Here is a 57,671-nt window from a genome sequence, read left to right as displayed (position 1 = left end):
CCGGTGTAAGTCTAAAATCTCATTGAGCAAACCACGTAGAGGGCGATTATTTAGCAAACTCGCTGGTGGGTGATTAATATGCTCTGACTGAAAGCTAGTTAAAATATTACGCGCAATATGACCAAATACGCTTAAGAAGTCACTTTTATAAACCATCGAGGTCGAAAAGTTTTTCCAAACTGATTCAAGTTTTCGTACAGCTAAATGTGCACAAGAGGCGTAACATGCTAAAGCCGCAGAGTTAATAGCCCCAGCAGAGGTGCCATTTATTACTCTAAACGGTAATGGAGCTGTACGCGGCATGCTATGAGCGAGCGCTTTAAGTACACCCACTTGATAAGCAGCTCGTGCGCCACCGCCCGTTAATAATAGGGCAATTTTTGGTTTTTCTGGATCGACTTGCTTGATTTTCATATTGGTGTTTAAACTGTTCAACGTCTTTACTTTATTTATTAACTGTAAGTCTTTAAGCTAGAAGAATCAAAGGATAACTGAGTAATAGTAAGTACAGTAAGCTTATGTTTATATTTGTAAGCTAAAATAGTTATGTATTTATAGTTACTACTCATAATGAATTTTTTCCATTCAGAGTACTCTGAGTGATAACGCACTTTTAATTTTTATGGAGTTTGTATGTCAGATAAACCAGAAGCGTCAGATGTTCAAAAACGTCCGCCTAATAACAATTTTCTTTTCGCCGTTATTATTTTAATAATAGTTGTGTGCGCAGCCGCGTTTGTACTATTAAAGCCAAGTGATGAGCCACAAACACGCACAGAGGTAGAGCAAGCGCCAAAAGAGCAACCAATGATGGAGCTTAAACCTGAAAACGATCCCGTAGTTGACGCACCATCAGTTATGCCAGAAAAACCAGCAGAGCTTGAAGTGCCAGCACAAAGCCCAAGTGAGCCGGTGCCTGAAGTAAAACCATTACCAACGCTTAACGAAAGTGATGCGGTTGTTGTTGCTAAAATGGACGAGTACCTAAGCGACTCAGTAATGAGCTTAATGGTAACCGACGATGTAATTCGCCGTGGTGTTGTATTTGTAGATAACCTAGCTAAAGGCAAAGTAGCTAAAAAGCACACGCCTGTTGTTCAACCTGAAGAGGCGTTTAGCGTAAATGAAGGGGATATTCTAACGATTAACCCTAATAGTTATGAGCGTTACACACCGTACGTAAAAATATTTACTAGCATGAGTGCAGCGCAAGCCGTTCGCATGTACGAAGAGTACAAGCCACTTATTAATAATGCATACAGTGAAATTGGCTACGGCGATGATGAGTTTAATCAAACGCTAACCGATGCAATCGATTTATTACTTGATACGCCAGAGCCAGAAGGTGATTTGCCGTTACTTCGCGATTCAGTAACGTACCAGTATGCGTTTTCGGAGTGGGAGCAATTACCTGCGGCACAAAAACAGCTTTTACGTATGGGTCCAGAAAACATGAAAAAAGTAAAAGCAGCACTTCGTAATATAAAAGCGCAGTTAGAGAACAATTAATACGCACTAAAACAGCTAAATGCACCGCGATTGTATATGAAGTATGCAATCGCACTTTCTTTTTAGATTATCCCTTGAATAACAGAGCAAAAGTAGAGATAATCCTTCCCGCGCCAACCAAGGCCCTCAATGGTAGTCTTATTGGTCCTCTCGCAACACTAGCAGGCGAACCTGGTCAGGCCCGGAAGGGAGCAGCCACAGTTTGTGACGTGTGTGCCGAGATGTGGCTGGTAAGACTGCCACCCAAATTCCTCATTTGGGTGTTTAAATTAATAAGCTTAATTCTTCAAAAACATTTCATCTCATAAAATAATGCAATTAATTTATAGATTACAGTACAAGTTATTGTTTTATTTTTGTTGAAAGTATTAATAATAACCACGTATTAATGTTAACAAGTCGTAAGGTTGTTTCTCTTTTTAGCATATTGCTTATCCCCACTTCGTAAATGCGACTTAAGTCTAGATTGTTTAGTACGAAGTTAGGATTAGAATAATGTGAAATTTAGAAAGGGGCTCAAAATGAACTTGGAACGTATTCGCAATAGTAATCTACACAATAAAGTTATGTCTGCTGAGCAGGCTAGTCTGTTTATTAAAGATGGAATGACTGTAGGGATGAGTGGCTTCACTCGTGCCGGAGAAGCTAAAGCAGTACCCAGAGCGTTAATTGAGCAAGTCAAAAAAAATCCAATAAAAATAAATTTAATGACTGGCGCATCTTTAGGTAATGATTTAGATAAACTACTTACCGAAGCGGGCATTTTAGCACGTCGTATGCCTTTTCAAGTAGATAGCACTTTACGTAAAGCGATTAATAACGGCGAAGTAATGTTTATTGATCAACATTTATCTGAAACAGTTGAGCATTTACGTAATCATCAATTAACCATGCCTGATGTAGCTGTTATTGAAGCGGTTGCCATTACCGAAGAAGGGCATATTGTGCCTACTACATCGGTTGGTAACTCAGCAAGCTTTGCTATTTTTGCTAAAGAAGTTATCGTTGAAATTAATATGCTGCATAACCCTAATCTTGAAGGTTTGCACGATATATACATTCCCTCGTATCGTCCTACTCGCCAACCAATGCCGTTAGTTAAAGTAGATGACCGTATTGGTAGCACTGCTATTCCTATCGATCCTGCAAAAATTGTTGGTATTGTTTTTACTAACCAAAGCGACTCGTTTTCTACCGTAACCGACCCTGATGAAGATACCGCATCAATTGCGCGCCATTTGGTTAACTTTTTTAAAGACGAAGTGGCTAAAAATAAATTGCCAGCTAATTTAGGTCCGCTGCAAGCAGGCATTGGTAATATTGCTAATGCAGTGATGATGGGGCTACTCGACTCTGACTTTAAAGACTTAACAATGTATTCAGAGGTACTACAAGATTCAACGTTTGACCTAATTGACGCAGGTAAGATGAGCTTTGCATCGGGCAGCTCAATTGTTTTATCGGAGCGCTGTAACGCACAAGTATTTAATAATTTAGAAAAATACAAAGATAAACTAGTGTTACGCCCTCAAGAAATTTCTAACCACCCTGAAATAGTGCGCCGTTTAGGTATTATTGCCATTAATACTGCACTTGAGTTTGATATGTATGGCAACGTAAATTCAACACATGTGTGTGGCACGCGAATGATGAATGGTATTGGCGGCTCGGGTGATTTTGCTCGTAATGCTCATTTAGCAATATTTGTGACTAAGTCAATTGCTAAAAATGGCGCGATTTCAAGCGTTGTACCTATGGCGAGCCATGTTGATCATAACGAGCACGATGTTGATATTTTAGTAACCGAGCAAGGTTTAGCTGATTTACGTGGCTTAGCACCGCGTGAGCGTGCTGTACAAGTTATTAAGCATTGTGTGCACCCAGATTATCGCGAAGCGATGTTAGACTATTACGAGCGCGCTTGTGAGCGTGGCGGGCATACGCCTCATTTACTTGAAGAAGCGTTTAGCTGGCATATTCGCTTAGAGCAAGAAGGCAGCATGAAAAAAGTATCCGCAACAGATATTCCAATGCCGCTATCTGCTTAAGGTCTATTTTAGTTAATAGATAGATGCTTTGATTAACGCTCCTTTATGGAGCGTTTTTTGTATTAGCCTTGAGTGTTAAAAAGGGTGCTGGCCAATTATTGAAAAGAGATGCCATTACATCAGGTATATTATTAATTTAAACGCATTAAATAAAATCCAGCGTGAGTAATAAGCGTTGCTCATTTGCAGCCACAGGTGGCGAGCGATGGACTAAACCTGCACCCTCGTTGTCATCCCAGTATTCTCCTTTAAGCAGTGCCACATCACCTTGTTGTAGTTGATTAATATTGCTTAAGTTTTCAAATAAACCAGACTCTTCATCTGGTTTACCTAAATTACCCGTACCTAGCTTTGAGCGGTTTACATCGCTGTGATTTAACCACTGCGTAGCAACGCCTTGGTAGGTAGTAACTAACCGGCACGGAATTTTGTCTACATGAAAACGCGGACACATGGGACGCTCCAATACGGTAAGCCTTAACCCAGCGCGCTTTAAATCAAACAGGCAGCAAAACATTTCAACAAGTAAGACAATGTCTTCACAAAGTGTATTAACTTCATCACGATTATTATCTTCTGCCTTAAGCGCAGTTATTAACTGATCAAAAGCGTCATTGGGCGATACAGCAAGTTCTATTGGCTTTAACGCGCTGGTGGCAATGAGTGCATTAACTGCTTTTGTTAATGTTTGCTCAAGGTCTCTTTTCCAAATAACAATGTTAGTGTCTTGGTTATAAATTTGTGGCAATACATTGGCATCACATTCTTTAGCTGCTCTTCGGTGAAGAGGTTCCGCCGGTTTTATTTGCGCAGTTATTGGGGCTAGTGCGTTCATTATTCTTCCTCCCAAATAGGAAACGGGTCGTTATAGGTTCTCCAAAAGTCCTTACCCTTGAGTACGGCATCTTCTGATAATAAGCAGTTATTAAGCGCGTTCATCATGGCTTGTTGATCTAACGATTGACCAATAAACACAAGCTCTTGACGCATATCACCAAAAGGCTCTACCCATTTATTATTAATATCAGCAAGCAGTTCGGGCTCGGTAGGCCACTCTTGTTGGGGGATGGCCTTAAAAAACATGCCTGCAAATCCATAGTGAGCAATACCGCCTGCTTGGCTCCATTGCCCGCAAAATAACGGACGTGTTGCTAGCCAAAAATAACCTTTTGAGCGGATAAGCTTGCCAAATTGCTCTGTACTGTGAAGAAAGTTATAAAACTTTTCAGGATCAAAGGGGCGCCGAGCTGTGTAATTAAAGCTGCTAATTCCGTATTCTTCGGTTTCGGGGATATGTTCACCGCGCATTTCTTTAAGCCAACCAGGAGCTTGTTGAGCTCGCTCAAAGTTAAATAGGCCGGTGTTGAGTACTTCATTTATATTAATATTGCCGTTTGATATAGGAATAATTTTGGCTTGAGTATTAAGTGTATTTAAAATGGCAGTAAGTTTATTTAATTGAACAGATGTTATTAAATCAGTTTTACTTATTAAAATTACGTCGGCAAATTCAACTTGATCAACAAGTAGGTCGGCTACACTGCGATCATCGTCTTCACCAAGTGATTCACCCGTTTGTTGTAGATCGTTTGCTTGCTCGTAATCGTTTAAGAAGTTGACTGCATCAACCACCGTTACCATTGTATCAAGAGTGGCAACATCACCCAGCGAATTACCGTTTTCATCGGCAAAGGTAAATGTTTCGGCCACTGGGAGGGGCTCAGATATACCCGTTGATTCAATAACGAGATAATCAAAACGACCTTCTTTGGCAAGTTTGCCCACTTCAACCAGTAAATCTTCACGTAGGGTGCAGCAAATACAACCGTTGCTCATTTCGACTAGTTTTTCATTACTGTGATTGAGCGATACACCACTTTTAATTGTTGCAGCGTCTATATTTATATCGCTCATATCGTTAACTATAACGGCAACTTTTTTACCTTGTCTATTATTAAGGATATGACTAAGTACGGTTGTTTTACCGGCTCCTAAAAAGCCTGATAACACTGTGACGGGCAGTTTATTTATCATTTAGAGAACTTACTAATTTACAGTTTTCGGTATGTTATATTATATCAATTTAATATTCTAGTTATGCTGTTTATTTTATTAATCACCGCTTGATTAATTCGTAAGTAAACCCCTGTTTTAGGTGCTTTTAATTCTAATATTAAGGAGTGTTAAACTTTTATTTCCGTTGATTATAGTAATGATAAGAGTTATCATTTAGCTTGTTAACTACCTACACTTCTCTCAGGAACTATCATGTTTAACCCTAATTACTTGGCATTAAGTATTGCCGTGTCTTTATCTGCTTTTTCTCAAATGACATTTGCCAAGCAAAGCGACAAAATTGAAACAATTGAAGTAACAGGCCGTGCTCAGCAATTTTACCTAGAAACTGAGAGTAAAATTGGTACTAAAACTAATTTAGATCTTATTAAACTTCCGCAATCGGCTCAGGTTTTAACAGAGCAACTTATAATTGACCAAGCGGCTCGTGACATTACCGACTTATACCGCTCAATTGCTGGCGTAAGTGAATATAGCTACTCAGGCGTAACTTTTCGTGGTTTTAGAGATGATGCCAATGTATTTTACGATGGTGTGCGCGGCGACCCGTACTCAGGCTTTGGTGTACCGCAGTTATTTAATGTTGAACGTGTTGAAGTATTAAAAGGCCCAGCCTCAGCTTTATATGGCGGTGGCGAACCTGGTGGGATGATTAATTACGTAACCAAAAAACCAAGCTACCTAGAAAAGCGCGAATTAAAGCTCACCTTAGGTAACTACAACACGCGTGGCGCATCACTAGATATGACCGGTGGTTTAAGCGATACGATGGCTTATAGATTGGGTGGTTTTTATGAGGAGCAAGACAGCTTTCGTAACAACGCCGATTCAGCTAATACGGAGCTAACAGGCGGATTGTTATTTGATTTGAGTGATTCAACAACGCTTACAACAAGTATTGATTACATAAAACAAGACTTAGGTGGCAATCGCTTACGTGGAGTACCGGTAGATGATAACGGCAACTTTCTGGTAGACCCTTCGTATAACGCGAACGAATCATTTGACTATCAAGATATGGAAGCTTTGGTGCTTCAAGCTGAGTTAAATCATAGTTTTTCTGATGACTTCTCTGTTAGCTCTACTGTGCGATACCTTGATAATGAGCGCGACCAAGCGTATCACGAGTCGCAAAATTGGGTTGACGTAAATGGTGATGGCGTTGCTAATATAGATGATGAAACTATAAGACGAGAATACCGCAAACAGTTTCGAGCAAACGAAGAAATAAGCTTAACAACTGATTTTGTATATAACGTTGAGCAAGGTAATTTAGAGCATCAATTTTTATTTGGTGGCGATTACCATGTGGTAGAAACGCAGTACGATTACTTGCGTGCCCGATATGAGGCTGATGGTGTAGCAAACTTAAATATTTATACACTTAATTACGGTGAAACAGACCCTAGCACCTATAACTTAACCGATTTAGATCGTGATGGTGTAGATACCGATCGCTTTGGTGTATACGCTCAAGATGTTATAAGTATTGGCGAACAATGGACCGTAATTGCAGGCTTACGCTACGATTACTTTAAAGAATTAAATAAGGAAACAGGCTTTAGCTATTCCGATAACGGTGTAACTCCTCGCGTTGCAGTAACGTACCAGCCAATAGAAAACACCTCTGTTTACATAAACTACTCTGAAAGCTTTAATCCTACATCGTCGGGCGATCAGGAAGATGTGGTAGGCGAGGGCAACTTAGACCCAGAAACAGGTAAGCAAACCGAGCTGGGTATGAAAAACCGATGGTTTGACGGCAAAATAATGAGTACATTTGCTGTTTATCAAATTAATAAAGAAAACGTGGTAATGAGCAACCCTGACGATACGGGCGCGGGTGATGGTATTGCCGCACTTTTAAATATAGGTGAAGTAGAAAGCCGTGGATTTGAAACAACTTTAGTAGGTGATTTATCCGAGCATTGGACAATAACGGCTAACTACGCATACAACGATACGCAAGTAGTAGACGGTGTAACGGGTGATACGCTTTCAGATACATTTGGTGATGGCTCGCGCTTTGCTAATGCACCACGTCACCAGGCGGGTTTATGGTCACGCTTTGGGCTCGATGCAATTAATTCCTCTATTGCGTTTGGCGCTAATTATGTGAGTGAGCAAGTAAGCTCCGATGGTCAAAAAGTAAAACCGTTTACCGTATTTGATATGAGCTGGACGAGTCGCTTTGATGACGTATTACTAAGCGTAAATATTAACAACCTGTTTGATAAGGAATATGCTGTAAGCGGATTTAGCCAGCGTAACGGTCACTTTCCGGGGAGCCCGCGTGAAATTGTTGGGCAAATAACCTACAAGTTTTAATACTTATTAGCGCGAGAGTCTCTCGCGCTTTGTTTTAAGTATCGCCTTGCACCTTTTTATCACTATTAAATTTAGCGGATTCTTGTGTAGTGTTAATAGCCGTAATAGGAAAGGGGATTACAATGCCTTCTTTTTTATAGCGTTTATGCAGGGCTTTTATAAAAGCAGATTTAACCCAAAAGCGATTAAAGTATTCTTTTGCGCGCAGCATAACCGTAAAGTTAATACTTGATCTGTCAAAGGTATGAAAAACCACAAAGGTATTGTAATCATCAACGCCCCATTCGTGTGAAATAAGTATTTCACGAGCCACTTCAAGTGTTACTTGCTCAACAAGTTCTAAATCCGAATCGTAATGCACGCTTATATCTACAGGGACGCTTAGCTCTCTTTCAGGATAAAAGTAATTAATAATACGCGATTTAGATAATTGGCTATTAGGTATAATAATCATATTATTAGGTAGCATTTTCACCCATGTAGAGCGCCAGCCTATGTGATCTACAAAGCCTTGTTCTTTTGATTCCAGCTCAATAAAATCGCCCACTCTTATGGGTTTATCTATCACTAGCTGCACGCCAGAAAAAAAGTTTTCGAGGGTAGGTTGTAAAGCAAGGGCAACAGCCAGTGATGTAATACCCAACGAGGCAATAATGGGAGTAATAGAAATACCTAACGTGCCCATTAATACTAGTATTCCGACGGATGATAATGTAACGCGTATCACGCCTTTAATTATGCTTTTTGAATTAAAAACAACGGCAGATTGTTTACCATAGTAATTAATAGTGCCAATAATAAAGCGGTCTAAAAACATAATAAGTGCCAGTAGAGCTAGTACAATATTAATGCTATTAAAAGGAATTTGTTGAGAAATAGAAGTACTAATAATGAAGGTGTCGTGCTCTAAAATGGTGAGTAGCACAATAATTGTGCACAGTGTTAGCGGTTTAGATATTGACTCTATTAGTAAAGTATCGAATATAAACTTGGTTTTTGAAGTCCATTTTTTTAGCCAGTACATTACAAAAAAGCGAATTAAAAACAGTAGTATAGCTATAAGTAAGAGAGATGAAATCGCGCTTAACCAGGGGGTGCTGTTGGAAAATTCCAGCGCTTTATTTAGCATAACTTAAACCTGTTCAATATAGTTTTATATATATTGCAGCAAGTTATGTACCTTTGTTTGGAAAAGTAGCTGCCGAGTTTTAGTCGGCAGCAAATATTATACTTTTTTGGCTAACCACATACCGCCTAAGACGGCTGCAAAAAATAACAAAAATTCCATTTTAAGAGATACCAATTGAACCAAGCCAGGGCCTGGGCAAATACCACTTAAACCCCAGCCTAAACCAAAAAATACTGAGCCGATAATTAAGCGCGCATCAATATTTTTTAAATTACTTAAATTAAATGTTCCTGAAATAAGTGGTTTCTCTTTTTTTGCAACCCATAACCATGTAAGCATCATTATTAGCATGGCAACAGCCATCACTATAATTAAGCTTCCATCCCATTGGTTTCCATAGGTAAGAAAGTTAATCACTTTAGCAGGGTTTGTCATCCCGCTAATAATAAGCCCTAAGCCAAATATAAAGCCTATAACAACCATCATAATTGCTTTCATTATTTATCCTACAAGGTTTGCTGTAATGAAGGCAACAAGCATAAATGTACATGTTGCAACCCAAGAGCGAGCAGAAAAACGCGACATGCCGCACACGCCATGGCCACTTGTACACCCGTTAGCTAAAGTTGTACCCGCGCCAACTAAAAGCCCTGCAACAACAATAAGCCAAGATGGTAACTGTAATTCGCCTTCTAATAAAGAAGGGGCAAATACTCTTACCGCTACACCTGCCAACAATAACCCTAAAATAAAGTATAATTGCCAACGAGAGTCTGAATTTGCTTTAGCAAATACAGACTTAACAATGCCTGATATGCCCGCAATTTTTCCGTACAAAACCAGTAATAACGTACACGCTATACCTATTAATGCACCGCCTATTGCAGCCGATACTGGGGTGAATTCTGTTATCATTTTTAAATTTCCCAAACAATAGAAACGCCTAAACCGGTTTGTTTCATTTCGATTGATAATTGTTGATTAGGCGCTAAATAGTTAGCACCCGTTACTTTTTTTGCTGGCGATTAATAGCACCGCTTTTAAAAATTACATAGATTCAAGCGTTTTACCGCGGGTTTCTTTAATGTATTTAACAACAAAGAATATGCTTATAAGTGCCGATAACGCATAAAAGCCATAAGCACCGGCAAGGCCAATGTTAGCTAGCATAATAGGGAAGGTCATAGTAATTGCAAAGTTAGCAATCCATTGTGCGCTTGCTGCAACAGCAAGGGCTGCACCACGAATGCGGTTATTAAACATTTCGCCTAATAATACCCATACAATTGGGCCCCAACTTAAGCCAAAAAATACCACAAATAAGTTAGCCATAATAAGTGCAAAAGTACCCATGTTATCGCTAAGGGCAAGTTTGCCTGCTTCATCAAGGCCTGCGCTACCAAATATATAAGTAAGCGCGCTTAAGCTAATAAACATACCAATACTGCCTACAAGCAACAGTGGTTTACGGCCAACTTTATCAACTAGGGCAATGGCAATAAAGGTCGATACAATATTAGTGGTGCCCGCTAATACATTTATAAATAACGATTGCGACTCATCAAACCCAGCGGCTTGCCAAAGCTCAGAGCCGTAATAAAACACCACGTTAATACCCACAAACTGCTGAAATACACTCAGCGCCACACCCACCCAAACAATTGGGTGTACTTTTTTACTGCCATCAATAAATAAATCACGAATACTTGGCTTTTTATCGCTATGCAAAGAGCTTTTAACATCGCTTATTTGCGCATCAACATTGTCGTTCGATATTTTACTAAATACCGTTTTGGCATCGGCTACTTTACCTTGTGCCACTAAATAACGAGGCGACTCAGGAATAAACAATACACCCACTAAAAACAATACTGCAGGCACAAGCTCAGCCCAAAACATCCAGCGCCAAGCGGCTGTATCAAGCATTAAAATATTTTGCGCGCTACCTGCTGCATCAGCAATTAAATAGTTACTTAAAAACGCCGCAAACAAACCCAGTACAATAGCGAGTTGTTGCAATGTAGCTAAACGACCACGTAGTGCTGGTGGCGCAACCTCTGCAATATAAGCCGGCGCTAATACCGATGCAGCACCAATACCTAAACCACCAAATAAGCGGTAAAAAATAAACTCCGCAGAGCTTTCGCTAATGCCCGACCCAAAGGCACTAATGGCAAAAATAATCGCGGTGATGATCATAATTGCACGGCGACCAAACTTATCAGCCAGCGGCCCCGCAGCAAGTGCACCTAAGGCACAGCCAAGTAACACAGACGCTACATTAAAGCCCGTAGCCACACTGCTTGAATTAAATGCATTACCAAGTGCCGACACCGTGCCGTTAATCACGCCCGAGTCAAAACCAAATAAAAAGCCACCAATAGCAGCCACGGCCGATATAAAAATCACGTAAACAAGAGAGGTATTTTCAGCTGTGTTGGCTGAATGGGAAGGCGGTGTGTGCGTTGTCATTATATGCCCTGAAAGTTAATTTAAATATAAAAGAGCATAATATCGTAAAGCGCTATGGCTGAATACATTTGTGCGGGTATAACGATTTAGCGGGTATATATTGAGCTGTTTTTAAAGGCTTTAAAATTAAGTCACCGCCTTTTAAATAACACAGGCTGAATTCAATAAGCAATGTGCGTTGTATGGGAAGTATCTGTTGTAGCAATATTACTGATCTCACCCATTTGGGTGTGTTTCTGCAATTACATAATCTGTTCGAAATTAAGTAATTGTTTACAGTTGGCTATTTGGTGGATAAGGTAAATACGTTAAAAAATAGGGTCGTTTGTCGGTTTATAAAGCGTCAAATGTCGTAGATTAAATTGTCATATTTATAGAGATACCATGTCTGTAATTCGTAGCTCAGTTTTTCAAATCATTTTTAAATCAATTTTTTTACTATCATTTAACTGTATCGGATTCTTTGCAATATATGCTGGCGCTCTTTTATTCCTTAGCGAGAGCAATACTTCGTTATCGCCAAATGAACAACTTTTGGCGTTAATTCTCGCTTTGGTTACAACATCTATTTTTGCTTGGTGGATGGTACTCAGCTTTCGGCAATACGAAATCAAAATAGACAGTGAAGTAATCCTACTTAAAGGATTATCTGGCTGGAAAAAAATTGACAAAACTTTTCCACTCTCCGATCTTGATGGTGCAGAATTAGGAACGGATTTAGCTCTATTTAAGGGAGAAAAATTGGTGGCGAAACTTTCAATGGTTTCTATAGCATTTGACAATCATTCGCTAAATAAAAGTATTACAAAAACTTTACCCGCTCCTGAGTTGGTTAAATAAATATAACAAGCCAATCCAGCAGCGGCTGATTGAGGCATTATACAACCGAGTGTTATGTACTTATGAAATTTTCATTAGTTGACGGATTTAAGCAAGCTCCTCTGCCTAAGATGAAAGGAGTTTGTATATATTGTGGTAGCCCAACCGTAGCAAAGTGTGGTTCAAAAATTAGATGGCATTGGGCGCACAAGGTAAAATGTAGTTGTGATCCTTGGTGGGATAATGAATCCCAATGGCATCGAGATTGGAAAAATCATTGGGAAGATCATAATCAAGAAATAGTATACTTTGATAAAAGTGGTGAAAAGCATATTGCAGATGTTGTTAATGAGCAGAATATTGTAATTGAATTTCAAAACTCCCCAATGTCTGAAGCTGAGTTGAAATCAAGAGAGGATTTCTACGGGGATATGATTTGGGTAATAAATGGTCGTAATCTAGCGAAAAACATAAAATTACGTGCGATGCTTCCTGATCCTCTGCATGAATCAATGGAAGATATGTCTATTCATTCAAGTAATCATAAAACTCATTTCGTTTATTCTTTTATTTCTGAGTATCGAGGTCCGAATGAGTTAGTAGAAATACATAGCTCAGATAAAATAGATGGAATAATTAAATCCACGCATGTAGGACACTTCCTCTTTGAGTGGAAAAGGCCTAGATATGTTTGGTTTAAAGCAAAAAAACCAGTTTATTTGGACTTTGGACAAGGTGTCATCTGGCAATTAATGCGTTTTAACAATTATAGTAGTTTCTGTATTAAGGCATGTATTAAAAATGATTTCTTGGCAAAGTTTAAATGAGTTGTATAACAAGTGATCAATCTTATCAGTGCTAATTCATTACAGGCTATAAATAGAATTATTAGCACTATTTATAGTGCTAAATCCTCCCCAACCTCTGTCTCACACCTCAAAGTTCTCAAAGTACTCTTTTTGTAGCTCTATAGTCAGTGCTTTTGGGCGAATGCCTTGTACTAGGCCGTATACTTCTTCTTTTGTGTAACCTACCGAATTTAAAATAAGTGCAGCGACCAACCCTGTGCGGCCAGTGCCGCCTTTGCAATGTATGGCAATGGTTTGCTTTTGTAATATGGCTTGTAATATATCGGTTTTGTGGGTGTTCCAGCGTGATGTAAAAGGCTGTTGTGGTGCTTCGTCGTCATTTATAGGTAAATGAAACCAGGTTATATCGTGTTTTTTGCACTCACTATTAATTGTTTGTACGTTGTTTTTTTCAAGTTCTTTTTGCGGTATAAGCGAAAGCAGCATGTTAGCGCCAGCAGCTTTTAATGTAGCGATTGAATCCGCTAGGTTTTGTGTTTTTGTACTAGGGCCTGCTTATCTTTCGAGGTTAACTTTGCAGCAGCATGTTTGGTTTTTAGGCAAGGCAGAGCTTATGTAGTGTGGTGGTTTCCCATAAATAGGCGATAACGCAGTATAAATGCCAAACATGCGCTGCCCGAAGGGTTCTGCCTAGGGGGGATTGACTCTTTGTTGCTCTGCTTTTACTTAGCCCACTAGGTTACAAGCCTCGCGCCGCGATTAAATCCCCCCTAGATTGAACAAATTTAATCCTGAAAGGTCAGCAGGCCCTGAGCAAGGCGTAAAAATAATATTTGCGCCGTTATTGAGTGATAAAACATCGTATGGGTGCGCGCTCATGGTAAGTCCTTTATTTTTAATGAATTTGTTTTAATAAGCTCACTATAGCGTGTTTTAGTTACAAGTTTAAGATTGAATAATAAGCATAAATACTAGATACTGTTTTTATATACAGCTGTGGCGATATTATGAAAAAAGAATTACCAGCAAAATACTATTTAGCGCATTTTAGAGAGCTTATTGAGTTTGTAACAAGTAAATGTATGCATTTACTTGAGCCTAAACATAGTGAATTTATTAGTAAAATTAACCAGCTTGATGAGCAAAGCCTGTGCATGTTGGCGCGTGTGTACTCGCGAAAGCCTTATTTGGTTCAGGCGCAATCGCTCAATTATGAAGAAATAACATCGCCACATCAGGCTATTTATACGCTTAAAAAAGCCGATATTTTATTTGAGCCAAACGAGCAGCATTATTCGCAGCTTTTAGCGCACTTAACCAAACCTTCTTTGGTTGAGTTGCTAAGTAATCACGGCGAGCAAATAAGTTTTAAAAAGAGCGCCGCTAAAGGCGCACTGGTGGATATTGCGCGGGAGTTTTTTAAAGACTGCCCACAAGAGCTTGCGCCACTTTATAGCCAGTATGTAATTAATAATCGCAATGACTACTACGAATATTTTGAGTTTTTATTTGCAGGCAAACTAAGCGGTGGTGATGTGAATCATCAAAATCGTTTTGTAATGCGAGACTTAGGCTTAACCGCTACGCGCGAAGGGCACAGCGAGAGCTTGTCGCGCTTTGAAACACTTGACGAAGCGCAATCAAACTATTTATTAAACCGTTACCGGTTAGCATTTAAAAATATAACAGATGAGAGCGATTACGTTGCTTTAGCGTCGCAGGTTTTAGTGCAAGCTGCACATGGTGCAATAGCCGTTGTATTAAAAAATAAATTATTAGTTAGGCTTTATAGGCAGCTAAAAGCAGTTGATAGCGAACTTGCTTTTAGTTTACTTGAAGGGTGCGTGGATGATAGCGAAGCACAAGAAATTCAAATAAGAGAGCAATACAGATTTGGCAATAAAGAGTGGGTAAAAGCTCGATTAGAAGCCATTATCGAAAACCCACTTACTGATGATTTACTTTATTTTGCTGACGATTTTTTAATGCGTAAGTTTAATAAAAAAACACGTTCGCGTTTAAGTGCCATGCTTGCCGACACCCAATGCGTGCTAGAAATAGATGAACTGTACCGAGGAGAAGTAGAGCAGGGCGTAAACGATTATTATACTCGCCAAGGTATGGCTGTATTTAATACCGAAAACACGCTTTGGCAAAGTTTGTTTGGTTTAGTATTTTGGCATGAGTTATTTGTGGAGTCGCCTTATCCTCCATGCAATGAGTTTGATATTTATCCACAAGTATTAAGGCTTGGTAATTTTTATGAAGCGCAGCAAACACAAATAAATGAGCGCTTAGCACAATGCCAGACGTCGCAAGCATTACTTAATTTGGTATGCAAAAATGCAGCGCAATACTTTGAGCAACCTAACGGCTTGTTTAGATGGCGTAGCAATTTATTAGAGCCACTAGAAGCGCTTATTTTAAACAGCCCTATTAAGGCGCTAATTGCGCACTTAACAGCCATGAGCAAACATTATTTACAGCTAAAAGACGGCTACCCCGACTTAATGGTAATTAATAATGGCCAAGTACATTTTGAAGAGGTAAAAGCCCCAGGCGATAAGCTTAGGCGCAACCAACTTACCACTATTGATAATTTAAAAAATGTGGGCTTTACAGTACACATTGCTGCGGTTAAATGGTTTGTAGATCCTAACCGTGTTTACAGCATCGTTGATATAGAAACCACCGGCGGCTTAAAAGGCGGTAACCGTATTACCGAAATAGGCCTTGTAAAAGTGCAATACGGTAAAGTAATTGATACTTGGACAAGCTTAGTTAACCCCGAGCGCCATATACCTGGCTTTATTACGTCATTAACCGGTATTAGCGACAGTATGGTTTACAACGCGCCTGTATTTGTCGATATAGTTAAGCCGCTATTAGATAAACTCGCAGGCAGTATTTTTGTAGCCCATAACGTTAACTTTGACTACGGCTTTATTAAAAAAGAATGCGAGATGGCAGGGCACTTTTTTAAAATGCCAAAAATGTGCACCGTGGTTGAGTCGCGCAAAGCGTTTAAAGGCTTAAAGTCGTATTCGCTGGGCAATCTCTCATCGCACTTTAATTTAAATTTGACCAGCCATCACCGGGCACTTGCCGATGCAACCGCGACTGCAGAGTTGTTGTTACTTATTCAGCAATCCCAAAGTAGTGAATAAGCAGTAAATCTTAACGCAAGAAGTAGTATACACTTTTAATCACTTAGCTTGTTTTAGCTAAGTGCTTCTTTCGTGGTAAAAAACCAGTAACCAGCATAGTGCCTACAATTACAAATAGTGCGCCTAATAATGTATTTGGCCCTATTTGCTCATTTAAAAATAAATGCCCCCAAAATATGCCAAATAATGGAATTAAAAATGTAACCGTGAGTGCTGAGGTTGGGCCTATATCTTCGATTAATTTAAAAAATAATATATACGCAAGCGCGGTACATACTACGCCCAGTACTAATACACCTAGCATAATGTTGGTGGTTGGAACTTCACGTATTGGCATAAATAAGATAAGCGGTAATACCATAAAGCTTGAAGCCCACATTGAGCCATGAGCGTTATCGAATGGAGCAAGCTTTGGCGCATTTTTAGTGTAATGCGATGCAATGGCATAGCAAAGTGAAGCGCTTAATGCTGCTACTATAGCTATGATTGATTGGCTATTTAATACAAAGTGATTTTGGCCAACGAGTATTGCAACACCTATCAAGCCGAGTAATAAACCAAGCACCATACTTCTGGTGGGCTTTGTTTTTGTCCATAAAATACCAACTACTGCGCCCCAATACGGGTTGTTGAATTTAAAATTGATAAAGTAGAAGCGCTTATAGTTTGAGCTGCGTAAGCAAAAAATAAAAATGGCAGAGCAGAATTAAACGCGCCTATAATAAAAAAGTGTTTTTTGTGTTCAGTAAAGGCTAAGCGTCGTTTTAAATACAAAGTAACAATAAATAAAGTAACTGCGGCAAAGCCAACTCTAAACTCAATTAATACTGCAGGCCCTAAACTGTTAGCTGCCATTCGCATAAATAAAAATGATGCGCCCCAAATAGCGGCCAGAAAAAATAATCGCAGTAAGCTTGCTAAGGTCATGATAGTATTTTAATTATGCTGATTGGCTTTTAGAATAGCAGGGTTTATAAACACTGTAAGCCATATTCGGAACCGGCATATAAAAATAATAAATTAAGGATAAGAATGAAAAAATTCTCAGTAGCTGCAGCTTCTATGGTATTTATCACTTTGTTGGGTGGATGTAATTCAAGCCCAATCAACCTTTATAGTGATACCACCATGAAAAAGAATGAATATAATGGCATTAAAGCGTATCGGAAAGGGGAGTTTGAGGCCGCTTTCAATTATTTAAAAGAGCCTGCTGGACTAGGCTATAAAAGTGCACAATACACGTTGGCGTTTATGTTTTTGAAAGGCCAATACTTGGAGCAATCTACTAAACTAGGAATGGGCTGGCTAGGTGTTGCAAAGGAAGCGGGGGTTGAAAATTGGTCTGCGCAATACGATGCATTTTACAGTGCAGCGACTACGCAGCAAAAACAACTAATAGATGAAACAGTTGCGTTGTACATAACACAATTTGGCGTTAAGGCACAAAATATGACCTGTCGTCGTTCAACTTCGCCTAGGCGTACATTTGGTGAAGTTAAAATTGATTGCACTAAGCACGAAGGTATCGTTACCGAGCACGACATACAAATAATAGAATAGAGTTATAGCTTTTCTAGCTTCTTTTCAAAGTCGCTTTTAACTATTTCAAGTGCTTTGAGTACTTCTTCTGGAGCAACATCGTGTTGCTCTAATATCATAATTAAATCTACTGCGAGTTTAATATGTGTAGGGGCTTGATCAAGTGGGCTTGTCATTTAACTCTTTCTTTTTTGATATTTGACTAATGGCGACATTTATTGCTGTTTTCACACGTTGTTCCATATGTATGCGTTCTGATTGCGGTAAATAAAACGCCATATCTACATCGTAGCGAATATATCGTGGTGGGAGCTGATTTAGTACCGTACAACAAAAGTCAGCCATTACATCTTCACCATATTTTTCATCAAGTTTAAGTTTGATGATTTCTTCAACTACAATCTTTTCGTAATAGTTGTGTATATCTTCGTGTAATCGCATATTCCCACCGCTTTAAAATAATCCGTTTAACTGAGTCTATACTAAGGCTTACTATAAATCGATAGCGGCTTTAAATAGTTGTTTATGAACATTAATTAGTGAACTCAAATTACGCTGATAACCGCCACCTAAAGCGCACATTAGTGGGATTTGATGTTGCTTACAGAAGTTAAGTACAAAAAAATCGCGCTTATATACGCCATCCAGTGACACATCAAATAAGCCTAACTCGTCTTTAGTATAAATATCAGCGCCTGCATTATACAAAATAATATCAGGGTAATGAATGCGCACGCAAAAATCGAGTGCTTGCCTTACTGTAGCAAGGTATTCAGTGTCGGTTGTTTTAGCAGGTAATGCAAAATCGTAAGTAGACTGTTGTTTATTACGCGGGAAATTTTGCTCACAATGAATTGAGCAGGTAATAATTTGATTATAGTTTTGAGTGATTTGCGCTGTGCCATCGCCTTGGTGTATGTCGCAATCAAAAATTAAAACAGTGTCGGCTTGCTCTGTATTTATTAAATGTGCTGCTGCAATAGCTAAATCATTAAAAATGCAAAAACCACTGCCAAAATCGCTATAGGCATGATGATAACCACCGCTTAAATTGAAGGTTAGATCGTGACTAAAAGCCGCTTCAGCAGCTTGAATACTCCCGCCAATTGATAAAAGAGTACGCTCTACAAGTTGCTGCGAATAGGGGAATCCCATTTTTTTAATCGCTTTATCGCTTAGCGTACCATTTAAAAAGTCATTTATATAACGTTGGCTATGACATAGCGCAAGTTGAGATGCGGTTACTTTTTTAGGCTCTTGAAAGTGAATAGCCGAAACACCTAGATTTTCTATTTCGGTTTTAAGTAACTTATACTTTTGAATAGGGAATCGATGACGTTCTGGGAGTATAAGGTCTGAATAAAATGGATGATAATAAAGCTGCATAGTAAAGTGCGCCTTAACGCAGCTGCTGTTTTTCTACTTGTTGTATTTTGTCCTCGGTGGCAGAAATTGCTTTTCTGCAGCGACCTAATCGAGCGTGTGTGCTTAATATTTCAAGGTTAAGTTTCTGTGCTTTAGCTGGCGAGGCTTTATCCATTTGCATTTTACGTTCTTCAATCATGAGTACTAAACGGCGTTCAAACTCATGGTTTTGTTTTAATTCGTCGTAAAGCTCATGCGATGATTGCATTATTTTTTGTACAGCGTGCTTATAAACAGTTTGCTTAGGGCGAGGTTTATAATGGCTTTTGTTTTCTTTAATCCAAATAGGCGTTGATTTAATAACATTGAATACAGCTTGTACCTGAGCTCCTATACGTTCAAGCGCGTAGGTATAAGCATGGCGATGCTCACTTGGCGGTAATCGTGACACTTCGTCTTCTATTTCTATTACGTAATCGACTAGGTTCATGCTTTTTGTACTAAAAACGGCGCGGTCAAACAAGCTAGGTTGCGCTTGCATGTAACGATTTTTAGAAAAAAGTTTAGCTTTATCAAATTGCTCAGCTTGTTGTTTTAGCGTTGCAACTTGTTGGCGTAGTTTATCTAAAGCTGTAGGGTGCATATTAAAAGTAAGCCTCATAAATTAGCTTTAATGCTAAAAGTATAACCATAGTATTAAATACAGGGCGAATAAATTTGCTACCAAACCGTATTGCTGAATGCGCTCCAATCCATGCACCAAGCATAATAAAAAAGCCCATAGTAATGCCAAGTAAAAAGTTTACATGTCCGAGTGCTACAAAGGTAATGAGCGATATAAAGTTAGAAACAAAGTTCATTGAACGCGCTAAACCACAATTGAGTAGCAGGTTCATTTTATAAAGCATGCCATTAGAAGCAGTCCAAAAAGTACCCGTACCTGGGCCTGCTAAACCATCAAAAAAGCCTAATGCTAAACCCTGTAGCCATTGCTTTATTTTCATCGCTTTGTTGAGTTTAGGCAGTTCATCGCCTTCTGTGGTACTTAAATTACCAAATAAGCTATAGGCGGCAACTAAAATAATAATAATGGGTAGTAGTTTGTTTAAAAAATCGATACTTAAATGATCAACAATAACAGTCCCTATCAATGCACCTATTGCAGTAGCTATGATGGAGGCTGCCCAAAATTTCGGGCTAAATAAATTCTTTTTATAGTATGTATAGCTAGCTGTTAAGGAGCCAAAACTAGCCGCGAGTTTATTGGTGCCTAATGTTAAATGTGGGGGTAAGCCTGCAGTTAATAAAGCGGGCACAGTTAGCATGCCACCGCCACCGGCGATAGCGTCTATAAAACCTGCGGCAAGTGCAACAGCACATAAAACAGCCCAGGTTGTTGGATCGAGTGCGAGTTCAAACATTAATAATCTATTTGTCTTTTAAATGGTGGTAGGGTGTCGAGCATGGCTTTACCGTATCGCTTAGTAACTAAGCGTCTATCGAGAATAGTAATACAGCCTTCATCACTCTCTTTTCGCAGCAGTCTACCACAGCTTTGCACCAATTTCTTTGCGGCGTCTGGTACGGTAATCGTTAAAAACGGGTTGCCACCTTTGCTTTGTACAAACTCTGCTTGCGCTTCTTCTATTGGCGAAGTAGGTACCGCAAACGGAATTTTAGTAATTATTAAGTTCTCTAAATATTTTCCAGGCAAATCAAGACCTTCCGAAAGGCTTTGTGTTCCAAATAAAATACTGCCTTTACCTTCGTCTACATTTTTAGTGTGTAATTTAAGCAATGCTTCTCGCGACATTTCACCTTGTACTAATAAGTTAAAACCTTTTGTTCTAAGAAACTTTGTTACGTGGTCCATTTGCCAGTAAGAAGCGAATAGTACAAGGTTCGCTTTTTTATCATCTATGTACTCTGGTAATGTTTTAGCTAAGTGGTCACTAAAGTCTTTATCGGTTGGTTCTACTTTTGATACCGGAATACGTAAAGTGGCTTGTTTGGGGTAATCAAATGGAGAAGGTACTTTTATAAATTTAACGCCTTCTTCTTTAGCAAGTCCTGTTTCGTAGGCAAAGTGATCAAACGAACCCAACGCGCTTAATGTGGCCGAACATAAAACAGCGCCTGCGCATTCTCTCCACAATTTATCTTTTAGGTAGTAACCTACTTCGATAGGGCAGTCGCTTAATAGGTGATCGTGATGGCTTTTGTATTCAAGGCGTTTTATCCACCGTGCATGAGGAGCACCTTCCCCTTTTTTAGCGTAACTAAACCACAGTTTATTTAATTGCTCTAATCGGTTTATGTATTGGCCACTTTCGCCCAATATGGGGTCGGCAACATAAGGTTTTATGTCGCCATCGCTCACATCTTGTGTAAGGGTGTCGTGCATTTTGTTTAAACAGCGCAGTGCATCTTGCGTGGCTTCGCTTATGTCTTTCGCTTTACTGTGCAATGATTCTGGGATTTCACCGTGCTCAAAGCGATAAGTATCGTCTTTTGAGTATTCAAAGTCGGCATTATCAAGAATATCGCGAACTACTTTTAAATCTTTATTCGCATCGTTAATACTGTCGCAAAGTTTAAAGTTTTGCCCAATAGCTCTTTGCCCCACTAAAACCTTCGCCATTTTCCCGCTAAACTTGGTGAGCTTATCAAGCCATTCTATTGTGCCTTTAATCGTTGCTGCGGCCGATGAGAAATCGCGTGTTATATGTGCTAAATGATGCGCTTCATCAATTACATAAATGGTATTGTCGGGCTCTGGTAAAATTTTACCACCGCCTAAGTCTAAATCGGCAAGTAGTAATGAGTGATTAATTACTAGCACGTCCATTTGCATTAATTGATTACGAGCAAGCTGAAACGGACACGTTTGATGCGCCTTCATTTGGCGTTGGCATGAATGTTTATCGCAGGCTATTAAGTTCCACACTCTATCGGGTACAGTATCGGCCCAGCTGTCTCTATCGCCTTGCCACTTTTTATTCACATAGGCGTTATATAGCTCATTCAAACACTTGGTTTCCATTGTGCTCAGTGGTGAAGTAAGCGTTGGCATAAAGTCCATTTGTGTTTGGCTATCGCCGTTTACAGCATTATGTAGTTTGTGGGCACAAATATAACGATGGCGACCTTTTACCAAATCAAATTTAAAGTCGAGACCTGAATGCTTTTTAAAAAATGGCAGTTCTTTTGCTATTAATTGTTCTTGCAATGCAACGGTTGCGGTAGAAATAACTAGCTTCTTTTTTTGCGCTAAGGCAAGCGGTAATACGCCTAAACAATAGGCAAGAGACTTTCCTGTACCGGTGCCAGCTTCAATTACGCATATGCGCTGCTTTTTATGGTATTCGCCTGCAAGGGTTTTTGCTATTTCAGCTACAAGGTAGTTTTGGCTGCTGCGAGGGCGATAATCGTTTAGGTTACTAGCCACATGCTGGTGTACTTGCCTAATTGTTTTTTTTAGTGAGTCAGAAAGCATGGGATGATTTACCTAAAGTATGTATATAATTACAGTGCTATGGATTTTAGAGTTATAAGGGTGTAACTACAAGCAGCTTGTTTATTAATTTAGCCTATTAAGCAGTGGGGTAAGATGATTTGCATAGTTTTTCCAATCAGTCAGCGCTTCTTTGTAAATGGGTTTACGTACTTGTTCTGAACTGGGAGTTAAAACAGGGCGTTGATTATTATAAAACTCATAACACGCTTGCTCCACTACTAAATTGCAATGTTGAAATAAAGCATTAACCGTTTCGGTAAAGTTATTTACTAAGTTCTCATAATTAATCGTATATATTTCGTCTGGGTATACGGTATGCCAGTGCGTCATCAACTTGTAATATTCATTCATGTAGTGAGCTAAATCTTCTTGATCATAGCTATAACTATGACCTTGTGAAAATGAGTGCTTATAAAGGCTCCATGCTGTTGCTTTTTTGTCACGTTGTACATCGATTATTTTTGCATTAGGGAACAAAGTTTTGATAAGAGCAATATGCTGAAAGTTGACTGGTTGTTTATCAATAAAGTAAGGTTTGTTATTGCGCAAAGGTTCAATGAATTTCAAATAGCGCTTGGCTAATCCTGCCAAGTGTTCTTGAGTCAAACTACTTAGTTTATAAGGTACGTTGCTTTTTATTTGAAGGTTTTCTAACTCTACTGCAATAGAGTTGATTTCTGATAATTCATAGCTGGCGTCAACATGGCTATGCGATGCTAGTATTTGTTCAATAAGTGTAGAGCCACTTCTTGGCAGGCTTACAATAAATATTAGCTGGACTTCACTCTCGCTTAAAGGAAGTACTTCATTGGCAGCTTTTTTAGTTATGTAGTTTTTACAGCGTTCATTAAAGTCGTTAGTAATGTAAGGAGTAAGTGACTTTTGTAAATCGTTACTTATTTTTAGCTGTAAAAAGGCATCTTCGTATCGATTTTGCTGTTCGTATGCCTTAGCTAAAGCAAAGTGAAGTTGTGCTTTATTTAATTTATTTGAGTCTATTGTTATCTGCTGTTCTAAATTAGCTACATTTAGCTGAGTGAAAGTATATGTTTTTAAGTTTGCTAAGTTCCAATAGGCTTCACCTATATGAGGAGCTAGTTTTATTGCTTTGCAATAAAATGCAATCGCACTTTGATTATTTCCAACTATCTTTTCTATGTTCCCAAGTCTTAAATTGCAATATGCGGGGTGATAATTTTTATTTAGCAAAGATTGGTAATTTAGAAATGCATTTTTGAAGTCCATCATTTTTACATAGGCAGCAGCGAGTAAACTTTGGGATTTTGGTAGTAAAGTAACTAATGTGGTCGACCTATTATAAAAGGAGATTAGTTCTAAATATTGCTTTGTATTAAATAATGCTTCAATGTGCGCATCATAAGCGGCTGATTTTGTATTGTTTATATTTATATTATGAGAAGTAATAGCCAAATACGTTTTTAAGTCGCTTGCTTGAAAAGCTATTTTACTTAATAACACTAAAACACGGTATTCATTCGTAACAAGATTGAGCAACTCATGGGCAATGGTTTCTGCTGGCTTTAATTCTTTGTTTAATAGATGCTGATTCGCTTTATCTAAACGCTGGTTAAACCAAGCAATCATCTCATATTGCTTTGTGGCTTGTTGGTATTGCTCTTGCTCTTTTAGTTGTCGATGTATTTGGGCTAATATTTGCCAAGCTTGATGGTGTTCTGGTGCACTTTGAATTAGAGGTAATATTAACTTTTTAGCTTGTTGAAGCTTGTTTTGTTGAAGTAGATTATTAGCGAGTTGGATGATTTCAGAAGGGCTCATTGAATGCTCATATTATTTTTTCTTAAGACTAACTTAGAAAGAAATAAAATATAACCTGCTTTACATATTTTATTTTTGTTGTTTTTTATTACGAGGCTTATTTCATTAATGCACTTAGACTCGGGGTTTATTCTCTCTACAGAAACAGTCGATTCAACTTTGGGCGTAAGTTTTGTTATTTGGCTTTTAACTGAAAAAGGGCCATTAAAGACAATTAGCATACCAGAGTCAGTTGTTTTTTTTATCAAGTTAACGGATAAAACGACGGCAGAAAAAGTGCTGCAGTGCGCAGGTGTTTCTGTTGACATTGTCCCAGTAGAATTAAAAAACTTCCAGCAAGGTAATGTGGCTGGTTGCTACTTTAAATCACTTAAGCACTACTACAATGCGTTAAAGGCTCTAGGCTTAGAAGCCGTTGTGACATACGAAGATGACATACGACCTATAGATCGCTTTTTAATGGAACGATTTATTAAAGGCTCTATATGGGTGAGAGGAGATATTACACATAAAGACGGATATAGGTTGTTAACCAATTGCCAATTTAAAAATAACCCCGATGTAAGTCCTAAGTTTAAAACAGTTTCTTTAGACATAGAATGTAACGGAGAAGGGGTATTATTCTCGATAGGTTTGGTCGGTCATGGCATAGATTGTGTTTTAATGATTGGTAGTCCGATTAAATATAATGATGCAATTGAAGTAATATGGTGCATTGATGAAATCGATCTTTTACATAAATTACAGCATTATATAGCCCAAACAGATCCAGATCTTATTATTGGTTGGAATGTTATTGAGTTTGATTTTTCTGTTCTTAACTCCAGAGCTGAAACTCTAGGTATAGAATTGCGTCTTGGGCGTAATAACGAAAAAATAAAATTACGAGTAGGTCATTATACTCGATTAACTATACCTGGAAGAGTTGTTATAGATGGGATAGACACGTTAAAAAATGCGACCTATCACTATGACAGCTTTAGCCTGTCAAATGTAGCAGCTAAGGAGCTTGGTGAGAAAAAGTTCATCAGTTCAAGTGACCAGCTAGCAGAAATTGAACGACAATTTAATGATGATAAGTTATCCCTTGCCAAATACAATAGACAAGATTGTGTACTTGTTCTACGTATTTTTAACAAATTAAATTTACTTGATTTTGCTGTTGTTAGGAGTCAATTGACGGGGCTTGAACTTCATAGAATGGGCGGTTCGGTAGCTTCATTTGTTAACCTTTATCTGCCCTTACTCCACCGAAGTGGTTATGTCGCACCCAATTTAGGAGAACATGGCTTAAGTTTTGATAGTCCAGGAGGTTATGTAATGTCTTCAAAACCTGGGCTTTATAAAAATGTAGTTGTACTCGACTTTAAAAGCTTATATCCATCAATTATGCGTACTTTTTGTATTGACCCTCTTGGTTTAATTGAGGGTTTGCTAAATCCAACAGATGCAATACCAGGATATAATAATGCACTTTTTTCAAGACATAAAAATCATTTACCAACTCTTATAAAAACTTTATCAGTAACAAGGCAAGAAGCAAAAGATAGCCAAAAACCTATGTTATCGCAGGCTATAAAAATTATTATGAACAGCTTATATGGAGTGCTTGGTTCTCGAGGATGTCGTTTTTACGATCCACGCCTTTCAAGTTCAATAACCTTACGTGGGCACGATATAATGCAAACTACAAAAAAGTGGATTGAGGAGTGCGGGCACAATGTAATTTATGGTGATACAGATTCAATATTTATTACTTTAGATGACAATTTAGACACACTTCAATGTTATGAAATTGGTAAACAATTAGCTATTAAGATCAATCAACAGTGGGTACAAGAAATAAATCAGACCCACAACTTAGAGAGCTTTTTGGAAATTGAATTTGAGACCTTATACAGCCCCTTTTTTATGCCTACAATTAGGGGGAAAACTATGGGCTCTAAAAAACGGTATGTAGGTAAGAAAATTTATAAAAATCACGACGAGCTTGTATTTAAAGGTGTTGAAGCAGTTCGAAGTGATTGGACTGAGTTCGCTCAGGAGTTTCAAGTTGAATTGTTTGAGGCTTTATTTAGTAGTGATTATAAAATAAGTCTGTTAGTGGAATTAGTTAATTCTTATTCTCGACGTTTACAAAACGGAGAATTTGACGATAAATTAATCTACAGAAAAAGATTAGGGCAAAATTTAACTGAATATCAAAAGAATATACCACCTCATGTCCAAGCTGTTAAAAAATATAAAGCCTCAAACCCAAACTTTGAGGTGAAACGAGGGCAAATTATAGAATATGTGTACACTTTTGATGGACCAGAGCTCAGTAATACGAATAAAAAACTGAATTATTCTTTGTATATAAAAAAACAGTTAGACCCAATAGCCGAAATGATTTTTAGTGCAATGCAAGTGACTCTATCAGAGAACTCCCAAACCTCTCTCTTTTAAATGATTATAAGCTAAAAGTTAACCCTCCTGAATTTAAACACCCTTCCGTAGTTTTATTTAATGCACTAATGGTGCTGTTAAACAACTACAATGTAAATGTTGTGATTTTAAATTGTAATAATTTTAACTGTGGATACATTGTTAATTAACATTAAGTTAATTATATGTTGACCATGTTGTGCTGCTGGTATTATCATAACGTATGATTACTATTTGTTAACAAGTAGTGATCGTAAAAAAATATAAAAAATATAAAAGTATTCTGGGAGAATCAAATGTTAAATAATAAAGTTTCTAAGGCTGTTCGCTTAGCGATAGCTTTTGGTACAGCTTCAACAGCTGCGTTTTCAGCAAGTTCTTTTGCTGCTGAAGAAGAAAAAGTTGATAAAGTTGAACGAATTGAAGTTACTGGTTCACGTATCAAACGTACAGATATGGAAACAGCTAGCCCAGTACAAGTAACAACTGCAGAAGAAATTGCTGTTGCAGGTTTTACTCGTGTTGAAGACATGATGAATAGTTTACCGCAACTAGAAGCGTCTAACACTTCTTTCCAATCAAATGGCGCTTCGGGCACTGCAACGCTTGATTTACGTGGTATGGGCCCTCAGCGTACTCTTGTTCTTGTAAATGGTCGTCGTATGCAAGCTGGTGGTATATACACACAATCAGCTGATATTAACCAAATTCCTGCTGCGCTAATTAAACGCGTAGATGTAATGACTGGTGGTGGTTCATCTACTTACGGTGCAGACGCTGTTGCTGGTGTTGTAAACTTTGTAATGAACGATCAGTTTGAAGGTTTTGAAGTTAATGTAGGTACAACTGCTTACCAACATAATAACGATAATGAATACATGCAAGGCCTAATGGATGATGCTGGCTTTGACTATGAAGAAGGTAATACTGGTCTTGATGGTGCGTCATTTGATTTTGCTGCGACTTTAGGTGGTGCATTCGATAGCGGTAAGGGCCATGCAGTAGCTTACTTTACTTACAACAGACAAAACGAATTACGCCAAGGTGCTCGTGATTACTCATCTTGTGCTCTAAATGCAGCTGGCACAGCTTGTGGCGGTTCAGGTAATGCTGTTAACCCTAACTTCTATATCTCAGCTCCTAATGCTGACGGTGTTGTAGATTTTGGCGAAGGCCAATACGAATACTGGACTCTAGGTCAAGATAGCAGCTTTATTCCTTCAGTTGGTAATACATATAACTATGCGCCAATTAACCACTTTATGCGTCCTGATGAACGTCATACATTAGGCATGTTTGCTAACTACGAAATCAATGATAGCTTCCGTCCGTTTATGGAAGCAATGTTTATGCGTAACCGCACTACAGCGCAAATTGCTGAGTCTGGTACGTTCTTTAATGATAATTACTCGATTGATTTTGATAGCCCATTACTAAATGATACACAACGTGCACAACTAACTGAGCGCTTTGGTTTGACTTCTGGCGATCAGTTTGCAACTTATATTGGTAAGCGTAACGTTGAAGGTGGCCCTCGTGCAGACAGCCTTGAACATAACTCTTTCCGTTTAGTATTAGGTAGTAAAGGCGAAATTAACGACCTTTGGTCTTACGAAGCATTTGCTCAATACGGTTCAACTTCATCTTCTTCAGCATATGAAAATGATTTCTTTGGTCCGCGTATAATCACCGCTTTATCAGCAAATGGTGAAGATTGTAGCGCGACTTCTGGTTGTATCCCATATGATGTTTTTCAGTTTGATGGTGTAACTGAAGAAGCTGCACAGTCACTTACTGGTACGGCAATTTTGAACGGTGTTACTGAGCAATTGATTGTAAGTGGTTTTGTTACTGGCGAATTCGATTTCTCACTTCCATCTTCAGAGTACCCAGTTGCTGCAGTATTTGGTGCAGAGTATCGTGAAGAAACATTCAGTAGAACAGCTGATGAAGTATACGCACAAGGTCTATTACTTGGCCAAGGTGGTACTACTAAGAGTTTAAATGGTGGTTATCAAGTACGTGAAGTGTTTGGTGAGCTTAGCCTACCAATCGTTGAAGATTTACCGTTAGTTGAAAGTTTACTTGTTGAATTAGGCTACCGTTGGTCAGACTATAGCACTTCAGGTGCTGAGCCGACTTATAAAGTGGCAATGAACTGGGATGTAACTAGCGATTGGAAAATTCGTTCAAGCTACAACCGTGCAGTTCGTGCAGCAAACAATGGTGAGTTATTTGCTCAACAAAGCACTGGTTTATGGGCAGGTACAGATCCATGTGCTGGTACACCAACTTTATCAGCAGCTGAGTGTGCAAATACAGGTGTTTCTGCAAGCCAGTACGGCAATGTAGGTAAGAGCCCTGCGGATCAATATAATGCTCTGTTTGGTGGTAACCCAGATTTATCTCCAGAAATCGCTGATACTATTACTTTAGGTGTTGTTGGTAACCCATTTGAAAACTTCAACTTCTCAATCGATTACTGGGATATTGAACTTGAAGACGCGATTGGTAATATTGACCCAGAAATTCTAGTTACACAATGTGGTAAAAGCGGCGCGGCTGTATTTTGTGATAACGTAGACCGTACACCTGGTAGTGGTAGCCTTTGGATAGGTTCTGGCCAAGTTGTTGCTACAAATACTAACTTAGGTAATATCCATTACGAAGGTATCGATTTAAGCGCAAACTACGATATGGAAATTGCTGAAGGTACATTAAAAACTAGTATCATTGGTACCTACATGTTAACTAAGGAATTTGATAATATTCCTGGTGTAAGTGAAGTATATGACTGTGTTGACTCATTAGATAACGGTTGTTTCCCTCAACCAGAATGGCGTCATGTTGTATCAGCTAGCTACGATACTGGCAGCTGGTGGAGAGCTACTGCTAAATGGCGTTTCTTCAGCGGTGTAAACGATTACACTGGTGCTGATACATTAGTACAAGACGACGGTATTAGCTCACAAAGCTATATTGACCTTAAAGGTACATTTACTATTAATGATTACACGTCTTTATTAGTAGGTGTTAACAACGTTATGGATAAAGAAGCACCTCTAGTTGGTGGTTCATTATCAACAAACGCAAATGCTATTGCTGGTTACTACGATTCGTTAGGTCGTTACTTCCATGCGAGCCTTTCATTAAAATTCTAATTTGAATTAATTAATGTATTATTAAGCGAGCTTAGGCTCGCTTTTTTTATGGGGAAAAAATGAAATCGGCAAAAGAAAGTTTACTGTTGGCAATACAGCAATTGAATAGTGGAAATATTGTGGCAGGAAAGGCCATTCTAGAAGATTTATGCGGCAACCCTGAGGTTAATGAGCAAGCTCTAGCTGTATTGTTTAAAGTAGCTATGAATGAAGGCGATTTACTAAAAAGTAAGGAAGTTTGTAGAAGACTCATTTCAATAGCCCCCAAAAAATTCGATTATGTAAATACTCTTTGTCAGTTATATGCCGCCAGTAATGAATTCTCTTTAGCAATAGACTTACTTAAAAAATACACTGAAATAGTACCGGATAGCGCAATGTCGTATTTTCAATTGGGTGAAATGGCAAAAAAAGATGGCAATGGTATTCTTGCAAGTACATCTTTCTTAGCAGCTATCGAGCTTGGTTACCACGATATATATACCGCTTATGTGGAGTTAGCATCCGTCTACTCTGAGCTTTTAATTGATTATGGGACTGCGACTAATTATTTACAGCAGGCAATTACAGTTGAACCAAATAAAATTAATGCCTATTTTAATCTTGCTAATATATATGAGCAGCTTGGTGATAAGCAAAACTGTTTAAAGAGCTTTAATAAGGTATTAAAGATAAATCCTTTATATGGTCTGGCGCATGCGAGAATTGCTGATATACAAACATTTAATAAAAAAGAAGCGTTAGAATACGAACTAAAAAGCCTATCTATTTTAGAAGCTACAGAAGATGATGTGTTAAAAGCTGATATGTATTATGCGCTTGGGAAAGCCTTTGATGATAGCAAAGATTATGAAAAATCATGGTCTTATTATACTAAAGCCAATAGTTTTAATCGAAAATATATCCCGCAATACAACAGAGTTGATATTGAACACCAAGTAAGTAGCACACTAGCAAGAGAGCTTAGTAACGTAAAAAGTAAGACTGGCGATATTGTTCCAATTATTATTTGTGGCATGTTTAGGTCTGGTTCAACCTTAATAGAACAAATAATTTGCACTTCTGAGGTGATTAGTAATGGAGGAGAGATTGATTACTTACATAAGCAACTATTCAATCTAATTGATAAGCCTAAAGTGCTGTCAAGCACGGTTAACTCAACATTATTTCAGCAAGGTTATGAGAAAGAATTAAAGTTAAGAGCGGGAAAAAGTAGTCTTGTTACTGATAAACGGCCTGAGAACTACTTATACATTGATATAATTAAAATGATGTACCCTGAAGCAAAAGTTATTTGGACACAGCGTGATATTAGAGATAACAGTTTATCAGCTTACTTTCAACATTTAGGCCCAAGTTTGAATTATGCGACCGCACTGAATGATACAGTGCACTATCATAAAGCGCAGCAGCGTGTTAAAGCACATTGGCTAAAAAAGTATCCTAATGATATTTTTACAGTCAATTATGATGAACTTGTTTCAAAGCCCGAGGGGGTATTATTGCCTCTGTTCGAATTTTTAGGCGTAAAATATCAAGGTGAAAGCGGTTTATTTCATCAACAAAAAAGTATTGTAAGTACTGCTAGTGTTTGGCAGGTGAGAAAGCCTCTTTATACATCTTCATCGGGAAGATATAAAAATTTCAGTAGATATATTAAAGAAAGCTTATCTATTTCTGATTTTGAAGAGTTTAATAATGTATTAGATTAATCACTGAGAGTATTCAGCACTCAATAGACCGCTGAATACAATTTAATTATTTAGTGGGTAAGTCTTTTATTTTAACACTACTACTATTGATTTTTTTCTTGAGACGAAGCTTATTAATTTTGTCTAATACTGCAGGTGAAAAGCGAGATTGAGAGCTAACTTTAGAGGATAACATATCGCTTAGGAAGCTAAGGTTCATAGCGCCTGCACCAGGCACGTTACTATTGGCTGCTACGGCATTTAGTAAGGCCGCTTTATTGGTGGCATTACCCTCACCAAATGAGCGCTCAGTGCCGTATATGTCGGTTACATTCCAGTCCTCAATAGCTAGAATTAATTCTTCCGAATCTTCTACTTGCGAGTCAATAGAAGAATCGGAATAGTTTAAAATATGCTTCAATAGATCGTTTTCAAAGTCAGGAAATAAAATTTTTGCTTGATCATAAAAAATAGAAACATTTAGACGATTTCTTTTAACTTGAACGCCACGGTTGGAGTTTACAAACTCTTCAGCATTACCTGAAAGTTGTTTATATACCTTATCAGCTGTGTAAGCTTCGTTACGTAAATTCGGACTTCCGATTATCCCTTGATAGAAGCCATACATTACTATTTTCTTATTCCCAAATTTCTTAAAAACGATATCATGTTGAATATTATTAAGTGACAAGGTATGGCCTGAAACATTTATAAATTTATCGTTTAGTATTGAGTTTTCACCTTCGAGTAATTTTTTTGCATTTCGAACTGGGTAATGTTCAATTAACTTTTCAATAATGGCTGTATTATATAAGTTTAGCCAATAAGCTAATTGCTCATCTAAGGTTAATGCGTTTAAAGGGACTTCTTCAGGTACTTTTTCTAGGCTTTGGCGAATTACTTTAAAACCTAGCTTAATATCCGATTTTACAACTTCTTCGAAATAAAAGCGATTAGCCTCTAAAGCCGTATCTCTGTCTCTATTAGATCGTAACCTTGTGCCATTACCTACTATTGGTTTTAGAATAGTCCTATCAGATAAACCCATGTCAATAACGGTTAACTCTAGGAGTTGGTCTAGGTCTTCATAAGATATGCTTATATCCCTATTTAAGCCAAAATCTGAAAACTCTTCGGGTAAAGAGAATTCTTCAGCTTTCACTGGAATAAAAACAATAGCGATTATAAGTAGCAAGCATTTTATCATGATCAATCCTTTGTTTTTGTTTATTTTTATAGCACTAGTTTGAATTTTAATCAACTAGATTAACCAATTGGCATAATATCGCTAGGTATTGTTAAGCGAGGTCTATCGCTTTTAAGCTCATTTGTGCCATGCCAAATATAGCTAGGAAAAATGATAATTTGTCCACTTTCAGGGCATATCTCGCGATCTATTGATTCTCTTTTTCCTAGATCAAGACATGTTTCTCCTAACTTTAACCAGCCATTTTTAAGTGGATCATTTTTACTCATTTCATCAGGTATAGAAATATAGCTGGGTGCTGACAACCAACCGTGAGGATGAATATGATTGGCATGATATCCTCCATTTTCTAGTTTTACTGACCAGCTGCCTTTGGCAGTAAAGTTTAGGCTATTTCTTGCCGTTAATGGGTGCATACTATCTGCTGGTAAATCATTTAAGTAAGTAGATATACATGACTCCATTGACTGCTTAAATAATGAGAGTAACGTATTTGAGCGATAGAGTAAGTGTCCTTCAGTTTGACTTCCTCTTCGAACACTTTGATCAAGCGGGTCTTGTTCTTTAGTGTGTAAAGTAAGTAATAGTTCCTTGAGTTCCTTCCCAAAAGAGTCAAACGACTTGTAGCCTTTAGGCGTAGGTAGAGCCATTGTTTTAACAAACATATCGTAATTAGTTAACCAATGATATTTATCGTCTTTAGCTAAGCGCCAAGCTGTGGATAAATAAGCCCAGATTTCTTGATTAAAAGGGTTGTGTTTAACTGCAATGTTTAAGTGCAATATTGCTTTTTTATATTCAAAATTTTCAATACAGTAGTTTGCCAAATCTACACTATATCTTGCTGATTGCGGAGCCTGTGATACAAGCTCATCTAATATAATGAATGCTTTATCACTTTGCCCATGCTTACCTAAAATGATGCCATGAGCATGTTTTATGTCTAAGTTATCAGGGAAGAGCCTAATTGCTTGTGAAGATACATCAAGGGCTTGATTAAAATCTTTAAAATGTAAAAGCTGAGCTAGTTGTGATTGAACTAGTTGTGGGTTTTTAGCATGATTTAAGAATGTACTATTGTAGGAGCTCATAAGGGCTGATTTGTTTGCACGATCCCAGTATAATTTATTTAAACACTCATGCGCAGGTATATAGTTAGGAGCCTGTTCAAGACATCGTTTTAAATACTGCTCTGAGAGCTCAAACTTTAGTAAATCATAGTAAGTACAGCCAATCAAAAAGTTAACCTCGGGGCTATACTTGTTCTGCTTATCGCTTAGCATTAAAAATATATCTAAAGCATTGTCGAATTTACCCATATTGCGAAAATTACAAGCACGTTTATATTTAAATAAAAATTGATTTTTTAAATCGGCAGGTAAAGAGAGGTAATAGCTTTCAACTAATTCTAAGTCACCCAAACGTTCTAGTAATTCAAGCTTTAACCAGTGATATCTCTCTTTTAAGGTTTCATCAGATACGGTTTTAGAAAGTTCCTTTTTTGCTTGTAACAACTGGTTGGTTTTGATCAAGCTTTCTATAAAATTCAGAGATACCTTTTTGCTTAATGCCAAATATCTTGTGTTTTTTAAAAAGTTTAAACATAACGAATGTTTAGTAGTTCTGCATAGCAAGTTTGTATAGTTTTCAATTAGAGGGAGTGATGAAGGAAACTTATTTACTGCGTAAGAATATGTTTGTTCGGCATTTTCATTTTGGTTAAGTGCGCTATATGTAGCGGCAAGTAAAATATACCAATCAACAGTTTTAATATCACATTTGTTTAAAAAAAGAATAGCTTGGTTATATTGGCGTGAATTATAAGCAGCGAGCGCAGAGTTAAGAAAGTTAGACATAAAACACCCTATTTTTCGTACCATGTTAACAGGGTGTTTTTTAAAGTTAAATAATAAAATTTATTAAAGGTCTTTTATTTTTACAGAGCCACTATTATCAGTTTCTTTTAGCTTGAGAGCTCTAATTTTTTCGAGCATTTCTGGAGAAAAGCGGCCAAAGTCCATCGTTTTCTCCGAAATAGAATTAGATAAAAAGCTTATGTTAACAGCACCTAGTCCTGAACCTGCGCCATCAGCTCCTATTGGTTTTGATGAGTTATTTGCAACAGCATTGAGCATGGCGGCAGGGTTTGTTGACGCTGCGCCACCAAACTTTCGCTCTGTGCCATAAATATCAGTGATTCTCCAATCTTCAATACCTATTTTAAAGCTCTTAGCATATTTTATATCAGAGCTCATTGGCGGGTTTGCATAGTCTTTTAGGTGTTCTCGTAAATCTTTCTCGAAGTTTTCGAATAATGGTTTAACTTGCTCATAGTACTTAGAGGCATAAAGGCGATTTTTTCGCTTGATACTAGTTCCTCTGTTTGAATTGACGAATTCCTCAGCGTTTTCAACTAACTGATGATAAACCTTGTTTCCTTTATATGCTTCGGCACGAATGTTAGGACTTCCTATATTTCCTTGATAAAACCCATACATAACTATTGGTTTTTTTATACCAAACTTTTTAAAAACAATATTTTGTTGTATATCGTTTAAAGAAAGTTTGTGGCCAGCAACATTTAAAAACTCATCCTCTAAAATTGAATTGCTGCCAAAGAGTAAATCTTCTGTATCGCGAATAGGATAGTGTGTGATTAGTTTTTCTAACATAGCCGTATTGTAAAGGTTTAACCAATAAGCAAGTTGCTCATCAAGGCTGAGTTCGTTAAGTGAGATTTCATTTGGAAGACTTTCTAGGCTAACTCTAATCTTATAAAAACCATCTTTAATCTCTGATTTTGTTACTTCTTCAAAGAAGAAACGATTTGCCTCTAATGCTGTGTCGTTATTTTTATGCGATTTCATTCTTGTGCCGATAGAGGCCTGAGAATTTAGTTTGGAACGATCTGATGCTCCAGTATCAATTACAGTAAAACTTAGAAGAGTGTCTAGGTCATCGTAAGAGATAGTAATGTCTCTGTTCAAACTAAAATCTGAAAATTCTTCCGGAAGTTCTTTTAAGTCAGCGAAAGCTGAACAAGAGACAAGAAGTATAAAAATAAATGCGGAGTAGGTTTTCATAGCAATTCCTTTGTTTGTTAGGAACACCATAATCTACAAATGTTAATTCACTTTCAAGGTTTGTTTACATTTAATTTTATTTTATTAGCATGAACCCAAAAGGGGAATATTGCACTTTGGTTAATGGTGAGGATATGGCAATGTGTTGATTTTTTGTTTCTTTAAGTTGTTGTAAATTAATGTGTTTATTTCGTTGTCAGAGTGTTGACCTTTTGGTTAGGTTGGGACTACTATTCAAACCGAAATAGGTACTGTGATGAATTGCAGACCGTTTTGAAAACAAAATAATTAAAAAAATATTCTAGGGATAATCCAATGTTAAATAATAAAATCTCAAAGGCAGTTCGCTTAGCTATCGCTTTTAGTGCGGTATCAACCGCTACTTTTTCTGCAAGCTCTATTGCAGCAGAAAAAGAAAAAGTTGAGCGTATAGAAGTAACTGGGTCTCGCATTAAACAAGTTGATATGGAAACATCATCACCAGTAACTGTTATTACCGCTGCAGATCTACAATTATCAGGTGAAGCATCAGTTGCTGATGTTTTAAATAATACTTCTGTAAATAGCTTTGGTTCATGGCGTGGTATGTCTGGCTACGGTAACGGCGCAGCAGCAACAAGTAATATTAACATGCGTGGCCTTGGGGCTGAGTACACATTAGTGCTACTTGACGGTCGCCGTATGCCTGGTACAAGTTCGTCTTCAGGCGCCGCCGCAGATACTTCTCGTATTCCAATGGCAATAGTAGAAAGAATTGAGATTCTTCGTGAAGGTGCTTCTGCTGTATATGGCTCAGATGCTGTTGCAGGTGTTATTAACATTATTACAAAAAAAGACTTTAACGGTTTAAGTTTTTCATATGATACTGAACTACCTAGTGCTGAAGGTGGTGATACAAATCGTTTTAACGTAAGTACAGGTTACTCTGGTGAGAAGGGTAATATTACACTAACTTATGAATATTATGATGCTGAATCAGTATACGATAGAGATATTTGGAAATTAAATGATGAGACTTATGCTGATTATTCGTCATTTAGCTCAGTTCCAAATGGTAATGGTGCTAGTGGTTGGGTTACAAGCCCTACTATGTGTGCAGAATCAAATAACACGGTTGATGGAGGCACTCGCTGTTTATATAACTATGGTGCAGTAACTAAATTATTTGGTGATACTACTCAGAACTCAATGCTTTCAAATTTCAATTATGAATTCACTGATAACTTAAAATTCCGCGGACGCGCAAGTGCATCACTTTCTGAAACTGATTCTCGCTATGCAGGTACACCTGTATCTACAAATCAACCAACTATGTTGGCTGATAATCCTTTAAACCCTGTAGGCGAAGATTTAACTCTATACATGCGCTCAGCTAACATTGGTGAGCGAGATACTCGTACTGAAATTAATAGTATTGATTTCTTAGGTGGTTTAGTCGGTTTTGTAGATGTTGCAAATGGTATTGACTGGGAATTTAATGTACAACACAGCCGTTCTACAACTAACTCATTCAATACAAATCTTATAAATGATGATGTTGTTCAGAAATTAATTGATAGCGGCGAATATGATATCTTTAATACATCAGGAATGAGCTTTGCTAACTGGGATAGCAGCATGAAAGACTTGTATGGCCAAGCCGCTCACACAGGTGTGTATCAAGCTCGTTTTACAAGTACTCAATTTGATACAGTAGCATCTACATTATTGTTTGATAATGGTGATGTTTCGATTGCTGGCGTAGTCGGTGCTGAATTTGAGCAAGTAGAATTTGAACAAATGAGTGACCCTCAATCGGCTTCAGGTCGAGTGTCAGGTGGTTCAGGTGGTGATGATGTTAATGCAGAGCGTGACAGAACTTCTGTATATTCAGAGCTACAAGTAAACCTACCATACAATGTTGATATTAAAGCAGCTGTTCGATATGACAAATACGAGCAAGAAGGTGACGTTGGTTCACAATTTGTATCAGGAACATTCGATAATGTTGCCCCTCAAATTGGTGTTGCATGGCGTCCTTCTGATGCGCTATTAGTTCGAGCTAGCTGGGGTGAATCGTTCCGTGCACCTAACATGGGCGAAATGTTCTCTAGTCAGGCGCTAAGCTTCGAAAAAGCTTACGATACAATTTGGTGTGATACGCAAGGCAATGCAGGTTCTGATGCTATTTACTGTAACCCAAATGCTTCACAGCAACATAAAACTTGGTTTGGTGGTAATCCAGATCTTGAGCCAGAAGAAGGTGAATCATTTACAACAGGTTTTGTTTGGAATGTAACAGATGACTTATCTGTAGAGCTTTCTTACTATAATATCAAGCTAGAAAATAGAATCGCAGCAGTAAGTGTTGAGCGCCTATTAAAAGACGAGCAAGACAATGGCTCTAACCCTGCAGTAGTTCGCGATCCAAATACAGGTCGTATTGATGTAATGTACAGCTTTGACCAAAATATGGCGAGTTTAGAAACATCAGGTTTTGATTTTAAAACAGCTTACATGTTTGAGTCTAGCATTGGTAACTTTGCTCTTAAAGGTGAGTTAAGTTATGTAAGTGACTTTGAAGAAGTAACAGAAGAGGGTGCTGACGCATTCGATTACGCTGGTCTGCAAGAGTACCCAGAGCTTCGTGGTAATGTTACCTTTGATTGGACAAATGATGCATTTGGTGCAGCATGGACTACATACTACATAGGCGACCAAGACTCAGGCAATGAGGAGTATGGTGTAACATACTTAGCTGATATTCCAAGCTATATTAAACACAATATCCAAGTATCATATAACCATGAATGGAATGGTAAGTTTGTACTAGGTGTGAACAATGTGTTTGATAAAGAAGCGCCTCAGCTAAACGATGGCACTAGAGGTTATCGCGATGCTTCAACATCATTATATGATGTTTTAGGCCGAGCTGTATTTTTAAAAGTTGAACAAAACTTCTAAAAATCGTTTATAGATTATGTTTCGTCTTTAATACGCTGACGACTATAATAAAAGGTCAGTTGCTTATGCTTCTGACCTTTTTGCATTTGGTTTGCTATTTAAAATTTAAATTATAGTTTGTATGTGCTTACTGGCCCACTTCATTTTTAAGCTTGTTACTTTGTGATTTCCGATTATATTCACCTGACACTAAGAATAAATAATGTGATTTTTTAATTGAGTCGAAGTAATGATATTTGCAAATTACATATAAGTTCTTAGCTGCTTTATTGTACTAAAAGCTGACATTTATTATTCAACGGATTAGTAGTGTTTTTATCGACTATATATCTTATAAAATGAAGTTCCCTTATACATCGGCAATTTATATTAAATTACTCCTAATTTAATAACGTAAGACTAATAGCGTATATTTAATAGAGGGGTTATTTAGTTTATATCTTGTAATAGTCATTCCTGAAAAATACCCTTATACTAAAAAAGAATAATTAAATAATTCCAATCACACAATTTAGCGAGATATAAATGAAAGAAGTCCGATCTTTTATTAAAACAGCATCATTAACGGATCTTGAAAAAGCTCAACAGCTTATCAATGATGCAATTTCAAAATATACCCAGCAGCAAAAAGCGAAACAGGAAGTTTTGGATCTTTTAAAAGAAAAAGGACTTACGCTAGAAGATTTACAAGATGGAGCATCTGACAAACGTACCAAAGTTAAGCCTAAGTACCGTATGGAACTTAATGGTGAGACTATTGAATGGACAGGCCGTGGCCGTCGTCCTAAAGCGTTTGAAGGTGTTGAGCTTGAGAAATTTTTAGCCTAAAGCTAAATATAAGAGAAGCTTCGGCTTCTCTTTTTTGTTTACCCCTCAATAAAATATAATTAAAGTTTAAAACTCCCAGCTATTATTTGCTAAAATCTCCTTACTCAAACCTATTTGTTTTCCCATGAGCTATAAACTAAGACCTTACCAGCAAGAAGCCGTAGAACGCACCGTTTTACACTTTAGAAAGAGTAATGATCCTGCCGTTATTGTGCTACCAACTGGTGCAGGTAAAAGCCTTGTTATTGCTGAACTTGCCCGTATTGCTAAGCAAAAAATATTAGTACTTGCTCATGTAAAAGAGTTGGTAGAGCAAAATTCGCAAAAATATAAAAGTTTTGGTTTAGAGGCGAGTATATTTTCAGCAGGTTTAAAAGAAAAGTCATTAAACCATCAAGTAACGTTTGCTAGTGTGCAATCACTTTCTCGTAATTTAAATAAATTAAATGAGCATTATTCGTTACTTATTATTGATGAATGCCATAGGGTAAATGGGGATAAAAAAAGTCAGTACGGTAAAGTAATAAACAGTTTAAAAGAATATAACCCTCAGTTAAAAGTATTGGGTTTAACAGCAACACCTTATCGGCTAGGAACGGGGTGGATATACCATCATCATTATCATGGCTTTGTTAAAGGTACTCAAGAAAGTCCGTTTAAAAGTTGTATTTTTGAATTGCCGCTCAGGTATATGATCAAACATAATTATTTAACGCCGCCAAACGAAGTTGATGCAGCGATTAGCCATTATGATTTTTCGTCCTTAGATAGCAATGCATTTGGGCAATATAAGACTGATGATATGAATGCGCTTTTAAAAAACAGTGAGCGCGCAACGAAAGCTATATTACAGCAAGTTATTCAATACAGTGAAGAGCGTAAAGGTGTTATGGTTTTTGCCGCCACGGTAATGCATGCTCAGGAAATATTAAGCTACTTGCCAGCTCATCAAAGCGCACTTATAACAGGTGATACGCCAAACACTGAGCGCGATAAAATCATTAAGCAATTTAAAGCTAAGCAATTAAAGTATCTAGTTAATATATCGGTACTAACGACCGGCTTTGATGCGCCACACGTCGATTTTATAGCTATTTTAAGACCTACAGAATCAGTTAGTTTATATCAACAAATTGTGGGGCGAGGTCTCAGGTTATCTGAATCAAAAACAGATTGCTTAGTAATCGATTATGCCGGCAATGGTTTTAATTTATTTCACCCAGAAGTAGGCGATAAAAAAGGCGATAGTGATAATGAACCTGTGCAGGTACTTTGTCCTGGCTGTGGTTTTGCAAATATATTTTGGGGTAAAACTGATTCCGCAGGAAAAGTAATAGAGCACTTTGGCAGGCGCTGTAAAGGGCTGTTAGAAGATGATGATGGGCATAAAGAGCAGTGCGATTATCGTTTTAGGTTTAAAGAGTGTGAGCAGTGCGGTGCTCAAAATGATATTGCTGCACGTAAATGCCACGATTGCGGCGCGGTAATGGCCGATCCTGATGATAAGTTACGTAATGCCTTAAACCTAAAAGACGCACTTGTACTTCGTTGTAGTGGTTTATCAGTAACTCAAATTAAAGATGAGCTCTTTAAAATAACGTATTTTGATGAAGATGGTACAAGTTGCGATGAGGTATATAACCTGGCAAATAAAGGCGGGCAATTTATATTTAATAAGCAATTTGGTCAACGCGTGGGGCTTGGGCAAACACCGATAGACTTTAAAACTGCAGAGCAAGTAGTAAAAGCACAATTTGAATTAGTACCACCGGATTTTGTTATTGCACGAAAAAGTAAGAAGTATGGTTGGAAAGTGGCAGACAAGCTATTTGACTATAAAGGGAATTTTAGAAAAGCAAATCAGTTAAGCCGATAAGCTTAACTGATCGAGTACATTAGATTAAAAGGTAATTAAGCCTCGTCATCATCCATCAATCCCCAACCGTCACCGTATCCATTAAAGCTGTTAGCAATGCTTTCAATGTATTGCTCGGCTTGTCCAAGAAGGGTGTGCTCTGGCACCATTTGTACTTGAGTGATTACTTCCCAAACGCCAGTGTCTTTACATTTTCCAAGCTCAGTGTTTTGAACTAATGCATCAGAGACTATTTCTTTAGCAAATTTTTCAGCATCGGCTTCTTGTTCAAATAAGATAAAAAAATCGACTTGGTGCATTTTATTTAAATCAATGCCAGCAGCAGCTATTTCGGCTAAAAGTTGGCCGTTATCATCATCAGGGAATTGCATTAAAAACTCATTTAAAATTAATTTTGTATTCGTAGGCACTATTGTAACTAAAATATTGTCCTAACGCGTACTAATTTTCATTATATCAACCTTTATACAATACATAATTTATCACCTTAGATTGTCATTAAGTTAATGTGTTGCTCATTATGGCTATGCTAATATGCCCTTAATTCGTTAACTGTGTATTTAAGATATTAAAAGTAAGGATATTTACTTGTTTATTAAGTTTTTACGTTGCATGTGTGTTGTGATCGCTTTAATTGCGACAAATAGCTATGCGGCAGAAAAAATCATAGAAGATTACGAAATTAAAGGGTTAAATGGTGATTTAGAAAGTAACGTAGCCCTTTACCTCAAGCAATTAATTGGTGAGAAGCCAACCCGTACACTTCGCCGCTATGCTCAAAAGCAAGTACAAAATAGTATCAAAGCACTTGGTTACTACAGCCCAACCGTTGAAGTTGAGTTTGATAAAGACGACAGTGAATTAATCGTTAAAGTTGAGCGAGGGCCTGCAACTCGTATAGAAGCAATTAACATTACTTTAAATGGGGATGGCCAAAGCGATACCCAATTACAGGCATTAATTAACAACATCAGCTTAAAACAAGGCGATGTTCTAAATCATGGTAAATACGACTCAACCCATAAAAAAATAGAATCAATGCTATTAGAACTTGGTTATTTTGATGCTAAGTGGCCAGCACGTAAATTAGAAGTGTCGGTTAAAAAAAATAGTGCTGTTATTACTTTTGTTATTGATACCGGAGTCAGGTATCAGTTTGGCAATATACAAATTGCCACTAATACACCCGCTGAAAAATACATACGCTCTATAGCGCCTTTCTCGCAGGGCCAACCTTATAAATCAACACATATTGCTGATTATAATTTAGATCTATCAAGCACCCCTTATTTCGCAAGTGTGCGTGTTTATGCTGACATTGCAGCACGTAAAAATAGCCAAGTTCCTATTAAAGTAGATGTACTCCCTAAGCCCGCTAATAGCTATGAAGTTGGTGGCGGCTATAGCACTGACTTAGGACCCAAAGTGCGTTTTAAATGGAGTAAACCGTGGATCACAGAAGACGGCCATTACCTCGAAACTAATCTAAACGTGGCACAAAAACAGCAAGATATTTCCATGGCCTATACAATTCCAGTTGATGATCCTAATGATGATTTATGGCGTTTCTCTGTTGGCTACAAGTTAGAAGATGAACTAACAAACGACACTTACAGTGAAATACTCACGGGGCAAGTTCAGCGACAATGGTTGACCGAGAATAAGTGGGTGCGTACTGCATTTTTACGCCGTGACCAAGAAACTTATCGCATTGGTGATGAGCCTGAAGAAAGCACCGAAATGTTAATGCCCGGCATTAGCTACGCGCGCAAAAAATCAAAAGGCGGCACGACTCCTTATTGGGGAGAGCAGTGGCTTATATCTGCTGAGTTTGGTTTAGATGATGTACTTTCGAGTACTAATTTGATTAGGGTGCAAATGCAACATGCATGGTTACGTACTTATTTAGATAAGCATTTAGTGTTTTTAAAAGCAAATGTAGGTGCAATGCTAGTTGATGATATTGAAAACGTACCTTACTCACTGCGTTTTTACGCAGGTGGCGATCAAAGTGTTCGTGGTTTTGCGTACCAATCAATATCGCCAGAAAATGATGATGGCGACCTCATCGGTGGTAAATACTTACTAACCAGTACAATAGAGTACAACTATCAGTTTGCTCAAAACTGGCGCGCGGCTTTATTTGTTGACGGTGGTACTGCGACGAATGATTTTTCTGATGACTTTGAAGTAGGCGCTGGTTTTGGTTTTCGTTATTTAACACCCGTTGGCCCTGTGCGTATAGATCACGCTTGGGGATTAACAAAAGAAAGTAAAAGCACACGTTTAAGTATTACCATAGGGCCAGAAATTTAATGTCAGTATTAAAAAAGATAACAGCCGCCGTAAGTGCTATTTTTGTCACGTTAGTTGTTGCACTATTTTGTTTGTTATTTACCGCACCCGGTAATCAATTTATTGCCTATAGTGCAAACAAAGCCGTAGATGGCCTACATATTGAAATCAAAGATGGCCGTTTTATTTATAATGATGCCTTTAATGTACGCTTTACTAGCAATGGCTTGGATTTTAATGCTCAACAATTGAAAATTGATTTGTTTTGGTGGCAATGCGATGGGATTTGTATAGATAACTTAAGTGCTAAATCTATAGATTTAACGTTACCAAAAACTGCAGAATCACAAGAAGAAGCCCCGACAGAGCCGCTTGAAAAAATCAGCTTACCTTTTAATATTGCTGTAAAAAATATTGCGATAAACAAATTTACTCTAGAGCATCCAAGCGCAAACGTAAGTGTGGATAACTTTAAACTCTCAGCAAAAGCAGAGGGCTCTAAGCTCACGGTTAAAAGCCTGAATATCCCTACCATACTGGTTGCTTTAAAAGAGCAAGAACAAGACGCGAAAACACAAACTGCGCAAAATGCTCAAGCGCCTTTAACGCATCTACCTGCTTTGCCTAATATAGAATTTACTTCGCCACTTGATTTAGTCGTTGAGGACTTTGAAATAGCTGAAGTTACGATAGAACAAGGCGAAGCCCAGCATATTATTGAAAATATAGCGCTGCGGTTAAATGTAGAAGATGCGGCTGTTAATTTAGAGTCATTCTCAGCAAAGTATGAACAGTGGCAGCTCAATACACATCTTAACGCTGAGCTTGCAGGAAACTTACCTTTAAAAGGGAGTGTTGTTTTACAAAGTGATGAACACCAAGCTAACTTGGAGCTAGGTGGCGACTTATCAAACCTAAACTTAAATTTAGAAACACAGGGGCAATATCCACTTAATTTAACGGCAACAGCAAATTTAAAGCAAAAAAACTACCCGTTTGAGTTAAATGGCAAAATTAAGCAGTGGCTTATTGATGCACAAAGTAATGAGCTTAAAGTACGAAATGTTAACCTTAACGCACAAGGTAATGCTGACGACTATCAGCTTAGCCTGCAGGCGAATAGCCAACTAGGCGCTTACCCAGCTGTTGACTTAAAGACCCAATTAAAAGGCAGTCTCACCAAAGCAACATTACAAGCGCTAAGCATAAAAGCGAACGAAAGCAGTGCAACTATAAAAGCCAATGTTGATTGGCAAAAAGGAATACAGGCTAGCTTTAACGGCACGCTTGCTAACTTAAAAGCGCAGTACTTAACTGACGCTGTCACTAGTGATATTTCGGGGCAGTTTAAAGGCTCGTATAATGCCGCAGCTGATGCGTGGCAGCTACAAATGGATAATACAAAGTTAAGCGGATTACTTAACGATGTACCACTAGAATTTGCTTCAAACTTTAAGCTCGACAATACGTTAAAAGCGAACATTGATAGCTTTTATTTAAGTAGCGGCACCAATAAGTTAGTACTAAGCGGACAAGTTGATGATACTTGGCAGGTTGATGGCAAAGTAACGCTAAAAAGTGATGAAAAAGCTAATATTCCATTTACTGCTGATGGCAACGCAAATTTAAAAGTGAGAGGTGAGCGATTAACGCCCTCTGTTGATTTAGCGTTAATACTAGATCGCTTTATTTTTGATGAAATAAACATTAATAAATTATCAGTAAAAGGGCAGTTAGATACCGCTGCCGATTGGCAAACGGATATATCGGTAAGTGTTGGTTCGGCGCTTGTGGCCGACCAAAAAATTAATAGCGTTAAAATTGATGCCAGCGGCGATAAAACTGATCACCAACTTACGGCATCAGTAGATGCCGAGCAAGGCAGTGTAGAGCTGGAAGTTAATGGCAAAATTAATAATACCACTTGGAATGGCGAGCTTAGCAATATAACACTTAGTGATAAAAAGCTAAGCTTTAGTAACACTAAAAATATTGCCATTATGGTTAATACTCAAACCAGCGACTTTAATGTAAGCGCGCATTGTTGGGCATCTGAGCAAAGTGAATTATGTATAGACACGCTAGCTCAAACAAAAGAACTTGGTCAGTTAAATGCAAAATTAAGTAACTTAGCACTTGAAGAGCTTAAGCACTTTTTGCCTGATAATATTCGGACTCGCGGTAATATTGCTGGCGATGTAGCACTTAATTGGCATGGCGGTGCACTTAAAACATTACGTGCAAATATCGATTCTAGCGATTTAACTGCGGTTTTAATCTCTGATGAAGATCGTTTCAAATTACCTATCGAAACGTTAAGTATCAGTGCATTTTCGGATTCTCAAATTGGCAAGCTTGAAGCTAACTTAGAATCAAGTGTGCTTGGTAAAATAAATACACAAATTAATATCGACGATATACAAAATACTCAAGCGCTTAATGGCACCATTAATATAGATAAAATACTCCTTTCAGACTTACAACCATTTCTTGAAACTCTCGAGCAGTTAAAAGGAGATATTAGCGGGAAAGTCGCGTTAGCAGGTACGTTGAAAGATCCTTTATTAAATGGCGAGCTTAACGTTAGCGATATTAGTTTAGAGGGCGAGCAACTACCTATAGCGCTGCAAAAATCAAACATAAACGTATTGTTTGATAAAACAACAGCCACAATAAAAGGCAACTTAAACGACAATCAGGGCGGTAAAATAAACCTCACCGGTGATGTTGATTGGCAAGGTGCGCAGCCTGCTGTAAATGTTGCGGTAGTTGGCGAGCAGTTTTATGTTCGCGCGCAGCAGGGAGTTACTTTTAAAGTATCGCCAGACTTAAAAATAGGTTTGGCTAATAATGCACTCAAGCTTGTTGGTGAGGTAGTTGTGCCTTACGGTCGCATAATGATTGAAGAGCTCCCTGAGGGGGCGGTGCAAGTTAGCGATGATGAAATTATTGTTGATCAAAAAACTGAAGCTACCGAAAAAGTCCCGTTTGATTACGACATAGATTTAAAAGTGATTGTTAAAAACGATGTAAAAGTAGAATCGTTTGGCTTGGAATCAAAAGTTGCGGGTGATTTAGCGATAAAAATGAGTCAGGGGGCGCCAATTATAGCCACAGGTGAGCTTAACTTAATTGAAGGTACTTACTTAGCCTTTGGGCAAGACTTAATAATCAGCACCGGGCAAGTCGGTTTTAGCGGCTCAATTGAACAACCATTTTTGAATATAAAAGCTATACGTAACCCAGATACCACTGCAAATGGAGTCATTGCAGGGGTCACGCTCACGGGAAATGTTGAACAACCAACGCTCAAAATATTTTCTGAGCCTGCGATGGATCAAGCTCAAGCACTTGCATATTTACTTAATGGCCAACCTTTGGGTGACGGGGAAAGTTCGTCAAGCGATGCCATGCTCACACAGTTATTACTTTCTCAAGGGGTTAGCCGCAGCGAAGGGGTTGTTTCTAAGGTGGGTGAAACCTTTGGGTTATCAGATGTAAGTTTAAGCTCATCTGGTAGTGGCGATAGCACCAAAGTAGAAATATCAGGTTACGTAGCACCCAGCTTACAAGTTAAATATAGCGTGGGTGTATTTGATTCGCTCAGTGAGGTGGCTGTGCGATATCAGTTACTTTCACAGTTATACATAGAAATAACGAGCGGCCTATACCAAAATGTTGATGTGCTATATAAGTTTGACTGGGAATAACCAAAACTATAATAATTATAAGGATATGAGTGATGAAAAAAATTATATTGCCAGCTCTGCTTAGTGTTTTATTAAGCGGTTGTGCTCAACAATTTGGCAATGATGTTGTTAATCAAGAGCTACCTTTATTGAGCGCGAGTGAAGTAATTGCTAGTGCAACAGACAATGACTGGCGAGTAGTGAGCGCTCAAAATATTTTAAAGATAACGCTGCCAACGGGCGATGCGTACATTGAGCTTAATGAACTGCTTGCCCCAAAGCACGTTCAAAACATTAAAAAGTTAGCACGAGAAGGGTTTTATAAAAATACCAGCGTTTATCGGTTTGTTGAAGGTTTTGTAGCGCAAGGTGGCGACAGCTCGGGTAAAAAATTAATTAAAACAGCGGATAGAACAGCCTCTGCTGAGTTTTATTCAACAACAAACAAGCCACTTTTAATTACTGAGCTAAATGGCGACGGATATGCACCAGTTACTGGCTTTTTAAACGGCTTTGCAGTAGCTCAAAACTCAGCACATACGCAAACATGGCAAGTGCATTGTAGTGGCGTGTTTGCCATGGCGCGCGATAACGATATAAATAGTGCGAGCACGGAGTTTTTTGTAACGATAGGGCAAGGCCCGCGCTACCTTGATAAAAATATTACGGTGTTTGGTCGAGTGCTCGAAGGTATAGAGCATTTTAACCGGTTAGCGCGCACGCCAACTGAGGGAAAAGCATTTAACCCAATTACCAATATACAAGTCCTTGGCGATGTCCAAAGCGATAAAAGTATATTTAAAGTGATGAAAACAAACTCAGCTGTGTTTAAAAACTTAATCAGTGCTCGTAAAAACCGTGTTGAACCTTGGTTTGTTAAAGCACATAACTACGTTGATGTGTGTGGTATGCCCATACCTACTAAGCGCGAAGTTATACCAATTCCAATAAATAGCTGATCTATTTTACTTGCTAAAACAACCCATTTCTTTGTTGTAAATTTCACAAAGGGAACAACCATTTACATCAATTTACGTCTAGAACTGAATTGTTTTTTCTGCGTAAAATTTAGATCACATACTTAATGGAATTGGTATTAATTAAAGAATGTAAAAAAGGAGCCTAGGCTCCTTTTTTAATACTCGGGTCTGTTGATCTTTGTGGATTAAAATTCGTTCAATCTAGGGGCTATTTAATCGCGGCGCGAGGTTTGTAACCTAGTGGGCTCGATAACTGCTCCTGCGTTATTCTACTGGCTTACATCCATGTAAGAATAAGTAAAAACCGAGCAACAAAGAGTGAATAGCCCCTAGGCAGAACCCTTTGGGCAACTCCTGTTTGGCATTAATGCTACGTTATCGCCTATTTATGGGGAACAACCACACTACTTAGGCTCTGCCTTGCCTAAATACTAAATAGACTGCTGCAAATTTAACCTTGAAAGGTCAACAGACCCTAATATTCCAGTTTAAAATAACCTACTGACGATTAATTTTAACGGCAAATGGCGTATCGTTATAGTGCGTAGAGCGATACGGGTTTATATCAAGCCCGCCGCGACGAGTATAACGCGCGTAAACCTCTAACTCTTTAATATTAAGTTGCGTGGTTAAATCGCTATAAATACGCTCAACACACTGCTCATGAAATTCGTTATGCGTTCTGAACGAAATTAAATAACGCAGTAACGACTCGCGACATATTTGCTCGCCTGTGTATCGTATAATCACACTTGCCCAGTCAGGCTGGGAGGTAATTAAACAGTTTGACTTGAGTAAATGACTGTAGAGCGTTTCAGTTACTACGTTATCACTTTTTGCTTTAAGTGAATTAGCATCAATATCGTAATTATTAATTTCAATATCTAAGTCATCAATACATTCACCTGGTAGCGCCGTACACGGTAAGCAATTGTAATCATCAGGATTATATAAAGTCACTTTGACAGGACTGTTAACCGCGTTTGATAAGTCATCAATTAAATGCTGTTTTACTACATCGATGCTTTCAAATCGGGTTTGGTTAAAGCTATTCAAATAGAGTTTAAACGACTTTGACTCAATAATATGGCTGCTTTGGCACTCAAAGGTAAATAAGGCCACGGCAACTTGGGGTTTACCTTTAATGTTTAACCATGAAAGCTCGTAACCTGTCCAAATGTCTTGGCCTTTAAATGGCAGCTCTGCTTCGTCAATATTTAAAGCATCACGATTTAATTTGCGCGCAATAGGGAAAAGCAAGCTTGGCGTGTACACATCTACATACTCAGTAGATTGGCCTAATACGCTACCTTTAAGGTCTGGAGAATTGCTGTAATCTGTCATGTTTGCTCTTAAATAGTTACAATGGGAACATTATATCTAATTTAAATGAGTTTCACAGTATGTCTGTTGCATTGCTTATAGAACAACTTCATCAAAAATTTAGCGAAAATACCCTTAAAAACACTGCAAAGTACCCACTTATTACACACGACGATCAATGGCCAAGCCCATGTGAAGTTGGTGAGGTTGACGAGCAAGGTAACATTCAATGGCAGGGCGCGCGTCAGCAACCTGCAGGTTCGCTTAATGATTTAGCCAGTGCACTTGAGCTTGAGTTTCCAAAAGAGCTTAGCGAGCTATATGGGAATATGTACGGTGGAAGCATTTCAGCAAGTATTGATGGGCATCAAGTTGAATTGCTACAAGCATGGAACGAAGAAGACTTTAATTTGTTACAGCAAAATATAACGGGTCACGTTTTAATGAAACGCAAGCTCAAGCAGCCAGAGACAGTATTTATTGGTTTAACAGATCAAGATGATTTACTAGTGAGTGTATTGGTGCACACTGGTGAAGTATGTTTAGAGCACGTAGGCAAAAAAACACACCATGTACTTGCACCTAACATTAATGCTTTTTTAAAGGCATTAGAGGTTTAAAACGTGTTCAATAAATCAGCTTAGTGTCATCACTAAGCTGATTTTAAGCACTCATTAAAGTGGTTATTGAAAATCCCACGATATATTAGACACTAAGCCACATGGCTCACACCTAAAGTCGAATAACCCAAACCACGATTCAGGTAATTTCCAGTCGCCATTACAACTAGGGCATTTTCGTTCAAGTTCAGACGCTTTATCTACGCCGCCTACACGGTATAAATAATAATAGGTTGGCTTTTTAGTTAAAAAACTAATTCGCTTTGTTATGTCTTTTCCGCGTCTATATAAGTCGCTTTTAATACTCGATATTTCTTCAAGTGCCGGGAATTCACAACGGGTTGCGCCGTTAATTTGAATTTGATCGCAGGCTTGCCAATCTTCTTGCCATTTTATAAGTGTTTTGTAATCACCATTAGCAATTGCCGGAATACGAAATAGCGGCACAGGCAAAAAGTCATCACCACAATAAAGCGGGCTACACGTATGTACATAGGTTGTGTATAAAATATAACTAGATGGTTCTTTACAGCAATCAGCGCCGTTGGAATGAATATCTTGTCCAATCACTTTCACTTTTGGCGCAAGTAGCCCTGCACTATGTAACTTTTCGATACTGTGCTTAACAAACGGGCTGTTATGTAACGGGTGCATTGCATCTTCGGTCGGGCACATAACGCGGGTAATAAAAAAGCCGTCTTTTAAAACGGTTGGAAACTCTTCACCCATTATTTGACCATTAAAACGCAGTGCATTTACTAAGCGATTTATTGCCTGTTCGGCTTTTTCTAAGGTGGTGTCTTGGTAGCAATCAAAAGTTAAATCAACAACGAACATTTATGGTCTCAAATTATTTTTGTTCTAGCAGCGCAAGAAGTTTATCGAGTTTTTGCTCAATTCTATCTAATTGACTTGTTTTAAGCTCAGTATTATCTGACTGCTGTGGGTTTCTCATGAAGTTATTAATTGAATCAGGATTGTTTTTATATTGGCTTACTGCTGCAATAATCATCGGCATAGGAACCGGTTGCGCCAAACGGCTTTTAGTTAGTGCTACAGTAGGGGTTTTGCCTTCATCAAGAAGGGCTTTAATTGCATCAAATACAACTGAATTCATTAGATATATAACTCTTTAATAAAATAAATACGCAGCATATAAATGCTGCGCAGATGCTATGTTAGCAATAAATAAGGGAGGGTACATTAAATAAAGTTACTTACTTTGACGAATGCGTACATCTAACTCGTCAATTACTTCACACCAATCACCGTCTTGTGCAAGCGATTCAGCTAAAAAGTGCTGTTGTGCTTCATCCCAAAAAGAAGCTTCTTGGAGTAGCGTTGTGTCTTCTAATTCATGTGAGGCAATAAATGCATCTATTTGTTCATCAGAATTAGGTAATCCAAGTTGTGCAAATAGTGTATTGATGTCGTGTTTAGTCGTATCCATGATATTGCTCCTTATACCAGTTTTATTAAAAACATGACCATTCTAGCGTATTAAATAGCTCACTTACTGCGTTAAAAATTATTCATATAGAACAACTATATGTCATAATTTTCGCCTTGTTATTGTGTTATTTTCCTAGCGCTATAATAGAACACTCATTTAATGCAATTGGTATTAACTAAATGAAAACTTATTCTAAGGACTAACTCTACTCCTAGCTAGTTAAACTCTCGCTGAATTTACGGTTAATAATTTTAGGTATATAGTTAGGTATAAAGTTAAACAGTCTATAGCTAAAATAATAAAGGAAATACAATGAGTGTAACCACACCAGCTGATACGTTCAGCGTACAGTATTTAGCCGCAGAAGATATTAGCACTGCAGCGAGCTTAATTTATCAGGCTTACCATGACGATCCTGTATTACTAAACATGCTTAGCTACAATGACGAAAATAAATCAGTTTACGAAAAAAAATTACGCTCATTAATTCGCGAAGAGCTCAGTAGTTTTTGGCAAGAAAAGCAGCCATTAATTGGTTTATACCGCAACGATAAATTAAAAGCAGTAGCGTGTGTATTTGAATCTAATAGCCAATTACAAGCGCAGCGTTATTGGCACTGGCGTTTAAAATTAATGCTGAGTGCGGGCTACTTACAAACAAATCAATTAATAGATAAAGAACAAACAATTAGAGATGCCCTTAAAGAGAAAGGCAATTACTACTTTTTAGCTTTTATTGCCGTAGATCCGCATTTTCATGGGCAAGGGTTTGGTCGTTACTTACTACGAGGGCTTGATGATTTAGTTAAATGTAACACTGAGTCAACGGGGATGGCTGTATTTGTAACGCGCAAAGAACACATTGAATTTTTTAAAACCGAAAAATTTGAAGCATTTAAACACCTTACTTTTAACCAAGTAGAGGGCGAGTTACTGTTTAAATCAATAATTGAGCCAACTATTTAAAATTATAATGTAAGCCAATGCGCCCAAACGGACATAAGACCGTGAGATATATCTTACATTGTCGTGAGCATTCTCAGTTAAAGGCTATTAATAAGTAGCCTTTTTTCATTCAAGCTATTGTTATTTAAAGTCTATTTTTATTTTTCATTTTTGTGACGTTTATTTATTTAATGTTAAGTCCTATTTCTCCCCCCTGATTGCTTTAAACTTCTCTTTGTCAAGACGACATAGCTCAATGATTGAGTAACTGCCAAGGATACGGAATAGGCAACATAGCAGACGCTAGCAGGAAGCATAAAGGATAAGCTAAAACGGATACAAGGAAGAATAAGGAAGTGCATGAAGCACTTAGTAGCTAGGAGTTACTTTAGGATAATCACGGATGGCGCTACAGGAAGTAGCAGGAGCGTTAGTTTACGCAGGACGGCCAAGATGGCAAGTGGACATTGCAGGATGCAAAAAGTGGCAGGAGCTACTTAAAAGGATTACCAGGGATGATGCTACGGGATGTAGCTAAACGATAGGTTTCGTGGGTTTGCCAAGATGGCAAGTGGACATAGCAGGATGCAATAAGTGGCAGGAGCTACTTAAAAGGATTACCAAGGATGATGCTACGGTATGTAGCCAAACGATAGATTTCGTGGGTTTGCCAAGGTGGCTATGGATATTGCAGGATGCAATGTGAGGGTAAACAAGGTTGTTTACTCGTTCAGGGGATGATAATACGGATTTAAGATAATGGATATCTAGCAGGATGCAGTCCAATTGGGGCGTAACTTTAGTTACGCCTTAGTTTTTTGTGCTGAATTAAGTTTATTAAATCAAAACAAATTCCTTTAAGGTATAAGCTTTATATTTTATGCGGCGGAACAACCACACTTTTCAAAAACTCATTTTCCATAATTAACACACCTTGATAAGCATTTTCACCATCGCTTGAAAACTCAAATATAAATTCGCTTTTGATGCCTGGCTTGCCGTTCTTTAAAAAACCAAAGCGGCGTTTTGTGCATGCAACACTCATCAACTGCACCTGCAGTTGCTCACTTTGACGTTTAGCATGAACGTTCGCCGCTTCAGCAACCTTTCGGTTAAGCCAAAATAAGTAAATTACACTACCAATAAGTATGAACGTCCATAAACTTGCCATTTAAGAGAATAACCTTCCAATTGCACGCGCGAGGGTTTCGCTACGATTTTCTTTACGTAATAAGCCTAATAAGTGCGGGCGAATAGTCGGTATTGCAACTAAATCAGCAAAAATACTTGGAAACAATTCTTCAATTTTTTGATGATGTGCGCAATTATCCATAAATACATGTAAGCGTTCAGGGTTCTCTAATTGCTTAAAACACCGTCCAGCTATTGTTAATAATACATCAGAGTCTTGTCCCACTGGTGAGCTTAATACATTATCAACTAATTGAGTGCATAGCCCTTGAGCTTGACCTTTTGATGCAGATCTTAGTGCTGCGGTTATAGCCACTGTGTCGTTGTTACTAATTGCGGCCTGCGTGTAATTAACAAGTAACTCACTCATTGATGTTGGTATTTCAACGTGTTCAAGCATGGCACTGAGTGGTTGCAGTACTTCAATGGGTAAATGCGCCCATGCTTTTTGAAGATTACTTAAGTTTGTATCGCTGTCTAAGCGTAGTGCAAAATCGGCAATACCCTGCAGTGCAACACTTTGCCAATTATCAAAACCAATTTTACCGCTAAAGTATAATTGTGCATGCTCGTAATACTGCGACGCAGGCTGTTTTAATAGTACTTTTACTTGGGCATTAAATGCCGCTAATTTATTTGCGTTTGGCGTAAAAACATAAGGGTTATTATCAAGTTTTCCATCAGCTTGCTCACCTGTAATTTTAGTGCCTAGGGCTTGAATAATCATATCAGCAAAATGATCGCGACTAGCACTTACAAGTATACTTTGCTCGTCTAGTGGAAACTTTAAAAACCATACATAAGGTTCTTTACTGGCTTTAGTATCCCAAAATTGAATAGCTAGCCAAGCATGACCAGCAAGAGGATAAGGGTAAGGCACTTGAGCTTGTTCAATAGCTAAAAATTGTTTTTTATCAAGCTTAGTAATATGCCTGCCAATATCAAAAGCACGCCACTGAGTACCCGCACCATCTAAAAGCTGACCTAATGTAGCTATTTGATCACTCATTGTTTTCTCAACTGTTTTTACTGCAAAATTACATCAATTATACGCCATAGCCGCCTATGAGGGAACAGGGTATAATTGCATTACATATATAAAAGAGGGTGGTTATGTACCAGCAAACCCAAACTTATTTAGTGCAGTTAACGGCACTTTTACAAAAGCATCAGCTTTGGCAAAGTGAGCCAATAGACGCTGATGCACTGCTTTCAAATACTCCTTTTTGTCACGATACAATGGCATTTGAGCAGTGGTTACAATTTGTATTTATTGATAAAATACAACAATTAATAACGCACAAGCAACCACTGCCACGTAACTTTGCTATTGCGCCTATGGCGCAAATGACACTTGTGAAAAAAGCAGGGAGTGATGACATAATTGAATTACTAACAGCCCTTGATACCTTTTTAGGAGAACCAAATGAGTGAGCGTCCAGCGCCTATTGAATATGGCGAGCTGACTATTTTGTATCAAGATGAAAATTATGTGGCTATAAATAAGCCTTCAGGTTTATTAGTGCATCGCTCGTTTTTAGATAAACACGAAACCCAGTTTGCTATGCAAATGTTGCGTGACCAGCTAGGGCAACATGTATTTCCAGTACATAGGCTCGATAGACCTACGTCGGGCGTATTGCTGTTTGCACTGAGCTCTGAAGCAGCTCGCGATATGAACCAGCTATTTATTGAAGGTACCATTGCTAAGCGCTATTTGGCCTTAGTGCGTGGTTTTGCGCCAGAATCGGTATTTTTAGATAAACCACTTAAAGAAGAACTTGATAAAATAGCCGATAAGTTTGCAGATCAAGATAAAGCACCGCAAGAAGCGCAAACCCAGTTTAATTGTCTGCACCAAGCTGCACTGCCTATTCCTATTGGTAAGTACCCAACAGTGCGTTACTCGTTAGTTGAGTGTTTTCCAAAAACAGGGCGCAAGCATCAAATTCGCAGACACTTAAAGCACTTATCACTGCCTATTATTGGTGATGTAAATCACGGTGATAATCAGCATAATCAATTTTTTAGAGAGCATTTTGAACTAAGACGCTTAATGTTATTTGCAACAGAGCTTAGTTTTGTGCACCCTTATAGTAATGAATCAGTAACAATTAAAGCGCCACTAGGTGATGACATGCTTGAAATATGTAAGCAGCTAGGTTGGCCAAAGCAAGAAAAGGATTATTAATGGCACATATTAGTATTTTTGTAGGCAGCGTTAATGGCGGTGCAGAGCGTTTAAGCGATGAAGTTGCAGCCACAATTGAGCAAGCGGGTCATACTGCAACGCTAATTACTGAAGCATCACTTGATGATATAAAAAATGCATCGCATATTTTAATTGTTACCTCCACAACAGGCCAAGGTGATGTACCGAGTAATTTGGCAGGATTGTACTTTGCAATGAATAGCACTTTCCCAATGCTTACCGATAAACCGTTTGGTGTAATTGCAATGGGTGACAGATGTTACGGCGATACATTTTGTGGCGCAGGACGTAGCTTTGACGAGTTACTACGCGATTTACAAGCAAAGCCTGTGGGCAACCGCCTAGAAATAGATGCATGTGAAGATTTTGAACCATGGCCGGTAGCCGAGCCTTGGTTAAAAGCATGGCTGGAGAAACTACCTGCTTAATCCTTAACGTTAAAGTATTAAAAAAGGAGCGCATGCGCTCCTTTTTACTTTTAATATAGTTTTATAAATTAGCTACTTCTGACATCTACTTTAAGTTTTAGCTTTTGGCCAGGTTGTAAGTATTTTTGACCGGCTAAGTTATTCCACTTAATAATTTCGTTAACGCTGAGATTAAATTTAGACGCAATACGTGCCAGTGAATCACCACGGCGTACTTTGTATGTAATAGTACGGTTGGTGCTTGCCGTTGCTTGTGGTTTATTAGCTGACTTATACACAGTTAGTTTTTGATTTAGGCGCAATACAGAGTTTTTCTTTAGCTTATTCCATTTAGCTAACTCATCCATAGTTACGTCATATTCGCGGCTAATGTCCCATAATGTGTCGCCACTTTTAACTGTGTGCGAAAGCTTTGTGCGAGTTGCTTTATTAGCAGCTAAACGCATCTGCTTTGGTAAATGTTCGCTATTTATAGCGCCATCAGTAAGGGGGACTAATAACTCTTGGCCTACTTTAATCGTATTTGATTTGAGTTTATTAAGCGATCGGATTGCACTTGAGCTTGTTGTAAACTTTTTGGCAATTACCGATAAGCTGTCGCCTCGAGCCACAATATAACGCTGCCAGCGTAATCTGTTTTTAACATCAGTGTTTGCTAGTTTTTGACTAAATTCCTCTGCTTTATCAACAGGCAATAATAAAGAATGAGGGCCATTAGGATCAGTTGCCCAGCGATTAAAACCA

At 38.1% G+C, this 57,671-nt stretch carries 46 protein-coding genes, 1 other RNA gene and 3 pseudogenes (2 of these 50 cut by a window edge); 22 read left to right on the top strand and 28 right to left on the bottom strand.

The window, feature by feature from the left end:
• On the bottom strand, positions 1 to 414 hold the 5' end (the start) of the coding sequence (locus I6E80_RS12200) for a patatin-like phospholipase family protein (protein ID WP_024599802.1). Its footprint begins 732 nt before the window's first position; the window shows 414 of its 1,146 coding nt (coding positions 1-414); its start codon is at positions 412 to 414; its stop codon lies off the left edge, out of view.
• Positions 415 to 633: 219 nt separating this feature from the next.
• Here I6E80_RS12200 and I6E80_RS12195 point away from each other — a divergent pair, with 219 nt between their 5' ends.
• From I6E80_RS12195 to I6E80_RS12185, 3 genes are all read left to right on the top strand, one after another.
• On the top strand, positions 634 to 1,509 hold the full coding sequence (locus I6E80_RS12195; RefSeq protein ID WP_197185646.1) for a DUF3014 domain-containing protein: 876 nt from the start codon (positions 634 to 636) through the stop codon (positions 1,507 to 1,509).
• Positions 1,510 to 1,648: 139 nt separating this feature from the next.
• Positions 1,649 to 1,745: signal recognition particle sRNA small type (ffs, locus tag I6E80_RS12190), an RNA gene on the top strand.
• 285 nt (positions 1,746 to 2,030) lie between these two features.
• Complete coding sequence (locus I6E80_RS12185) at positions 2,031 to 3,557, top strand: acetyl-CoA hydrolase/transferase family protein (RefSeq protein WP_197185645.1); 1,527 nt, start codon at positions 2,031 to 2,033, stop codon at positions 3,555 to 3,557.
• A 145-nt stretch (positions 3,558 to 3,702) separates the two neighbouring features.
• Here I6E80_RS12185 and I6E80_RS12180 read toward each other — a convergent pair whose 3' ends face one another.
• Both I6E80_RS12180 and zigA read right to left on the bottom strand, forming a co-directional pair.
• Positions 3,703 to 4,392: a DUF1826 domain-containing protein gene (locus I6E80_RS12180; RefSeq protein ID WP_197185644.1), complete on the bottom strand. Its 690-nt coding sequence runs from the start codon at positions 4,390 to 4,392 to the stop codon at positions 3,703 to 3,705.
• A complete protein-coding gene (gene zigA / locus I6E80_RS12175) occupies positions 4,392 to 5,591 on the bottom strand; it encodes a zinc metallochaperone GTPase ZigA (protein WP_197185643.1) in 1,200 nt (399 codons plus the stop codon). Before zigA ends, I6E80_RS12180 begins: the two co-directional genes overlap by 1 nt.
• A 234-nt stretch (positions 5,592 to 5,825) precedes the next feature.
• On the opposite strand from zigA, the gene I6E80_RS12170 reads away from it, so the two are divergent.
• Positions 5,826 to 7,961 carry a TonB-dependent siderophore receptor gene (locus I6E80_RS12170; protein ID WP_197185642.1) on the top strand — a complete coding sequence of 712 codons (2,136 nt, stop codon included), beginning with the start codon at positions 5,826 to 5,828 and terminating at the stop codon, positions 7,959 to 7,961.
• 34 nt (positions 7,962 to 7,995) lie between these two features.
• On the opposite strand, the gene I6E80_RS12165 is transcribed toward I6E80_RS12170, so the two are convergent.
• The 4 genes from I6E80_RS12165 to I6E80_RS12150 all read right to left on the bottom strand — a co-directional run bounded on the left by I6E80_RS12165 (position 7,996) and on the right by I6E80_RS12150 (position 11,562).
• On the bottom strand, positions 7,996 to 9,090 hold the full coding sequence (locus I6E80_RS12165; RefSeq protein WP_197185641.1) for a mechanosensitive ion channel family protein: 1,095 nt from the start codon (positions 9,088 to 9,090) through the stop codon (positions 7,996 to 7,998).
• Between the two features lie 96 nt (positions 9,091 to 9,186).
• Positions 9,187 to 9,588 (bottom strand): DUF6691 family protein, encoded by a 402-nt coding sequence (locus I6E80_RS12160; protein ID WP_165721623.1) that lies wholly within the window; start codon positions 9,586 to 9,588, stop codon positions 9,187 to 9,189.
• Between the two features lie 3 nt (positions 9,589 to 9,591).
• Complete coding sequence (locus tag I6E80_RS12155) at positions 9,592 to 10,005, bottom strand: YeeE/YedE family protein (protein ID WP_024599794.1); 414 nt, start codon at positions 10,003 to 10,005, stop codon at positions 9,592 to 9,594.
• Positions 10,006 to 10,137: 132 nt separating this feature from the next.
• Positions 10,138 to 11,562 carry a sugar porter family MFS transporter gene (locus I6E80_RS12150; protein WP_197185640.1) on the bottom strand — a complete coding sequence of 475 codons (1,425 nt, stop codon included), beginning with the start codon at positions 11,560 to 11,562 and terminating at the stop codon, positions 10,138 to 10,140.
• Positions 11,563 to 11,946: 384 nt separating this feature from the next.
• Between I6E80_RS12150 and I6E80_RS12145 the strand changes: the two genes are divergently transcribed.
• Both I6E80_RS12145 and I6E80_RS12140 read left to right on the top strand, forming a co-directional pair.
• Positions 11,947 to 12,402 (top strand): hypothetical protein, encoded by a 456-nt coding sequence (locus tag I6E80_RS12145; RefSeq protein ID WP_076924435.1) that lies wholly within the window; start codon positions 11,947 to 11,949, stop codon positions 12,400 to 12,402.
• Positions 12,403 to 12,464: 62 nt separating this feature from the next.
• Positions 12,465 to 13,208, top strand: coding sequence for a competence protein CoiA (locus tag I6E80_RS12140; protein ID WP_197185639.1), 744 nt, complete (start codon positions 12,465 to 12,467; stop codon positions 13,206 to 13,208).
• A 102-nt stretch (positions 13,209 to 13,310) separates the two neighbouring features.
• Here I6E80_RS12140 and I6E80_RS12135 read toward each other — a convergent pair.
• A pseudogene (locus I6E80_RS12135) lies at positions 13,311 to 13,733 on the bottom strand (dual specificity protein phosphatase family protein); the annotation flags it as partial.
• A gap of 264 nt (positions 13,734 to 13,997) precedes the next feature.
• Positions 13,998 to 14,069: pseudogene (locus tag I6E80_RS20470) on the bottom strand (protein phosphatase); the annotation flags it as partial.
• A gap of 128 nt (positions 14,070 to 14,197) precedes the next feature.
• On the opposite strand from I6E80_RS20470, the gene I6E80_RS12130 reads away from it, so the two are divergent.
• On the top strand, positions 14,198 to 16,357 hold the full coding sequence (locus tag I6E80_RS12130) for an exonuclease domain-containing protein (RefSeq protein ID WP_231616783.1): 2,160 nt from the start codon (positions 14,198 to 14,200) through the stop codon (positions 16,355 to 16,357).
• Positions 16,358 to 16,400: 43 nt separating this feature from the next.
• On the opposite strand, the pseudogene I6E80_RS12125 reads toward I6E80_RS12130, so the two are convergent.
• A pseudogene (locus I6E80_RS12125) lies at positions 16,401 to 17,284 on the bottom strand (DMT family transporter).
• Positions 17,285 to 17,389: 105 nt separating this feature from the next.
• On the opposite strand from I6E80_RS12125, the gene I6E80_RS12120 reads away from it, so the two are divergent.
• The gene (locus I6E80_RS12120; protein ID WP_197185638.1) at positions 17,390 to 17,917 is read left to right on the top strand and encodes a sel1 repeat family protein; all 528 of its coding nucleotides are present in this window, start codon (positions 17,390 to 17,392) and stop codon (positions 17,915 to 17,917) included.
• Between the two features lie 2 nt (positions 17,918 to 17,919).
• Here I6E80_RS12120 and I6E80_RS12115 read toward each other — a convergent pair whose 3' ends face one another.
• The 7 genes from I6E80_RS12115 to I6E80_RS12085 all read right to left on the bottom strand — a co-directional run bounded on the left by I6E80_RS12115 (position 17,920) and on the right by I6E80_RS12085 (position 24,575).
• A complete protein-coding gene (locus tag I6E80_RS12115; RefSeq protein WP_197185637.1) occupies positions 17,920 to 18,072 on the bottom strand; it encodes a DUF2496 domain-containing protein in 153 nt (50 codons plus the stop codon).
• Entirely contained in the window at positions 18,056 to 18,337 is a 282-nt protein-coding gene (locus I6E80_RS12110; protein ID WP_197185636.1) for a late competence development ComFB family protein, read from the bottom strand. The genes I6E80_RS12115 and I6E80_RS12110 overlap by 17 nt, the downstream gene beginning before the upstream one ends.
• A 51-nt stretch (positions 18,338 to 18,388) precedes the next feature.
• Entirely contained in the window at positions 18,389 to 19,282 is an 894-nt protein-coding gene (locus I6E80_RS12105; protein WP_197185635.1) for a histone deacetylase, read from the bottom strand.
• A gap of 13 nt (positions 19,283 to 19,295) precedes the next feature.
• Positions 19,296 to 19,904 carry a primosomal replication protein gene (locus I6E80_RS12100; protein WP_024599783.1) on the bottom strand — a complete coding sequence of 203 codons (609 nt, stop codon included), beginning with the start codon at positions 19,902 to 19,904 and terminating at the stop codon, positions 19,296 to 19,298.
• A 1-nt stretch (position 19,905) separates the two neighbouring features.
• The gene (locus tag I6E80_RS12095) at positions 19,906 to 20,682 is read right to left on the bottom strand and encodes a TSUP family transporter (RefSeq protein ID WP_024599782.1); all 777 of its coding nucleotides are present in this window, start codon (positions 20,680 to 20,682) and stop codon (positions 19,906 to 19,908) included.
• Positions 20,682 to 22,757, bottom strand: a complete 2,076-nt coding sequence (gene dinG / locus I6E80_RS12090) for an ATP-dependent DNA helicase DinG (RefSeq protein ID WP_197185634.1) — start codon at positions 22,755 to 22,757, stop codon at positions 20,682 to 20,684. The genes I6E80_RS12095 and dinG overlap by 1 nt, the downstream gene beginning before the upstream one ends.
• An 84-nt stretch (positions 22,758 to 22,841) precedes the next feature.
• A complete protein-coding gene (locus tag I6E80_RS12085) occupies positions 22,842 to 24,575 on the bottom strand; it encodes a tetratricopeptide repeat-containing sulfotransferase family protein (protein WP_024599780.1) in 1,734 nt (577 codons plus the stop codon).
• A gap of 108 nt (positions 24,576 to 24,683) precedes the next feature.
• Here I6E80_RS12085 and I6E80_RS12080 point away from each other — a divergent pair, with 108 nt between their 5' ends.
• From I6E80_RS12080 to I6E80_RS12070, 3 genes are all read left to right on the top strand, one after another.
• Positions 24,684 to 27,023 (top strand): DNA polymerase II, encoded by a 2,340-nt coding sequence (locus tag I6E80_RS12080; protein ID WP_197185633.1) that lies wholly within the window; start codon positions 24,684 to 24,686, stop codon positions 27,021 to 27,023.
• Positions 27,024 to 27,298: 275 nt separating this feature from the next.
• Positions 27,299 to 30,163 carry a TonB-dependent receptor gene (locus I6E80_RS12075; RefSeq protein ID WP_197185632.1) on the top strand — a complete coding sequence of 955 codons (2,865 nt, stop codon included), beginning with the start codon at positions 27,299 to 27,301 and terminating at the stop codon, positions 30,161 to 30,163.
• A 59-nt stretch (positions 30,164 to 30,222) separates the two neighbouring features.
• A complete protein-coding gene (locus tag I6E80_RS12070) occupies positions 30,223 to 31,875 on the top strand; it encodes a sulfotransferase (protein ID WP_197185631.1) in 1,653 nt (550 codons plus the stop codon).
• A gap of 46 nt (positions 31,876 to 31,921) precedes the next feature.
• Here I6E80_RS12070 and I6E80_RS12065 read toward each other — a convergent pair whose 3' ends face one another.
• From I6E80_RS12065 to I6E80_RS12055, 3 genes are all read right to left on the bottom strand, one after another.
• Positions 31,922 to 33,115: a DUF547 domain-containing protein gene (locus I6E80_RS12065; protein ID WP_139016068.1), complete on the bottom strand. Its 1,194-nt coding sequence runs from the start codon at positions 33,113 to 33,115 to the stop codon at positions 31,922 to 31,924.
• A 5-nt stretch (positions 33,116 to 33,120) separates the two neighbouring features.
• Positions 33,121 to 34,917, bottom strand: a complete 1,797-nt coding sequence (locus I6E80_RS12060; RefSeq protein WP_197185630.1) for a putative 2OG-Fe(II) oxygenase — start codon at positions 34,915 to 34,917, stop codon at positions 33,121 to 33,123.
• 63 nt (positions 34,918 to 34,980) lie between these two features.
• The gene (locus tag I6E80_RS12055) at positions 34,981 to 36,144 is read right to left on the bottom strand and encodes a DUF547 domain-containing protein (RefSeq protein ID WP_197185629.1); all 1,164 of its coding nucleotides are present in this window, start codon (positions 36,142 to 36,144) and stop codon (positions 34,981 to 34,983) included.
• A 315-nt stretch (positions 36,145 to 36,459) separates the two neighbouring features.
• Here I6E80_RS12055 and I6E80_RS12050 point away from each other — a divergent pair, with 315 nt between their 5' ends.
• The 3 genes from I6E80_RS12050 (at position 36,460) to I6E80_RS12040 (ending at position 41,791) form a co-directional block, all read left to right on the top strand.
• Complete coding sequence (locus tag I6E80_RS12050; RefSeq protein WP_024599773.1) at positions 36,460 to 39,087, top strand: TonB-dependent siderophore receptor; 2,628 nt, start codon at positions 36,460 to 36,462, stop codon at positions 39,085 to 39,087.
• Positions 39,088 to 39,612: 525 nt separating this feature from the next.
• Complete coding sequence (locus I6E80_RS12045) at positions 39,613 to 39,915, top strand: H-NS family nucleoid-associated regulatory protein (RefSeq protein ID WP_007586043.1); 303 nt, start codon at positions 39,613 to 39,615, stop codon at positions 39,913 to 39,915.
• A 124-nt stretch (positions 39,916 to 40,039) separates the two neighbouring features.
• The gene (locus tag I6E80_RS12040; protein ID WP_197185628.1) at positions 40,040 to 41,791 is read left to right on the top strand and encodes a DEAD/DEAH box helicase; all 1,752 of its coding nucleotides are present in this window, start codon (positions 40,040 to 40,042) and stop codon (positions 41,789 to 41,791) included.
• A 35-nt stretch (positions 41,792 to 41,826) separates the two neighbouring features.
• On the opposite strand, the gene I6E80_RS12035 is transcribed toward I6E80_RS12040, so the two are convergent.
• On the bottom strand, positions 41,827 to 42,162 hold the full coding sequence (locus I6E80_RS12035) for a ribonuclease E inhibitor RraB (RefSeq protein WP_024599771.1): 336 nt from the start codon (positions 42,160 to 42,162) through the stop codon (positions 41,827 to 41,829).
• A 217-nt stretch (positions 42,163 to 42,379) separates the two neighbouring features.
• Between I6E80_RS12035 and I6E80_RS12030 the strand changes: the two genes are divergently transcribed.
• The 3 genes from I6E80_RS12030 to I6E80_RS12020 are packed head-to-tail and all read left to right on the top strand — an operon-like array spanning position 42,380 to position 48,734.
• On the top strand, positions 42,380 to 44,107 hold the full coding sequence (locus tag I6E80_RS12030; protein ID WP_197185627.1) for an autotransporter assembly complex family protein: 1,728 nt from the start codon (positions 42,380 to 42,382) through the stop codon (positions 44,105 to 44,107).
• Positions 44,107 to 47,796 carry a translocation/assembly module TamB domain-containing protein gene (locus I6E80_RS12025; protein ID WP_197185626.1) on the top strand — a complete coding sequence of 1,230 codons (3,690 nt, stop codon included), beginning with the start codon at positions 44,107 to 44,109 and terminating at the stop codon, positions 47,794 to 47,796. Before I6E80_RS12030 ends, I6E80_RS12025 begins: the two co-directional genes overlap by 1 nt.
• Before the next feature lie 32 nt (positions 47,797 to 47,828).
• Positions 47,829 to 48,734 carry a peptidylprolyl isomerase gene (locus tag I6E80_RS12020; protein WP_197185625.1) on the top strand — a complete coding sequence of 302 codons (906 nt, stop codon included), beginning with the start codon at positions 47,829 to 47,831 and terminating at the stop codon, positions 48,732 to 48,734.
• Between the two features lie 519 nt (positions 48,735 to 49,253).
• Here the strand turns inward: I6E80_RS12020 and queF are convergent.
• The gene (gene queF / locus I6E80_RS12015) at positions 49,254 to 50,099 is read right to left on the bottom strand and encodes an NADPH-dependent 7-cyano-7-deazaguanine reductase QueF (protein WP_024599767.1); all 846 of its coding nucleotides are present in this window, start codon (positions 50,097 to 50,099) and stop codon (positions 49,254 to 49,256) included.
• 59 nt (positions 50,100 to 50,158) lie between these two features.
• Here queF and syd point away from each other — a divergent pair, with 59 nt between their 5' ends.
• Positions 50,159 to 50,698: a SecY-interacting protein gene (syd, locus tag I6E80_RS12010; protein ID WP_024599766.1), complete on the top strand. Its 540-nt coding sequence runs from the start codon at positions 50,159 to 50,161 to the stop codon at positions 50,696 to 50,698.
• A gap of 63 nt (positions 50,699 to 50,761) precedes the next feature.
• On the opposite strand, the gene I6E80_RS12005 is transcribed toward syd, so the two are convergent.
• The 3 genes from I6E80_RS12005 to I6E80_RS11995 form a co-directional block, all read right to left on the bottom strand.
• Positions 50,762 to 51,535, bottom strand: coding sequence for a Zn-ribbon-containing protein (locus I6E80_RS12005; protein WP_197185624.1), 774 nt, complete (start codon positions 51,533 to 51,535; stop codon positions 50,762 to 50,764).
• 13 nt (positions 51,536 to 51,548) lie between these two features.
• Positions 51,549 to 51,815: a hypothetical protein gene (locus tag I6E80_RS12000; protein WP_007378199.1), complete on the bottom strand. Its 267-nt coding sequence runs from the start codon at positions 51,813 to 51,815 to the stop codon at positions 51,549 to 51,551.
• A 96-nt stretch (positions 51,816 to 51,911) separates the two neighbouring features.
• The gene (locus I6E80_RS11995; RefSeq protein ID WP_024599764.1) at positions 51,912 to 52,148 is read right to left on the bottom strand and encodes a DUF2789 domain-containing protein; all 237 of its coding nucleotides are present in this window, start codon (positions 52,146 to 52,148) and stop codon (positions 51,912 to 51,914) included.
• Positions 52,149 to 52,463: 315 nt separating this feature from the next.
• On the opposite strand from I6E80_RS11995, the gene I6E80_RS11990 reads away from it, so the two are divergent.
• Entirely contained in the window at positions 52,464 to 53,117 is a 654-nt protein-coding gene (locus I6E80_RS11990) for a GNAT family N-acetyltransferase (RefSeq protein ID WP_170071921.1), read from the top strand.
• Positions 53,118 to 53,967: 850 nt separating this feature from the next.
• Here I6E80_RS11990 and I6E80_RS11985 read toward each other — a convergent pair.
• Positions 53,968 to 54,267, bottom strand: coding sequence for a DUF3301 domain-containing protein (locus tag I6E80_RS11985; RefSeq protein ID WP_002963032.1), 300 nt, complete (start codon positions 54,265 to 54,267; stop codon positions 53,968 to 53,970).
• A complete protein-coding gene (locus tag I6E80_RS11980) occupies positions 54,268 to 55,296 on the bottom strand; it encodes a DUF3549 family protein (protein ID WP_197185623.1) in 1,029 nt (342 codons plus the stop codon).
• A gap of 104 nt (positions 55,297 to 55,400) precedes the next feature.
• Here I6E80_RS11980 and I6E80_RS11975 point away from each other — a divergent pair, with 104 nt between their 5' ends.
• Genes I6E80_RS11975 through I6E80_RS11965 form a run of 3 tightly spaced genes read left to right on the top strand, consistent with a single transcriptional unit; the run spans position 55,401 to position 56,927 of the window.
• Positions 55,401 to 55,721: a YqcC family protein gene (locus I6E80_RS11975; protein WP_197185622.1), complete on the top strand. Its 321-nt coding sequence runs from the start codon at positions 55,401 to 55,403 to the stop codon at positions 55,719 to 55,721.
• Positions 55,714 to 56,478 carry a tRNA pseudouridine(65) synthase TruC gene (gene truC, locus I6E80_RS11970; protein ID WP_197185621.1) on the top strand — a complete coding sequence of 255 codons (765 nt, stop codon included), beginning with the start codon at positions 55,714 to 55,716 and terminating at the stop codon, positions 56,476 to 56,478. Before I6E80_RS11975 ends, truC begins: the two co-directional genes overlap by 8 nt.
• Complete coding sequence (locus tag I6E80_RS11965) at positions 56,478 to 56,927, top strand: flavodoxin (RefSeq protein ID WP_076924407.1); 450 nt, start codon at positions 56,478 to 56,480, stop codon at positions 56,925 to 56,927. The genes truC and I6E80_RS11965 overlap by 1 nt, the downstream gene beginning before the upstream one ends.
• Before the next feature lie 68 nt (positions 56,928 to 56,995).
• On the opposite strand, the gene I6E80_RS11960 is transcribed toward I6E80_RS11965, so the two are convergent.
• Positions 56,996 to 57,671, bottom strand: partial view of a LysM peptidoglycan-binding domain-containing protein gene (locus tag I6E80_RS11960; protein WP_170071925.1) — the final stretch only. Its footprint extends 905 nt past the window's final position; the window shows 676 of its 1,581 coding nt (coding positions 906-1,581); its start codon lies off the right edge, out of view; it ends in the stop codon at positions 56,996 to 56,998.

It is taken from the genome of Pseudoalteromonas sp. NSLLW218 (assembly GCF_015864775.1).
Taxonomy (GTDB): domain Bacteria; phylum Pseudomonadota; class Gammaproteobacteria; order Enterobacterales; family Alteromonadaceae; genus Pseudoalteromonas.
Note: the sequence above shows the minus strand (reverse complement) of the source record. Positions and strands in the feature narration are given on the sequence as shown.

Bases quoted from the DNA above. Each gene is read 5' to 3' on its own strand.
- I6E80_RS12195 (WP_197185646.1), top strand. From the start codon at position 634: ATGTCAGATAAACCAGAAGCGTCAGATGTTCAAAAACGTCCGCCTAAT.
- I6E80_RS12185 (WP_197185645.1), top strand. From the start codon at position 2,031: ATGAACTTGGAACGTATTCGCAATAGTAATCTACACAATAAAGTTATG.
- I6E80_RS12180 (WP_197185644.1), bottom strand. From the start codon at position 4,392: ATGAACGCACTAGCCCCAATAACTGCGCAAATAAAACCGGCGGAACCT.
- zigA (WP_197185643.1), bottom strand. From the start codon at position 5,591: ATGATAAATAAACTGCCCGTCACAGTGTTATCAGGCTTTTTAGGAGCC.
- I6E80_RS12170 (WP_197185642.1), top strand. From the start codon at position 5,826: ATGTTTAACCCTAATTACTTGGCATTAAGTATTGCCGTGTCTTTATCT.
- I6E80_RS12165 (WP_197185641.1), bottom strand. From the start codon at position 9,090: ATGCTAAATAAAGCGCTGGAATTTTCCAACAGCACCCCCTGGTTAAGC.
- I6E80_RS12160 (WP_165721623.1), bottom strand. From the start codon at position 9,588: ATGAAAGCAATTATGATGGTTGTTATAGGCTTTATATTTGGCTTAGGG.
- I6E80_RS12155 (WP_024599794.1), bottom strand. From the start codon at position 10,005: ATGATAACAGAATTCACCCCAGTATCGGCTGCAATAGGCGGTGCATTA.
- I6E80_RS12150 (WP_197185640.1), bottom strand. From the start codon at position 11,562: ATGACAACGCACACACCGCCTTCCCATTCAGCCAACACAGCTGAAAAT.
- I6E80_RS12145 (WP_076924435.1), top strand. From the start codon at position 11,947: ATGTCTGTAATTCGTAGCTCAGTTTTTCAAATCATTTTTAAATCAATT.
- I6E80_RS12140 (WP_197185639.1), top strand. From the start codon at position 12,465: ATGAAATTTTCATTAGTTGACGGATTTAAGCAAGCTCCTCTGCCTAAG.
- I6E80_RS12130 (WP_231616783.1), top strand. From the start codon at position 14,198: ATGAAAAAAGAATTACCAGCAAAATACTATTTAGCGCATTTTAGAGAG.
- I6E80_RS12120 (WP_197185638.1), top strand. From the start codon at position 17,390: ATGAAAAAATTCTCAGTAGCTGCAGCTTCTATGGTATTTATCACTTTG.
- I6E80_RS12115 (WP_197185637.1), bottom strand. From the start codon at position 18,072: ATGACAAGCCCACTTGATCAAGCCCCTACACATATTAAACTCGCAGTA.
- I6E80_RS12110 (WP_197185636.1), bottom strand. From the start codon at position 18,337: ATGCGATTACACGAAGATATACACAACTATTACGAAAAGATTGTAGTT.
- I6E80_RS12105 (WP_197185635.1), bottom strand. From the start codon at position 19,282: ATGCAGCTTTATTATCATCCATTTTATTCAGACCTTATACTCCCAGAA.
- I6E80_RS12100 (WP_024599783.1), bottom strand. From the start codon at position 19,904: ATGCACCCTACAGCTTTAGATAAACTACGCCAACAAGTTGCAACGCTA.
- I6E80_RS12095 (WP_024599782.1), bottom strand. From the start codon at position 20,682: ATGTTTGAACTCGCACTCGATCCAACAACCTGGGCTGTTTTATGTGCT.
- dinG (WP_197185634.1), bottom strand. From the start codon at position 22,757: ATGCTTTCTGACTCACTAAAAAAAACAATTAGGCAAGTACACCAGCAT.
- I6E80_RS12085 (WP_024599780.1), bottom strand. From the start codon at position 24,575: ATGAGCCCTTCTGAAATCATCCAACTCGCTAATAATCTACTTCAACAA.
- I6E80_RS12080 (WP_197185633.1), top strand. From the start codon at position 24,684: ATGCACTTAGACTCGGGGTTTATTCTCTCTACAGAAACAGTCGATTCA.
- I6E80_RS12075 (WP_197185632.1), top strand. From the start codon at position 27,299: ATGTTAAATAATAAAGTTTCTAAGGCTGTTCGCTTAGCGATAGCTTTT.
- I6E80_RS12070 (WP_197185631.1), top strand. From the start codon at position 30,223: ATGAAATCGGCAAAAGAAAGTTTACTGTTGGCAATACAGCAATTGAAT.
- I6E80_RS12060 (WP_197185630.1), bottom strand. From the start codon at position 34,917: ATGTCTAACTTTCTTAACTCTGCGCTCGCTGCTTATAATTCACGCCAA.
- I6E80_RS12055 (WP_197185629.1), bottom strand. From the start codon at position 36,144: ATGAAAACCTACTCCGCATTTATTTTTATACTTCTTGTCTCTTGTTCA.
- I6E80_RS12050 (WP_024599773.1), top strand. From the start codon at position 36,460: ATGTTAAATAATAAAATCTCAAAGGCAGTTCGCTTAGCTATCGCTTTT.
- I6E80_RS12045 (WP_007586043.1), top strand. From the start codon at position 39,613: ATGAAAGAAGTCCGATCTTTTATTAAAACAGCATCATTAACGGATCTT.
- I6E80_RS12040 (WP_197185628.1), top strand. From the start codon at position 40,040: ATGAGCTATAAACTAAGACCTTACCAGCAAGAAGCCGTAGAACGCACC.
- I6E80_RS12035 (WP_024599771.1), bottom strand. From the start codon at position 42,162: ATGCAATTCCCTGATGATGATAACGGCCAACTTTTAGCCGAAATAGCT.
- I6E80_RS12025 (WP_197185626.1), top strand. From the start codon at position 44,107: ATGTCAGTATTAAAAAAGATAACAGCCGCCGTAAGTGCTATTTTTGTC.
- I6E80_RS12020 (WP_197185625.1), top strand. From the start codon at position 47,829: ATGAAAAAAATTATATTGCCAGCTCTGCTTAGTGTTTTATTAAGCGGT.
- queF (WP_024599767.1), bottom strand. From the start codon at position 50,099: ATGACAGATTACAGCAATTCTCCAGACCTTAAAGGTAGCGTATTAGGC.
- syd (WP_024599766.1), top strand. From the start codon at position 50,159: ATGTCTGTTGCATTGCTTATAGAACAACTTCATCAAAAATTTAGCGAA.
- I6E80_RS12005 (WP_197185624.1), bottom strand. From the start codon at position 51,535: ATGTTCGTTGTTGATTTAACTTTTGATTGCTACCAAGACACCACCTTA.
- I6E80_RS12000 (WP_007378199.1), bottom strand. From the start codon at position 51,815: ATGAATTCAGTTGTATTTGATGCAATTAAAGCCCTTCTTGATGAAGGC.
- I6E80_RS11995 (WP_024599764.1), bottom strand. From the start codon at position 52,148: ATGGATACGACTAAACACGACATCAATACACTATTTGCACAACTTGGA.
- I6E80_RS11990 (WP_170071921.1), top strand. From the start codon at position 52,464: ATGAGTGTAACCACACCAGCTGATACGTTCAGCGTACAGTATTTAGCC.
- I6E80_RS11985 (WP_002963032.1), bottom strand. From the start codon at position 54,267: ATGGCAAGTTTATGGACGTTCATACTTATTGGTAGTGTAATTTACTTA.
- I6E80_RS11980 (WP_197185623.1), bottom strand. From the start codon at position 55,296: ATGAGTGATCAAATAGCTACATTAGGTCAGCTTTTAGATGGTGCGGGT.
- I6E80_RS11975 (WP_197185622.1), top strand. From the start codon at position 55,401: ATGTACCAGCAAACCCAAACTTATTTAGTGCAGTTAACGGCACTTTTA.
- truC (WP_197185621.1), top strand. From the start codon at position 55,714: ATGAGTGAGCGTCCAGCGCCTATTGAATATGGCGAGCTGACTATTTTG.
- I6E80_RS11965 (WP_076924407.1), top strand. From the start codon at position 56,478: ATGGCACATATTAGTATTTTTGTAGGCAGCGTTAATGGCGGTGCAGAG.